Source organism: Anaerobacillus sp. ABR4_321 (assembly GCF_056158505.1).
In genome coordinates this window covers 173014-228924 of sequence record NZ_JBSWTK010000012.1, presented here as the reverse complement: position 1 = coordinate 228924, position 55911 = coordinate 173014, and the positions used below count along the sequence as shown (strand labels likewise).

Sequence of the window (55911 nt, the reverse complement as noted above, 5' to 3'; positions counted from 1 at the left end):
CATGTGTCCTTCTGCGCCAACGCTTGATTTCATAGTGGGGTGAGTAGAAAACACCGTTTCCACGAAATGAACTGCTGCTAATACGAACCAATCTACTCCATATTTTTTTTCTGCAGATAAATAAAACGGCATGAATTGAGCTGGAACACCATCGCCAGGAATGATTGTACCATCAAACCCTATGTAATTGGCAAAGCCCGTTCCCATACCTGAAAGCCAATCAGTATAAGCCATTTGACCATCAGCAAATAAAAAATTCACCTCAACCAAACGTTTATCGTTATATGTGAATCCATTGGAGTTAAGCATTGCATCGAAGGTCGTATAATCTTCTGTAGAGCTTTCGGACGTATCGAACTTTTGGTATCGTGTCTTTGTTTTTGTTACTACTTCGACTTCTTTGGATTTCTCGACTTCTCTCGTTCTGGTGACTACGCGGTCCCTATACCTAACTACTCTAATACCGTTTTCATAAGTAAAGTAAGGTTCTTGTATCGTTACCTCATACTCTTCTGTCTCAGTCCATGTTTCGGTTCGATAAGTGATTTTCTCTTTTGGTTTCCATTCTGTAGTTCTTTTACTGTGCGTGAATGTGGTTGAACCATTCCAAAAATCAACTGAAGTTAATTTAGTGACCCATTTGTCTTCACGTTTTATTTTACTCCACTTGCCACAGTCCCCATCTTCGCATACCTGGGTCTTGGTCTCCGTCCATTCGTTGAAATCATCATACAATAACTCTGGTGCAAGGGCTTGAGCCATGTCCCTAATAAGCTCTTTCACTTCGTCATCATCTTTTTGTTTTACAGTATCTAGTTGAATGACAGCTGCAATCAATTCTTCTGGTACTCTATATGGCTTCTGTAATGGATCAGACATATCTACAGTAGCTTCAGATTGCTCTACTATATATTCATGAAGCTCTAACTCTGAATCTTCAAGACCACTCCCAGTTCCGAACATAAATGTGGAAACCATGAAAACAATTATAATAATTACTATACATATCAACACGCCAGCTAATACTGGGAGGCTAATGCCCCCCAGTAGTGACAGTAATACTTTAATTAAAGAAGCAACAGCATGTTTTGCCACCTTAAGAGCTACTTTCGCTCCCTTTTTGGCCATTTTTTTTGCTAGCTTTCTCCCTTTTTTTAAAGCGAGATTTTTAACTTTATCTTTGGCTATTTTCTGCAGTTCAGAATTTTGATCTTCATCTGGCGGTTTTCTTAAAGCCATTAGAAGGTTCCTCCAAGTGACTTATGACGTACCGCCTCAAAGTCATTTCTTCGAGAAGCTCTTTTATTAGCTTTTACAGGAATTAAAGTCTCAGGGGAAGTGGTAGTAGTATAATTTATTTCTTCTCCAGAATCATCTTTAGAGTTTTCCTTTTCAAATCGTCTGTTTCTTACAGAGTAATTAATCGTTCTACTTTCGTTTAATCCTAATCTTGCATCTCCTTCCCCGTATGGCGATACTCGATAACTCTCCCCATTATCATTTGAACCCGTGACATAACTTCTTTCTTTTGTAACGACCATTTTAATATTCTTCATTTGTTCTTGAACATCATTTGCATAGAATTGACCACTATCGACCTGCTGATTTAGCGCTTGAACCTCTTGAACAACTCTAGGATTCTTACGAGTATTACGGTTAGCTAGTAGATTGGCAGGGGTGACATTGATCTTACGCGTTAGCTCTGATTTATCTCCAGCCGAATCAACTCGATATGGGTTTGAGTCCCGAGATAAAGCACCATTACTAACGGTTAAATCTTGGAATACTTTGTCCCCATTCTTGAGTCCACTATCTCCAGAACCGTTACGGGAAACTACTCGTGTTTGTCCCGTTTTATCCCTTACCTGAATATAGCTCCGATCTCTTGTGGTGACCATTTGAACTGCACCTTCTGCAATCTCCATATTCCCATTTCCATCGTCAACTTTCTGAGCAAGGTGTTGGATATCTGAGACTTCAGCGACTTCACTATTGACCGTCTTGTTATAAGGATTAAACTTACTTGCGACTTTACTAGCTTTTTGATAGCCTCTTACCCCACCTACAATACCAGTAGTATAAGCTGCGACATTTTTAAATCCTTCTTGTTTTTGAACAGCATTTTCAGGCGTGTGTTTGGTTTGAATAGATGTTTTCATTTCTTTAAATGCTCCTGCAGTACCACCCACTATAGGATTGACTACACTTGACACGACTCCACCTGAAGTATTCGTGATGGCACTATGATACCCACCTTGGGCGCCCTGTGCTCCTGCAATCGCCATCTTCCCTAGTTTGGTATCTTTTGCAAAATTAGCAATAGCAGGGGCTTCAACTGTAGTAGACGCGAACCCTTTCAAACCGTGTTTTGCGCTTCCTACTACTCTAGTAAATTGGCCTGTATTTACGGCCTTCTCAAGAGGGATACTCCTAGGAACTTGCGAAGATATCGCCTTTAAATTCTTTTGATAAGTGGAAGGCGCTTTCTGGTTTTGCCAATTTTCCTCTGCTTGTTGGCTAGGAATATTATCAGCTTTTTGTTCAGTAATGAACGCTGCCTTTTCTTTATTGGTTGCTCGCGTTGCTAATTGTGAAACAAGATAAGGTGTGTTCACGTCATTCTTATTATAGAGCTGACCACCCTTTACGTCGTTCACAGCGTTACGAGCAGATTTAAAGTAGGCTCTACTAGTACCTGCTTGTCCCTTTTCAAACTCCACTTCAAGCTGTTGATCAGTTGCACCAGCTTGTTGTTTATAATTTGTACGGTAATTAATTTTCTCGTTGTTATAGAGCTCATTTCCTAATTTACTAGCGAAAGAACTGCTATCAATTTCAGTGTTTTGAATTGATTTTCCATTGGTCATTTTTTGGGCTAGACCATTTGTTACCTGTATCATTTCTTTTCGTTTACCATCTACCTGTTTATTCCAAGCGATTTCCACTTCAGATTCACTTGCTCCTGGATTTTGAAGCTTATAATTCTTACCGAAGTTCGATTGGTTTTTATTAGCCCATTCCATTGTCATGTTTTCAGCAGAAGAATTAGCCAATTCCGAAGCATTTACTTTATTGAATTTTCCAACAGCCTTTTCAGCTGATTGAATGTAGGCAATTTTCTTCCCACCATTTTTCTTATCGAATTCCATCTCTATTTGATCATTTGATAATTTCTTTGGTGCATTAGCAACGTAATTCGCTTTCTCTTTTTCATACATGTGTGAACCAAGGTTGTTTGCAAATTGATCAGAATTGATTTCAGTAGATGAAATCTCTTTTCCGTTTGTCATCTTGCTTGCAACGGCGTTCGTCATGTTGCCAAACTCTTTACGCTTATTCTTAACCGCATTTCCCCAAGCCATCTCTACTTCTTCTTCACTCTTGCCAGGGTTACTCTGTTTATAAGAAGTAATAAATTGAGCTTTATTGCTATCTGACCATTCTTTTGTCATATGATTTGCTGAAGCGGAAGCGAGAGTTTGAGCAGATTCAGTTTCTCCTTTACCAGATACCGCCTGTTTAGCCGTTTTATGATACTTCTGCTTTTTGTTTCCGTGAATTTCATCAAACTGTTTTTCTTGTTGAGCTGTAGTAAGCGGTGAAGTAGAAGAAATAGCTTGAGATTTCTCATTATTATAAAGTTCATTTCCGACTTTTTCTGAGTATTCAACTGGATTAATGCTGCTGTTTTCAAGGCTCCTTCCATTAGTCATACTCTTAGCTGCTTGTTTAGAAGCATTTGAAAAGGCATTTCGTTGACTTGAGACCTTTTTCTCCCACGCTGTGGCTACTTCTTCTTTAGATGCGGTTGGATGTTGCCTTTCATAGGAAGAAACAAAAGAATCCTTGTTTTCTTTAGCCCATTCGTCTGTCATGTTTTGAGTGGATTCTTTAACAAGGTCACTTGCTTTCACAGAATTTCCTTTTGTAGCTTGCCTTGCAGACTGTAAATACGCATTTTTCCTCTCGCTATGTTTTTCATCAAATGACGCATCGATTTCTTCTTCAGAAGCGTTAGGATCAAATTGTTTTCTGTATTGGTCTTTGTACGCTGCCTTTTCCTTACTTAGCATTTTTGCTCCTACCATATTAGCAAAATCGTCCTTATTGACGTACGCATGGTTAGTAGGAAGCCCATTACTCATTGTTTTAGCTGTATCATTCGACATTTCTTTAATTTCTTTGCGTTTTTGGTTTAGTTTGTCATTCCATGCAGCCTGCTTATTTGAATTGTGCGTCTCAACATCTTGATCGTTAGAAACAGGGTTATTTTGATCATACTCTTTCATGAATTGGTCTTTATTGTTTTCAGCCCAGGTATCCGTTAATTGGTCCGCTACCTTATCAGCCACATGATTGGCTTTTGCATACGCGCCGTTATTCTTTTTGAGGTCTTTAACGGTTTTTCTTGCTTCAGCCATAAAACCGTTTCTTTTTTCGCTTACTTGACTATTCCACATTCCCTCAAGCGATTCTTCATGAGCATCTGGAAACTTTTCTTTCATATCATTCATGAATTCTTCTTTATTTTGTGAAGCCCAAGAAGAAGTTTCGCTATCTGCTAATTCGTTGGCTAATTTTTCGTCTGCTAGAGATTCAGAGTTATACCTATCCTTTGCATTACTCCAGCCACTGCGTGCTCCCTTAGCTAACTGCTTTGTTCCTAATTTCGCTCCTTCAAATCCTGCTGCGCCTGCACGTCCTGCTACTCCGCCTAACGCGCCACCTACTCCGAATCCTATCGTTGAGCCAGCTATAGAGCCTGCTGGACCCATTGGCGCACCAGCTATTGAACCAGCTGTTCCAAGTAGCATCTTTCCACCCTTGCTTGTTACCTGTCCAGCTTTTAACATTCTTTCGGCTAGAGAATTTGTTCCAGTGTCAGTTCCCGTATTACCACCTATGGTTTTATTAACTTTGTTTTCAGTATCTTCATTCGAATCATTATTTTTACTGGCACCATCTTTTACTCCATGAGCTGCACCTCTTAATGCGCCAGTTACTGACTTATCACCTATAGCTCCCTTCACACTACCGTACATACCTGAAAGAGCAGACATACCGAACATAGCCCCTGCTTTTGATAAGCCGTTGTGTGTCTGACCACCTAATCCAAATAGTGAGCGAAGAGCTTCTGATGTGGGGATAAAGATGACATATAAAATAACACTTTCAATTGTGCCGGTAGTTGTTACTGCCATCAACGCAACCACCCAGAATAAGAAAGCATGCACTGATTGAATCAAAACAGTACCAATAAACTCTTTTAACCATCCGAACGTAATGGCCCTTGTTTGAGGAATTAACAGCATGGCAATCATCAATGGTCCTAGTATCATGAAGAGAATCAGTGTAAGCTTTCTCATCATGTAATAAAAGTTCCCCCAGATCAATAAACCCAGTAAACACAGATGGATAATAATTTGTCCTAATACACCTTCATCGGCATCGATTGTTTCCTTAAGTTCGACTAATCCTTCGTCCTTTGCAACGCCAAATACTTTTACAAAGAGGTCATTGATCTCAAAGATAAGTGAATAAAGGGTTGGAAGGTTAAAAAACAATAAGCCAACAATTGCTATGTCTTTAAAGAATTCTAGAATGTACGAACGATTCGATGGATTAATTCCAACTGAGGATATTTTCAACCCCGCTAGAATAATCGCAATCAAAATGAGGAACACAGCGAATATGTTCATTACATCCATTCCTGGGATGACAATGTTTTCAATTTCCTCTTCTTTAAAAGTTCGGAAATAGTCGCCCTCATCTCCATAAATCAATGTTTTGAACAATTTCAATTCCATAAAAGGTTTAACGATCATGTGATATAAAACAGGGAATAGAGTTCCAAAAATATCTCCGAGTTTTTCGCCAATTGTATCTATCAAGGTGAATCCCCCCTATCCCTGCTTCATCTTCTTACGTTTCATCATTTGTTCTAAAACAGCCTGGTTCGATTCGATGAAGGTTAATTCATCGTCAGAAGGATTCGTTTGTAACCACACGGAGCTCTTTCCAGTCCTCAATATCCCTTCACCCTTATCTGGGTTATTGAAGAGGATATTTAACTCTCCATCACTAAGGTCGAAATTCTCTTTAACTTTCTTTCTATCAATCTTGTTCTGTTCCATGAAGAGGATGGTGAATGTAGAGGAAAGAATACCTCTAGATTTAGGATTTTCCAAAATCCTCACGAAATCTTGAGTAGCCCAGCAAAGTCCGCAGTTACGTTTACGGGCACGTCTAGCTACCTTTTCGAAGAACGTAACCGTTGTCTCTGAATCTATGAATTGCCAAAGTTCATCTGCATAGATATATTTTTTCTTCGTAGCATTCTCACTAGCTTTTGCGAAGTATTCCCATAGGTAATTTAGAATTACGTGATAAGCGATGGGACGTAGGAAACCCTCTTCCATTTGGCTGATGTTAAAGTTAATTAACCTAGCACTTGTTAGAGATTGTGTTACACCTTTTCCTAAATTGGTTTGACCATCAAAAATCGGTTTAGACCCATCTTTCAAGAATGGACGGATAATCGCGATTAATCTTTCAGCCTTCTTGTCAGAAGAAAAATTATTGACCAAGTACTCATTAATATCTGAAATAGTAGGTTCAGGTTTCCTAACCTGAGATTGAATCAACTGTCCATCGACTTCAGCGACTGTGTTCTCATAAAGTGAGGATGGATGAGACGTGAAACCTGCTTCCTCAAACACCGCTTTAATTGCTTCTTCGAGAAAGTTTCGTTCAAATACATTTAGCCCTTCATCTTCACCATCTTTTCCTCTTGCAATGATGTCAAAGAAGTTCAAGATTTCGTTTTGTTTCTCTCTTAACGGAACAAAGCGAACATAAGTCTTTCCTTCCTTTTCAATGAGTTCTTTTTCGTCACTTTCTTCTAGCCACTCCAATTCTTCATCATCGTCATCCAATAGAATATCTGTTGTGCTTACAGCACATGGATTAATGCAGATATCTTCCTCTTCACTAATGTTAAGGTTGATTCCACCTAACCGCTTTGTAAGTTTCGTGAACTCTCCTTCAGGGTCAATAATTGATGCCCAAACATTCCCACCGCTCTTTTCTCTAGCGATTTTCAGTTTCATAGCGAGTGATTTACCGCTACCTGGAATGCCTGTTATGCCGATATTGTAGTTTTGTGGCCTTTCTTCTGGTGTACCAAAGCTATTGATAAACTCTAACTGCCCGGTGATCTTATTGACGCCGAGAGGAACACCGCCTATGTATTTACCGCTTCCACTAATGAAAGGAGAGAATGTAGCGAGTGCACGACGGTCTATATTTCTGTGAGAATCCGGAATCTCATTAACCCCAATTGGAATCGTACTACGAAGCCCTTTTTTAACCCTGCTCCAAGTTGTCGCAAGTTTGAAGAACATTCCGCTCATTTCATCCTCTAATGCTTCGCTATAATGGTTCAGCTCTTTCTCGCTAGTTCCGTAGAGAATCCCCATGGTTGAGACTTTATAGATGTCATTTTCGGAGAACTGTATTTCGTCCATCAAAATTTCTGTGTCAGCAATTTTTGTTTCGATATCTTTAATTTGATCAATATTTCCTCGTTTACGTTGGAAATTCAAGTTTGATTGAAGAATGGTTAACTGTCGTTGTAATGAACGGATGGCAGCTGATTTCTGCATCTTATTAATGTCTACCATGACGTCTGCTTCCCCAGATGATGTAATGGAGTACAACCAATTCGTCTGCATCTTCCTTGGATACCCATCACGCGGAATGTACCATGGACGGAAATACGTCTTTGTTCCAAGTGACTGTTTCATAATCCCGTGATCTTCAGAATCGATTTTTAGTCCGTCTGGTGCTATTAAATCCCATATGGTGGGCTTCGTATCAAGTTGAGTTCCTGTCTCTTCTTCTGTTACATGCTCTTCTTTAGCTTGCTTTTGTGCTTTCTTCTTCAGAGCTTTGTTCTTCGGCTTCTGGTCTTTCTTCTTTACCTTCTTCAAGATACTCATTATCAATAGCCTCCTTTACTAGTTCAATTCGCGTATCATCTTGATCGGCAGTAACATATAGTGCCAGCATTTCTTGAAGACCGAAATCCTTGAATCGATTTCGAACCGCTTTCCTACGATTGAAGGTGTGATAAAGAACGTCTAATACTCCTTCATCCGGCAAAAGCTCAACGTACATTCGTGCTTTTCGTAATTGGCTTTTAGCGGTATTCAAACGCCTGTATAATTCAGCAAATGCTTTATCTATAATCTTGTTTTCAAACTCTTCTTTATCGTCAGCTGTAATCTCACTAACTTTTACTTTGTATGTGAAGATTAGATATCGTTTGGTTTCGTATCTTGGTGCAATGGCTTGCCAGCGAGTAAGGTCTTCTACCATCGAACGTCCGTATTCAGCAGCATTTTCATGAAGGTCCTCAGCGTTGATCATATTCTGTCTCATCTCTTCAATAGGATCGGATAGGTCAATGAAACGATTTTGGAGATACGTTTTGACGTTATAATTTACTTGAGCAAGCCAGGTCTCCATTGTCACATCGATTGCCTCTTGCTCTTTATCACTTAATAGGAAGTAGTTAACTGGTTCGACTTCTGCAATCATGATGAAGGTGTCATCATGCATGCGTATCATATGGTTTTTGATTTCCTTTATATCGTGTAGAAGATCCTGAAATTCATTTGGCTCATGATCTAACTCAATCGCATGTTTCTTTTTCTTTTCTTTTTTCTGTGTGAATTTTGTTTGGTTAACCTTCTTATCCTTCCAGGGTAAAAGGGGTTCTTTCATTGCAACTCTTGCAACGACATAGACCACAATACCCAAAAGGATCATCATAAGAATTTCCATGATATTTATCCCGCCTATTTAGTTAATTTAGGACCTTTTCGCCATACACCTATCTGAGTTTTATAGGCGAATTTAATCAGCAAAAAGTGATCGTAATTTAAGTTGTATTTGCTTTTCTTTACGAAAGCTAGCACACCCGCTACAGCGGCTACTGGAACCGCAGCAAACAAACATAAAATAGTACTTATGAAAAAGTTAGGCGTTAAGTTATATACAAATGGGATATAGGAGTAAATTAAACCACCGCCAACAATCATGTAGATGAGCTGACGTTTAGAAATCAGTCCTAATATCTCTTTTTGTTCACTAGACATATCAATAGGAACAGTCACTTTTTTCAAGAACTCATCACCTCTCCTTTCTATAAATAGACCCCTCTATGGGATAGAGGGGTATTGTTTGAGGAATTGTACGTTAAATAAGAGGTTAATTTAGTTGATTACTCAGCTCCTTACGCACCTAATCCTGCGATCCAACCTGCAATTGTATAAGCTTTCATAATGACCCATCCTCCAACGAAGGAACACGCTAGACTTGCAAGTCCTGCAGTACGTCTTTGAGCATTACCGTTGGAGCCGGCTAGTAACATACCGCCGATAACTACCATTAAGATAACCCAGAAGCCACCGAGTGCCATGACGAAGTATACGATGTTTTCCATGTCATCATAAACGCCACTTCCCTTAAAGCCTCCACTATCAGCTTTAATTCCCGCTTCACCCCAGGGATCTGAAGAAGTAGCACCTGCTGGGTCACCTCCCATAAATACAAAAGTGAATGTCATAATAGCTACTAGGGCTACCATAGAAAAGACTGTTTTCTTTTTGTTGTTCACTTTTTCCACCTCCTTTTATAGACGCAAAAAAAAGCCCCTGAAAATATAGTGAGTGCAAAAAATGCGATTCACTATAATTTCAGGGGCTTCCCGAATCTATAAACTTATTAAATTAATAGTTAGTCTTACCAGCACTTCCTTAATTTTCTTAAGAAGTATATTATTATCTTATTTTAAAGTGAGGAGAATTGCAAGTGGATTTTTGCAATCAATAGAAGTCATAAAATAAGTTTATGATTTAAAGAAGTGACCTTTTATTACTTCATATATGGAATGAATTTTTAGCTTCAATGATAATGCTTTTCGATTCTTTTATAAAACATGTAGAACAAAACATCCCGTGTTGTCGCAAAGGAAAATGAAAATCTTCAAAAGCCCTATCTATGAAATTTATCTTATAATAGCTATCTGCATTTCTAAAACACTTATCACAGTGAGGTTCACGCCACCAAGAAGGAGCATGCGATTTCCAATTACCATTTATGATATTATTTTCTGCGTATGCGCTCAAGCACTCAACTTCATACCCACTTTCAATAATATCCCTAGATTCGTTTTCAGTATTATACACCCCTCGTCTGATATTTAACTGAATATTGTAGTGAGTAAAAGGATCTAAAACAGTCCTTTTACATAACTGACAAATATTATTTAGAAGTATATTGTTAATTGCTTCTCCAAACAACCACATATGTTCAAATTCTGTATGAAAATCATTTAGCATTTCATCTTTCTCAAATCTGATGATATTCTCCCAGTTGTAATCCCTTGCATTAAGTGAAAGGTTATAGGAGCCGGTCCACAAGATATCATCAATAATCATAAACTTATGATGCATAATAGACCTCGAGGACCCCATAGTTACTATTGGGCAATACTTTTGAAGTTCTTTATACACTTTTACAAATGGAGTTTTATTCATTAATAATTCTTGTTCATTAAATATAATTCTTTTATCTTCTGCCTTAGATGTACTGATCGCTTCAACAAAGTTAAAGTCTGTGAAATAAGCTGATGAGATTAGAACTCTCGTCTTAGCATTTATTATATCTTTTATGATCAATTCAGGAATTCTCTTCATTTCACCTGGTCTTGTAAAGTGAACCTTTTTCAATCATTAACCTCCTTTTTTTAAGATGGTATATTAAATTTACAGGAATAGACATTTAGAACAATAGTAAATATATCGGAATCCTTTTCTATAAAATTAATCCATTTTTCTAACCATATAAAAAGACACAGTGCAGGCACTGTGTCTTTTATCTTTTTTCCATCTTCTTAAATTCATCAAAAAAATATAATGGTTTTTCTGATTCAAAAGAGGATTGAACTTTTTCAACTTTTTGTCTAACAGCTTCGTACTCATTAAATGCTTCATAAGTTTCCATCAGTAAAGTATCAATACTCTCCCAACCAGTTGGCTTTGGCTTTTCTCTTAAAGTCATTGTTATTCCCCCCTTGCCTTCTATTAATCAATAACTAGGAAAGCTTCTTACTTAATCCTCGAAAACTGAGGTATTTTTCCATTTAATAACAAATCATCGATTCCATTTCCGTCAGCTGAATTCCAGATCACCATATTTATTCGGTAACCACGGCTATGAAACTCTTTTGCTGCTTCCATGAGTTGCTGTCGGACAAACGTATTACTAACCACGTCTGCATCGAAGCACAAGTTTATCTCTTCGACTTCCATCTCTTCTAATACAGGGAGACATACTCTCCAAGAATTAACTCCAGGTAATGCAATGAACGTATCGCCTACAACTTCAATCTCTTCAGGATCAAACAGCTTTTCAATACAATCAGCTGCAATATCTGTTTTGAGTGGGCCTTCTGAAAGCCAAACCGTTTTAGCTTTTAGTGTTGTTCCACTTTCCCACTTCTTGAGTTTACCCGAAGGTACAGATATGTGAACTGGAGCGGGGTTACCTGAACCAGTTCCTTCTGGTTTATTTGCAGAGCTTAACCAGTAGTACCTATTTCCCTTCTTTAACGTCACCCAACCAAGCACAATGTCACCAAGCTTTACCTTTTCAGGCTCTTTCATAGTTAATTCTTTCTCTAAAACGATTTTTCCTTTATAAGTGACCTGAACAAGGTTCGGTTGTTTGATCACTCTGGCAGTGAGTCCCTCGGTTATCTGTTGGACTTTCACGTCATTAGGAGGAGTATCTAAGCGATACTGAAACCCTACGATCTGATTTCTAACATTACGAAATGGAATCAATATACCATCCGTTCCACTGATGGACCAATACTCTCCGTATTTCCCCTTTGCTAAATAAAACCCCGGAACTCCCTCAAACCCTTGAACACCGATTAATTCCTGCATATCTTTGACGGTATTCCATGGATGAGCCGGAAAGGAGCGGTATTCCCTGTCTCTTATCTGTTCATCTCTTAGTTGCCTTTTCTCTGAGGTTAAGTGTCGATAGTGTTCTTCTGTTAAATCCAAACAATCTACCATGGTTGAATAAACAGTTTGCAGGACAGCATCCTCTTTCTTCTCTAAACCTTGTGGAGCTACCTGCGAATCATTAATCTTGCTTCTTCTTTGTTCCTTATCAAGAATATGAAGGTAAGAAGGAAGACTAGAATTTTTGCTAAAATAACGCTCACTTTGCACTCTAATACATGCTATCGCTTTTCCGTCTTTATGCTGCATACAACCACCTGTATGACCACATACTGGGCAAGCAATGCGATAATACTCAAACCAGCCATCCAATCTTGTTCTCCGCATATCTTTTAGCATACAGAACACCTCTCTCACTTTTTTTATCCAATACAGTCATGGAATCGTGTGTGGTCAATGGGTGGCATGACCGTTACAACAAGGAATTTTATCTGCCCTTCTTCAGAAAGAATGATAACAACAGGATTATTGCTTCTGTCCTTACCTTCAATCGTATACGTAAGTGCCGTTCTTCCTAATGCTCTGTTAAATCCCGTTTGTACCTGAGTGATACGACCGGTCATAATCCCACACACTAAATCTCCTTTGGCGTAACCTCTCTTCAAAAGCCTTTCTTTCGTATGTGGACCCAATCGAATATAACCCTGTCCATTCATTAATACTTTTTTAATCGTCTTTAACTTTGACTTTAGTTGAGCTTGGTTCATCCCGCACACCTCCTTTTCCAATAAAAAAAGCGATCCTGGAGGTAGTTTGATAAGTGAACACACTAATAGAAATCGTGTGGTGCACTACTACCGATCCAGAGATCGCTTATTGATTCATTCGCTTCTGCTAACCCAAAAGGTTGCCATAAAAATAAAAGTGAAATCTAATTGATTAAACTATATCCTATGGCATTGAAAGAATCAAGAAGGTTAAGTATGAAGAAACCACTTGAGCTTCTTAAAGAGAGGAACTTTTTGAGTCATCATAAACTCTTCTCCTAGAAGATGTTCACTTATTTTATTAAGTGGCATCTCCAGTAATCGGTAGGTATCAGGTTGGTCAATAAGTGGTTTTCTTTCACTGTAATTTCGATAAATGGCTTCTGATAGGTCTGGAATGGTAGCTAAAAGTGGCAAGTCCAACTTTTCAGCGACCTTTTTCGGTTTACTAAATGAGTACTCTTTCACGAAAATCAGCTTTACGGTTAAGTCATATTCTTTCAAGACTGAGTGGATGTACTTCTTCCACGCAAGAACCTGGTCATAAGAACCATCGATTAAAATCCAAAGTTCATCCAGGTGACGAATAGTATCGAGTGTGTGTTGTGCCATCTTTCCAGTTGGTAGATCAACGAAAACGAGGTCAAAATATTTAGCACTATTGAAGTAATGTTTTAAATGGTCAGGCGTCCATTCATGTCTATCGATGTCATGATCCCCGATCGGTAACCAGTGAACATTTCCAAATGTCCATTCCACTTTCGTTGCATCTACCTTTTCGTCTTGAAGCGCCGATAAGAATGAGACCCATCCTTCCGGTACCGAGCAATATTGGCTCAACATAGTCTTAAAGTGTTGGTTATTCGTAAGACCTTCGACAGCTGCAGTAGGAATTTTTAGATTGCCAAAGTACAACGAGATGTTAAATGTCAGTGTTGTGACACCCATGCGATGAAGCGGTGACCAGATACCAATCGTCCGATTCCGGTCCCAACTGGCATTTGAAAAAGCCTCTTTTCGTATAGCAATAGCTCTTTCTGAAAAAGGATCTTCTTCATATTGAATTTCTGGTGTTGGTGAAGAATGAGGCTCTATTGGCAGGTTATCGTCGTCCTCTTCAGGTGCTTCGTATTCCAAGCGTTGTTTGACCTTATCCTCCAATTCTGGATATGGCTCAATAACAGACACGGGTTTCGAATGGTTAAGTTCATTGTCATCTTCCCCAGTGTCTATATTTACTTCTGAACCTTCATCTTCCTTGTCTTCCTCAAGGTTCTCAGAAGAAGCTTCCGCTTTATCACCAGAAGAATGAGAAGCCGACTCTGCTTGTTCTACCGACTTTTCTGTTCTCACTTTTGCTTGAGCAGAATTCGAACCGTCCCCTTTTTTAATAATTTCTCCTTCTGAATGTATAAATGCCCCTTCGTCCTTGTAGGGTGCACCTTGTACTAGCCACTGATAGACAGATTTAATATCTGGAAAGACATATAATCTGGAATCTACAATTTGAGGAATGTAATCTTTATGCCAGTAACACAGTTTTTTACCTTTCAACTGACCCAGGGCAATCTTAGAAGGATCGGATAAGAAGTCCGGAGAGATAACTAGTAATTGAAAGTCACTATACAACACATCTTGAAACCCTTCTTTTGTTACTTCGATGACTTCTGTGCCTTTCATCTTTGTATGTACGGCTTTCCCAAGAAGATTAATATCAGTTCTACTTGAAGCTGCTAAATAAATCTCGCTCATCAACCGCCCTCTCCTGTCTTAAGTACTTATCAATTTTTTGCTTTAATTTTAGTGTGAATGGGAATTTGTAGTTTTCGATCTGTCCGAGATAGCTAGAAGATACTCCTATATCCTTAGAGAATTGATATTGGCTTTTTCCTAGACGTTTTCTTAATATGATAAGCCGTTCTACATCGCATTCTACTATTCTAATTTGTTCAAACTTGTCTACCATTGTCTCAATCCCCTTCTATAAACAAAAAAGACCGCAAAATATCCACGTGTCACATATGTGGTATTTAGCGGTCTTCGCTTTGAAATTATTTAGTTAATTCGTAGTGGAATCTAAAAAAAGTATAACATATGAAGTCCTCTAATAGTTTTCAAGTTTTATCTGATAATAAATCATATTACATTGAGGATTTTCAGAAGATACTATATACTTACAATATATTCATTTCATTTTAGTTTTTGAGCGACTCTTTTAAGAGTTAGCGGGATATATAAATCAAACAATTAGGGGCCTTTGAGGCATCATGTAACTTTTTCACACGACATTTATGTGAAAAGGTTTAATCATGATACTTCAAAGGCCTTTTTGCGTTTGCAAAAACTTTGATGGGTGGATATTAAAAAAACTTTAGGAAGGATGTTTTAAATGGGTGAAAATTGTATGGATCCAAAGGTGATTAAAGAGAGGTTGTCTGCTCCGTTTCCTGCTGAGGACATTGAATGGCGTGTCTCAAGAACGTTTATGAAAAACGGCGCGCCTAAAGCAATCGTAGTAGCTTATCTTAAGAATCGAGCTATTATGAACCGCCTTGATGAAGTTGTTGGACCAGAGAATTGGGAGAACGAATTTAAATCACTTCATAATGGTGTACTATGTGGCATTCGAATTCATTATTCTGATACTAAGTCTCGTATAAAATGGGATGGTGCAGATATAACGAATATCGAGCCTACTAAAGGTGGCGTATCAGGGGCTATGAAGCGAGCTGCTGTTGAATGGGGAATTGGTCGATATATCTACCAGTTATCCGAAATGTTTGTCGACATTCATCAGAATAGTTCTTCAAAGGATGCAATTAGAGTGTTTCAGAAGGCAAAAGGGAATACTCCGGAAATTCGAGGGTTCTTCTTGCCTCCTAAACTACCATCCTGGGCTTTGCCTAAAGAAGACTCTTCCCAACAACAATCGCGGGGATCAACAAATCAAGGAGATTCCGCTTCTCAAAACAAGGGGAATCGAGATAATACCAATAATCAAAAAAGACAATTGGTTAATCACTTGAATCAGATGGAACCTAAATTAGGATTGAATGCCGAACCGAATTTCATGGTTCGGATATTCAACAAAGCGAATCCTGAACAAGAGATCAAGATGCCTCAAATGATTAGAGAAGCACCTCTTAACCAGATCATTAAATACTATGAAGTGTTAAGACCGGTATATGACTTGATCACTATGGGAAAGCAATACCATTGTGATGAGTCAACGATACTTAACTATGCGAATCAGTTAGGTCATAAGAACACTTACAACGTTCTGTTTCATTTGTTCTTCAACGTGACTAAGGATGATGTGAAAACCGTATTAAACAGAATAAAAGCAGATTACCAAACTGGTCAAACTGCTTAATGAAAGGTCAAGCACAAATGGGCTATAACTAGCTCTGTTTGTGCTTTTTTATTTATACCAAACCAATAGGAGGAATAAATGATGAAATTTGAAATTAATCGAGATGTGATTGTAGAAGGACTTAACAAGGTGTGTAAAGTTGTCTCAGCAAAAGCTTCAATCCCAATTTTACAGGGAGTTCTTTTTGAAGTAGATGTTGATGAAATTCGTTTTACTGGTTCTGATGCTGACGAAACGATTGTTCACTCCATTCCGGTTGATGGCCAATCAGTTACTGTCATCGAACCTGGTCGAACAGTTATTCCACGACAATTATTAGACATCTTAAAACGTTCTAGAAAACAAATCACCTTTTCGTTAAATGACTTTCAAACGACGATTAAATCAGGCAAAAGTGAATTTGAACTTAATTGTCTTGATCCTGAAGAGTATCCAAAGTTCCCAGAGATGGACTTAGAAAATCCAAATCTTGTTTTGTCGGGAGAACGATTTTCCAACTTTGTGAAGAAGACATCCTTTGCGACAAGTAAGGTTGAAACAAGACCCGTTCTAACAGGTGTATCCATCGATATTAAGGCGGATTGTATTGAGCTCGTCAGTACAGACAGTCACCGGCTTGGAAAGTTATCTTACCAACAGGAAAACGAAAAAGAATTCAGTGTCATCGTCCCAGCGAAAGCGTTAGAAAATTGTATTAAGATTTTCGATTCTCAACTCGATGTGGAGCTTTATGCTGATGATCAGATGATCTTGCTTAGGAATGGTGCAACGAAATTCCTATCTCGCTTACTTAATGGTAACTATCCTGATACAAGTCGTTTGATTCCCGATGGATACAAAGCAGACATGAAGATAGCGCGGAAAGAGTTTTTGGATTCGCTAGAGCACGTAAAGGAGATTGCAAATGTTGCTGACAACGGTAAAGGTGGCGTAGTAAAACTTCACGTTAACGGTGTTGCAGCGCTCTCCTCTCACCAGGCTCAAACGGGTAAAGGACGAGTTGAAACAGCCTATAACTTACTCGAAGGCGAAGATGACTTTACAATCAATTTTTCAGCAAAATTCTTAATTGAAGCTTTGCGAGCATTTGATTGTGAGGAAATTTCTTTTCTTTATCAAGGAGATAACCGACCGTTCCTATTGAAGCCTACAGCACAAAGCGATGTAGATGAAACTCAGTTGATTCTACCAGTGAGGACGTATTAAACAAACATGAGAGGGTATTCCCCTCTCTTTTATTTGGGGAGATGTAAGTGATGAACTTTAACAGTAGTAAGTTCCTAGACGAATTGAAGAAAGCTGATTTGAGTGATAATCATAAGTCGAAACAAAACCCTGGAATGGCAATTGTTATAAAAGAGGTTTGGAATCATGCCAGAGTATCGAGTATTGACTTTGATTCTTTTACTTATGAAGATGTCATATCTGCTTTAGATGAAATGGCTGAAATCGAAGCCTACAGTGAGGATGAAGGCGGTGAGGAATTTGTGTGTGACCCACATAACGGATTTATGGTCTATCACGATATTGAGAACCTCATCTACAACCTTCATAACATTCAAGGGCGAGTGTATGAGCAAACCGAAGATGAGATGTTTATTTAACTAAAGGAGAGATAACTATGAGTTTTGTTGAGATGCGGATGGAAGAACATTATTCCTATATGAAATCCATTTCTAATCTTGCCATGCTAAAGATTTTTCATGATGCTGGTGTAGATGTAAAAAAGAACATATCGGTATTTATGACTGACATCCAATATAACCATTTCACGGACTTTGAAATTTTCCACACTTGCACATTGGAGCTTTTCGAAGACGTGAAATCATATGGTTACAATGATGAATCCTCAGCATTCTATGAAGATGATAACCAAACCGTAAACGAGAGATATCCCGACTTAATAAACAAGCATGACCCTGAGCATACCTTCCTTCTTCATCATTCAATCATAAAAGATGTATTGGAAAGCGATTATTGTAAGGAGCTGCAAGAATGTTTTAACAGCCAATGTCTTCAAGAGATAGATGCCTCGATGGAATTGCTTCCGGATAACACTGGTTTTTTTATTGCAATTCATTTTCCTGGGGATCTTCATGAGATTGCGTTTGCTGTAGTGACAACACTCTTAAAAGCGCGAGATATAAAGCGAAAAATGGAGGGCGAAAATGGACTTTCTAGTAAAGATATCCGATCAGTTGCGTAGCATACAGGAGCATGTACAAGTGGTTCAGCAACATGAAAATGGCGCTGAAATTGACGCTTATTCTTTGAGGTTTAGTGACTTCATAGCCGCTCTGACTTCTTCAATGGAATCAGGCGTTTCCTATGAATCCCCTCTACTCCCTAAAAACTGCTTTAAGTACATCACTAGAAATCACACTCGTTATGAGGTTTTTATCGATGTTGCTAAGCAAAAATGGCTGATTGATTATCAAGGGAAAAAACAATTGATTGGGCTACCACGGATGATATTTAACTATCGCATTCAATCTGAGCAAATCGTTAGTGTCAAAGTGATGTGTGTAAAAGGCAAGGAATCGATAGGGAATGAGAGAGAGCTTTTCTACTTCCCACTTCCTAATGTGTATCATTCTTCTGGTGAAATCTGCATGGGTACGAACGTCTTCCCTAAAGTGGATTGTTTAACCAAGCTAGAAACAATGCATTTCTTGTTTTTAGCTGCCGAGTTTGGTACGGATTACGGCACGATGACGATAACTGGAAAGAATATGAGCGACCTTATTAAAGATATGGAAGACAAAGATTTTGATGATGACTTGCTGGTACCGAGTAACGCATCATTCAATGAATTCTTTCACGTTGGATAAGACAAATAATAAAATTCGATTCCTTAGGAGGAACCTATAATGACTAATAATAAAGCTGTAGACCAAACTAATATCTTCTCAATGTTCGATATTCAAGATGAGTATGCTGAACAGAAGAAACGAGAGGAAGAAGAGAGAAAAAGAAAGGCAGAAGAAGCGCAAAAGCAATTGGCTGAAGCACGACAGTCAAACAAAGGCAGCGGATCATCCTCTACTAAAAAGGAAGAGTATGATTTGAACCTTGAGACGCAAGTTTACTTCTATACTCAGCAGGCACCCATTACGGATTATTTTAGTGTTGAGGAAATTACGGATGGGCTAGAAAGAAAGGATAAAGAAACTGGAGAGATCTCATATAAAAAGATCGATGAAGCGGAAGTAAAGAAACGTTTGAAAAAGCATTTTCCTGTCATGGATGCTGGAGCAATGGTAGTATGGCTAAAGAAAAAGAATATTTTGAGCATAATCTTGCAGGGGAAGAAGAAAGGAAACTGTTTGGAGGAGCCCGTCACTTCGGGGTCCTCTTCTCCTTTTAAGAAGATCCCTTTTAGTGTCCTGCAGGAATTTATCGCTATCGCGAAGAAATTTTCTAATGAAAGTGGAATTGAAGTTCATGGTGATGTTTACTTCCATCCAAATGATCAGACGTTTTCGTTAGATATTCCACAGCAACTCGCTCATCCTGTATGGGTAGTGGTTACGGAACATCCAGAAACGTCAGCTGTAAAAGCCATCGAGAATCATTGGGTGAAGGTGATGGAAATTCATTCTCATCACACGATGCAACCCTTTCCCTCTCAGCAGGATAATGAAAGTGAGAGAGGTCCTCTACTCTATGCCATTGTAGGGAATACGCATAAGTTCTTACCAGACATAACTGTAAGGACATTTGATATGACCAATGAGAAACATATCGTATTGGATGCGGGGAAACTGTTTGAGAGTCCTTTTGATGTGGTCACGATAAACCACGACTTATCAGTTGTGGAGGTCGCAAGATGAGCCACGTCATTGACTTACTTAATCATGGTATTCGTTCTTACAGGTCTCTTTATGCTGTGATTGTGCAGGTAGGTGCTGGAGGCACCGGGGCTGCTCTCGTTCAACAGATTGCACAACTCTTATCTTCATCAAATGTTGAAGGAAGTTATTTAATTGCAGATCCAGATGTCGTAGAAGTGAAGAATTTAGACAACCAACTTTTTCTTCGACAAGACGTGGGAAGAGCTAAAGCTGATGTTTTAGCAAAACGGTATCGTGTAGCATACAATTTTCCGATATCAAGCTATACAAAAGGTTACATTGAGGATAAAGACACGCTATTGAGCCTCTTCTCTACAGATTATCATAACATCGGAGGCTTCTATTCAAGTCGACTCATTTTACCAATACTAATTGGTGCGGTTGATAATAACTTTACGAGACAGGTTATGAATCAATTATTCAATGAAGTAAATAGGATGATTTTACTGGACAGCGGGAATGGATCGGCTACAACGCCAGTTGATTTCCCTCGTCGTCCAATGACAGAGTGGACTAAAGCAGAAAAAGATGAGTATGATGCTTCGGGCTGGAGTGGACAAGTCGTTTGTGGCGTAAAATTAGAAGAAAAAACGTTACAACCACCAGTCTTAGAAGTATTTCCAGAAATGATGGAAGATAAGGATGAGATTGCTCCGTCGGAGGTGGCTTGCAGTAATATAGCCTCTCATGATAGACAAAGGATTATGACGAATAGGATGGCGACCTGGACTCTAGGAAGCTATTTATCGGAGATATTAGAAAGTAATACTGTATCGAAACATATCACTTTCTTTAATGCCAAAGAAAGTAGCATGCAAAGTGTACAATTTGAAAGTAATTTGGGAAGTACGATATAGAAATTTAAAGGATAGTTAGTCCATAACAAGGGCTGGTTATCCTTTTATTTAGGTTTCGTTATCGATTTGAGGTGATTTTATCCGAGAAACTTGAACTCGTAATTAAACGTTAAGCGGTAGTTAGAATCAAGTTATTTGCCATTATTTATGCTTTTCTTTAATTGTTCAAGCTTTTGTTTTTTCTTTTCTAGAATTTCTAATTTTTTTCTTCAGATTCTCCTTTCTATCACCTAAATGAAGTATTTTTGTTTTTTTCGTAGGTCTATAATTTTTCCCAAACATAGCTCTCCTTTCTAATCTAACTTTCCTCTTTAACGAGGACGCTTTGGGTAGTTCATTTTCGGTTGCTCGACCTTAAAAGGGTCCTGCTTAGGAGGATCAACCTTAGGAATTTCTTTTCCCTTGTGTTTGTTATACAGTTCGATCAAAGCTTTCTTCTTTTCCTCTTTAGCCATTCATACCACCTCTTTATGATGAAATGAACACGGTCATTAGTCAAACGAGAAAAAGCGCTACCAAAAAATCAGTTTTAACTGACTTTCTGGTTAGCGACTAATTAAATTAATTATTTTGTTAGTTTTTTCAATTCTTTTTCTAATCCTTCTTCTGAAAAGTTTAGTGAAGAATATTCAGAATCATTTACGGGGACATGTCTAGAGACTTTACCATTTTTATTATTAAGTTTACCTTGATGGGCCCCTAACGTTATAAAGTAATCGCCTTCAAGTAGTTGTATGTCAGATCTTACACCAAATAATATTACTTTTTCATTCGGTTTCATATTGGGAACACCATTAAATATTATTTTTACATTCTTTTTTAAATCCTCTTCAGGTACGTCTTTAAACTTCTCTCTAATTCCCATAGCTCCATATGTAGTAACTCCACCTGGTTCAACAAATATTAACTCCTTACCAGGCTTTATGGAACCAGCGAAAACTTTGGTTACTTTTATTTCTGACTTAGTATAAACTCTATTTCCGCCATCTGTTAAATAATCAAATGAAGAAGTACTTAGAACTTTACCTTCAATAATAATTTCAGATTCTTGTACTAGCTCTTCCAAACTATTAAATACTCTGGTGAAATTAGCCATAGTCTTAACCTCAGGAATTTCTTCGTTTTGTTTGTTACTCTCATTGTAAGTAGAAGCTTTCGCACTTGAATTAATATTCTCGTTTAAGTTAGTGGCAAGTGTGTTAGAAGTCTTTGAAGCTACTATGTTATCATTATAATGTACAGCAAAACCTACTCCACTACCCAATAAAATTATAGATGAGAGAGCTATAATAAATGACTTTTTCATAATAATCTCCCCTTTTTTAATATAAGAAATTTATTCCGTTAGCATCGTCACGTTGGGCATTATTATACTTTGTACTATATTGATCTTGAGCCATTATTGTATTTGGATTGGAATTATTATCATTAAGCCCAAAAGCATGCCCCATTTCATGAGAGATTGTACGCTCTTTTAAATAAGCTGAATAATCACGAAATACTACTCTATTTAACAATATTTTGTTCCATCCCCAATTTCCTTCATAAGGATTTAATTTAGTGCTATATTTCCAAAATTCTGTTTCTCCAGAAATATATGTGCTTGAAGGATAATAATCACCAGCATGTATGTCCATAACACTTGAAGACATATTCGATGTTTGTCTATACGATATAGGAGTCGTTATACCGATGCGGCCAGTTGTATAAATCCAATCATTCACTTTTACCCTTAAAACTGTACCTGTGATCCATAAGGCTAGAACCAGAAACGGTTTTTTTAAAACTGATTTATACTCTTGCCGACCGATTCGTGAACCAAATTGGTCAGAAATACTGATATGAATATCTTTTTGTGTTTCACTTTTCCTCTAGATCGGCTCAATTAACCCAATAATGCACCTTCTTTGGCTTTCCTATCTTCTCGTTTTCCCGGACGTTCCTGTTTAGCATCGTTTATCAGTTTACAGCAATCAATAAAAGCACAAGAGTATTCTGAAGCTTTGTTCGTTGCTTGTACGATTTGTTCACTCGATTTCACGCTGCAACCGCCATTTGATTCCCCTTTTGAACAAAAGAAAAAGAGCCTCCTTATATTCAGGAAACTCTTGGTATAAATCGTGCCTTGCATGTTAAAGTTGCTTACTTGAGTTTAAAGTGTCTTCTCCTTTAAAATGATTTTGTTTTCATTTCTTAATCAGACACATCTATAATCATTTCTAGCGCTGTTTCATGATAGAAGTCGCCTACTGTGTCTCTAGACATTAAGGCTTGCCCTACTACAATCTTCTGTGTACTTTTAGCCATATAAATCGCTGCAATTATTAACATACTAAATTTCAACTAAAGAAAAGATGGTGCAACAATTGTATCATCTTATTCTCTAGATATCATACGTATACCTTAGTTAGCGCTATATATATAGAATTCTTCTACAATAGCGAAGTTAAGTTGAACATACTCGCGGGTCAGGTTATTTCTTACCATGACATTAGTTAAGATGTTTTCGACCAGAACCGTAGCTTCTGTGCCTTCGATTTCACTCTTTAAGTAAACATCCAGTACAAATAAAGGTTCTTCTTCATTACCTTCTACCTTTATCATACAGATTTCGCCATTTTTTGAAGTTTGCTTATTAAGTGAGTCCCACCAATGAAGATCCCATTTTTCCACGTTGTCCGTTATTAAAGCGACCGATAAATAAGTTTGAGGAGATATAAAAGTTAATTCGTTAAACGGTGCTACAAGTCCCTCTGTTGCTTTTTCAAAGCTTTCTAAACCTCTTAGTAGTCTTTCATCTAATAAGGCTTGTCGTGCTCCAAGACACGCGATATCAAAGGCTGCTTGTTTAATAAGAGAACGTACGCCTTCAAACGTTTGAATCGCCCAAACGGTAAATTGTTGTGTTTCAGGGGTTGTTATGACTTCTTCATGATCGCCTGAACTGATTTGGCGTATCAATTCCGGTATTTGTGCAGTCATCTGTCCCTCTGTCTGTAGAAACCATTCATCTTCTATATATCCACTTTCATGTTCTAAGTACTCTCTGATAATGAAGTAACCACTGAAGAACTGACTTTTTACTATAGTAAAAAGACGGTCTTTAAACTCCTCTCTGTAAGATTCCTTTATGAGACCGTCAAATTTCTTACGGTAAAATTCAAACATTCTCATAAACTGAACGTTAAATTCTTTATCGTTTTGGAATAGTGCCTTTAATTTGTTTTCTGTATAGTTTCTAACTTCTTCAACATCAATTGTTTTTGCCATTTTTATCTCCCTCTTTCTCTTCTTTTATTGTTTCTATGGCTTCGTAAGGAGGCGAAGGACTATCATCTTGGAAAGTCCAGTGATTGTCTTCCTTCCTGATGGTCGTGAGATAGTACTCTTCATCACCCTGGGTAGTCACAATCTTTCGATAAAAAAAGGCTTCACGTAAATCATCTGATTGTTGCACTTCTGATAATTGATACGATTTAGGCTGCTGTTCACTCTCTTTGTATATCGCTTGAACATTTTTATAGCTAGTAATAGCGTCTTCTCTGTTCTGCTGAAGACCTTCTTGAATGGATTTACTACCATATTGCTTTAGAAAATCGTAAAAAGCTGAAGGAGAAATGTCTCGCGCTTGGAAGTTAAACAACATATTACCAGCAAATAATGCAAATTCATTTCCGTCCTTATAGGATTCTTTTAATTCCAGCCCCTTCTTTACCACAAGCTCATTGACTTCCTCGAAATCGTTCTCAGAAAATATATCCTTCATGGGTTTTTCCATTTCTTTATACAATTTTTCGCGTTCTTTCTGTTCCATCTCTTCTACTTCTTCATTTGCTTTTTTCTCATTCGATTCAGCTTCTACTTTTTGACCTTCTTCTAAAAGCTTGCTACTGCAGCCAACGGTGATTGTAAAGGCGAGCAAAAGAAAAGGCAGTTTACTCTTAAACATACAATTCATCACTCTTTCTGTTACTGATCTCTAATAGCTTGCTTTTCTCTGCTTTAGTTAAGAAGTTTAATAGTTCTGTGCTGTCGAATGTATCTACGTATTGATACGTTTCTAGAAATAAATGTGGGACTTCTGGAATCTTAATGCTATTCTTACTAGAAACAACAGTAAGATTTAAGGTTCGCTGGATGCAATATGAGAGAGTCTTAATATATTGCTCGGGGATTGTTGAAGGTACTGTTATACCCTCAATTTTTCGTTCTCCAAATATATTTATTGCCGTAACAATCGATCGAAAAGTTAAATGCTTAGATGCATACTCTTTCTTAAATACCTTTTGGCCATTTTCGTGCCAGGATTCAATTAAATTACTATCTTCCTCTATATCTATCTTGAACTGTCCTCTTCTAGGTTCAAACTTAATCTTTTCCTTGTAGGAATTGCCCTTCAGCAGATTGTATAGATAATACGACTTTTCTTTTTCAAATGGGATAACCAATTGATTGTTCGCGATAAAAGGATCGACATACCCCTCCCCTATCAAGGCTGCTACAATCAAATCCTTTTTATCTAGTTCACTTCCAAGCACTTGTAGTCCACTCCTTTCCATAAACAAAAAAATCCCCCCCAAAATAAACACAGCATGATCGCATGGTCTGTGTGTTATTTGGGAGGGATTCCCCGACGTTTATATTGTATATTCATTCTACTATTGTTTCACTTGAGACATCAAGACTATTTTCACTAGTATTATATCGATTAAGACTAATCCTTACCAATTGAGCAGCACTAGCAGGCTTAATCCCCAATAGGTCAGCGATTGTTTCTATGGTTACTCTCTCTTTTGTATAGAGGTGATGAGCATATGCGTGTCTAACCATATTCAGGTTCAATTTTTTAGGAAGGTTGTAATCATCTGAGATCGAATTGATGTGCGTATAAATCGACATAACTTCTATAGGTACAATAGATGAATCATGTTTTTTGGTTGTGAACATATAAGGGGTTTCATTGAACTGCGCCTCAAAATAGTATGAGAGCATCGCTTCTGCTTCTAGACCACTTAAAGTAATGGAATGCTTCTTCAAATGAATGATAACTTCTTCCCCACTATCTTCTATGTCATCTTTAAGAAAGTGGAATTCCGATTGCCTTAATCCTTTTAGTGTCAGTACATATATAGCTTTACGTAGTGAACTATACGTAGGATTAGTTAACACTTCTGGAAGAATATCTAATAACCGTTGATAAGTGACCTCTGCTCTTTTGCTTTCTTCAAGTTTCAACCGTTTAATTTTAACAGTTGGATCAGCTGCAATTTTGTCCACTTGCCACAAGTAATCAAAAAAGCTCTTTAAGATTGATAGATACTTATTACAAGTCATTTTACTATGACCATCATTTAAGCATGTATCTATGAATGTTTTAACATCCTTTGGTGTTATCTCATAGACTTCTTTATTTTTCTCGTACTTAAAGTCGATGTACTTAAAGAATGCTTTTATCGTTTTAACGTAGCTTTTTATTGTCTCAGTACTATACCCTTCTCGTTCCATGTAGGTAGTGTATCCATAGGGCATGTTCTCCCCTCCTCGATTGAAGGTTCATTACGTTTATACAATTATAACAAACATATTTTTTTACTATCACGTAGTGAATTGGAAAAAGTATTTACTTAAGGCTTACTAATATGTGTTCATGAACAAAGCTAAACAAAGGCAGGGACAGATATTTAGAGAGTAACTCATATTGCCTTCTTAGATTCCCATATAGATGTCTCCTATAGTAATCTTCGGTCACCTCTCTCCTTTTATCCATTCGTCCCTCCTTTTTAAATTTTATGCTCATGCAAATGATATTAAGGGGAGAGATAACAGTATTTAAACTGTGAATTAACTCCCCAACTTCTTCATTTGAATCAATCTCTAAAAACCTTCGTTGTACATTCAAGATACCTTCTTCAGTTAATAAGAATTGAATGCCCTCTTCGTTTAAAAACTCTAGGTGGTCTATGAGAATATGTATCAAATCTTCAATATAAGATTTCTGCTTCTCTGTTGGATAAGTATTAATAAGAAAACTCCTTTTACAGCAATTTGTATAATTTAATGGTGAACAGCAAAAAAGATGGGCTTATATCACCCATCCTCACCTGCTAACTACGAATATTTGGTTATCCACGACTCAATTTTCCTCATAGTATTCGCTCGCGGATTTTTGCTTTCGCCAGTTTCTATTCGCACCAAAGTTGTGCGGGGAATTCCCATTTCTTTTGCAGCATCAATTTGCTTAATACCTAAACGAGCTCTTATGTCGAGAATGATGTCTCCTACATTTTCTAAAGCTTCTTGTTTATTTGAATGTCCCTGTTCGTAAGAATCCGTTGAGTCCACATCAATTTTAGTATTTCTATTTTTGCTTAACTTCAATGTTCGTTCTAATAACTGATGATCCCTCGAACTGTCATTAAGGATGCTAGATTCAAAAAGTTGGTTAGGTGGTTCAATCCAAACCTTTTGCTTTACCCAGTAATCATTCATCCAATTTCTTGGCCAATCTCGAGGAGATCCTTCCAATTGAGATTCTTCCTCATACTCCCAATCTTTAATAACCTTTGTATCAAATCCTAGTTTCTTTGTGCTTACACCCATTAGTTCATCCAGAATCTTCTCAAACTCATCCTTGATTCGTTTTGGATTACCTTGATGTTCATTGTAATCTAGTTGTTTCAATAAATTCCCTACTGATGTGGTAATACGGGATACGCTTTGCTTATTTTCGTATTCTTGTCCCCATCGCCAATGAAGATAACGAGCTAATCGTTTGTGATATTTCTGTTTTTTGGGATCAAAGTTTAATATTTTACTAGCATACTGGGCAGTGATAATTTTCTTCTCGCCAGTCAAAGATTCAAACAGGAAATCACTAGGCGAAATTTCAAATTCATAAATCCCAAGGTGTTTTCCTTCTTCTTTCATCATGGTTTGATCTCTTACTGCAAACAGCGGCTGTTTTCGTAAGAATTCAGTAGTTTTACCTGCCGTCCCATCAGAGCTTATCTCTTTAACATTTCGCTTTTGAGTCACAAACGAAATGTTTGCTAGAACTTCGAGGCGTTTCATTATGTCGACACGAGTCTTAGTGTTGAAACGAGAATGATATCCTTCTTTTTCACTCCGTCCTTCAATAGCCCTCATATTAAGAGCGTCATCACAATGAAACGTAAGAAAATCACTCTTTCGACTCACCTGAAACTTCAAGAGAAAGATGGTGATAATATCTAGTGCATCAGCTGTTAAATCATCTAATAGGATCTCACCATATTTCTTCTCTAACGTACGCCAGTTGTCTATACGGCCTACAATTTCTGTTTCGCTATTCTTACTTTTAACTTTAAATTCAAGGACATCTTCTTCCTTGTTTATATAAGTGTTCCCTTTAGAGATTGAATCTCGAATATGATAGTAATCAAAAGTATTACCTGATTCTAGATATTCTCGTTGCCTTAGTTCTGCTACCTTTTCACGTTGTACTACATAGTCCAACGATTCAAATTCGTTTCTAATAAACGGAATAACCCCATCACTGATCTTTAGCTGCAAATCAGTACTATTCATAATATCTTCTATCGAATAACCCTCTTCAATCAATTGGCTTAATAATACTTCGAATGCACTAAGAGAAGAACTGTCATTACCAGACTCTCCATTTAATATAGCGATCCATGTATTTGTTACATTCGGCATACCCTTAAAGGTCATATTGATTATCGTGATTTTTTCACGGATTGATATTTCATCCTTATTTGTAAGTAACAAGGCTTAACACCTCCACTTTAACTAATTCCATTTTAATAGAACGGACAGCGAACGTAAACGGACACTACTGTTCACTCAACCTAATAAAGTACATGGATATTCGTGTGCACTTTTTATTAAAGCGGACATTAATGGAACTTACCTTTCACTAAGTATTCTAGAACGATTAAAGTGTAAATACGTTCAAAACATTGATGGAAGGGGGTTTATCCGATAGATAAGGTTTATATTTTAACAATCTTTCCCTGTGCATTTCGTAAAAAATGTGCAAATGTCCATTTTTATGGACTTTACTGTTCACTAAAAATGGAAAATAAAACCTGTGCAAGTGTACAAAAAACGGAACTTGTTGATCACTAATTTTTATTTTTACATTCCTTTATATACTCAAATGCCATCTACCAGAGTTAGAACCTTTTAGTTCAATTCAAGCATAATAGGAGGCACAACTTGACGTATTTATTAATTTTTTGTCCGATGTCCATTTAAATGGACTTTACCATTCACCTAACAAATTGCTGAAACGGACAGAACGGAACTCACTGTTCACTCTTTTTGTCCGTTTTATGCACATATATGGACTTCACTGTTCACTATTTTAAAATCACATTGTGTCCGTTTGTCCGTTTTTATGGACTTTACTGTTCACCATAATTTTCGAAAACCTTGTTTTAACAGCACTTTAATTACAGAAAATGTCCGTTTGACCGTTTAAGTGGACTTTATCGCTCACTACTCGGTTAGATCGTAATGTCCGTTTTTCATTGAATGTCCATTTAGGTGGACTTTACCGTTCACTATAAACAAGTGCTTTGCACATTAAAATGGATCTCACCGTTCACCTAATTTCGACATTTTATGGACTTTACTGTTCACTATATTACCTTCATAAAATTATCAAGTCCTATTCCAGCAGGCTTTATAAGGCTCGATTAAACAAATGGAGTTTATATTTGTGTCCGTTTTTGTCCGTTTTAGACCTTGAAAGTGGACTTTACCGTTCACTTAAAAAAAATATCAAATTGTCCTCAAACCCTTGATATGACTGTCTTTATAGCCATGTCCGTTTTGAAATGGACATTCTAATTAGAGACCATGTGCAATTTTCTCGCTTTGTTATACTCTTCGTATCATTTATTACTGGAAAGTTATTCATATAGAAAGGAGGGAAATCGATGCTATTTTTAAAGAATGGATTTGGTGATGAACTGCAACCTACAAAGCCGATCGTACTCTACCACCCATTTATGGTTGCTTTCTATAACATTGAACAGAACTTCCATCGCAAGGAAGAAAAGTTTCTCATCACCAAAAGTGGGCATCAAAAACGGTATCGTCAAATGAATCATATTACTAATGCTGATATTCAGACGGTTCTTCTTTTGCATGCTGTTTCTCATGCGACTACATATCGTATTTTGAATGTTACACATTCCGCTCTTCATGAGGCTCTATGTCAGTGGTTTGAAGACCCGATTTCTCTCCAAGATCTTATTAATTCTCTACATAAACTAGAGTTGCATGGGTTGATTACATATGAGGCGCGTCGATTCAATGGACGTTTCGATCTACAACTTCAACATATCAAAAAAGGCGAGGAAAACCCTCGCTTTGTTGTCGTGCATCCAGTTGTTTTCTCCCAAGACTTCGCTAATATGTCTATCTCACATAAGAAGATCTATTTTGCACTTCTTATGCAAACTGGTAGTGACGTGGGGAAAACATTCACAAGGAAAATGGATAACGTCGACCATGAAAATGTTATGTTTCGCGGTCTCAAACAGCTTACTCATAAAAAGCAAGCAAGTGATGTAAAGACAATATTGTTGGACCTTCTAAGCGTTAAAATGGGTAATAACGTCCCTCTCATTGTACCAGTACCTGAAAGGGAGTTAATCGAAAAACACAGAAGACGGTTCTACAAAGCTCAATTTCAACTTCATCCTTCTTATGTAATGAAGCACGAAGAAGGAACCCACTATCACTTTCCGATTAAACCTAAGGTTAAGTATCGTCGCTTCGCTGGTTTTCTTGAAGAGTTGCTGGAGAGTTCTGGTCTCAAAGAGTATATGACAGAGAACTACGAGAATCTTTTCCATGAGCTATTAGATAGTTTAAAGACTAAAGGTAAGACGATTACCAGGTTTGTCATTGAGCGTCTTAAAAACTATGTAAAGAAAAAGTACCAGTTACCTAAGCTTTCTGATTTTGCATTTTTCGAATCACGAATTAAAACACGCTCACTAATAAGTGGGACCGCTGTTAAAGAAGGAATCTACGATTGGATCGCACCGGATGTGTATGGAGTAAATGAAGAAGATCGCCTTTTTGAATTTGCAAACGCTCTTAGCGCTTACAGCCTGCAGAAAATCAGGTATATGTTCAAGAAAGCTCGAAAACATTTACTACTTCATTACTCTAAACCGGCTGAATTCACCTTGGAAGATTACATATCGGAACATAAATTAAATAGACTTCCAATGATGGACCTTGTAAGAAATAAGGCATATCATCAACGAGTTCATCCTCAAGAGTACTTAAAACTTGAGGATAATGCCTTGAAACAATTAAATAAAGGTAAATCTTTTGATTCTGTCATTAAAGAGCTGCTACGAGAAGTAGATCGTCTTAACCCGGTTGAAACTATGCCAGATGTAGATAATCGCTTCAAGCTAGAAGAGTATGTAATTAGATTTGCCTAGATTTAGCCCTCTATAAAAATTGAAATGTAGCAGGGCTCTTTGTCGTTGCCTCATTAATAAAGCTCCTTCTCCCCTCTTCTATTATAACTGTCCAGGTACTTACTATTTATGTAGTAGATTGTATTAAGATCTTAGCAAATTACTTTTCTGTCTTTTTCTTTAAATAAATTCATAAAAAAACTTACTCTAAACTGTGTACTTACTTAATATCTATAATTCAATTCTCAAAAATACATAGTAACTTTAGTGGAAATCGTTAGTAGTAAGGATAACTAAAGATTATAGTGGATATCTATTCACAAATTTCTGGAGCGTATTTATAAGATGAGTTGGTTCATAGAATATGTGTTTTTTTATGAATTAATAGATACTACAGATCGATAAAGATATGTATATATATGTTTTTAACATGTTGATTTTGTTTTTATATGATTTAGTTAATAATATTTCGTTTTTATTTGAGTACTAGACTTGTTAGTTCGTTTTTATTTGTTAAAAGTACTATTGAAGGCAGTAATAGCAATGCTTCCAGGAACTTATAAAGGTTCTTTGTCTTAGAAGTAATTCTATTGTTTAGGTTTTTCATTTGTTATGGTTCTCTTACTTAAATACTAGAGAGATTAAAGGAAGGTAAAAATAACAATCTTTTTCTATTCTTATCAATTTTTTTATTAAAATATGTATAACGATTACATGTTAGTTAATTTGCAAAACACCTTAAAACAAAGCTAAAGTTTATAATCAAATTTCCAAAAGTAAAATAGTATCTAAGAATATCGGGGGTAGCGCATGAAAAAGATATTAGGTTTATTACTAATTAGTTTATTGATTGGATGTACTTCTCAAGCTTATACAGAGGAGATGGAGAATGTAGATAAGCTTCTAGAGGATCAAAACTTCAAAGAAGCCAATAATACTCTGAAAAAAGCTATTAGTGAAAGGGAAACAGACGAAGCATTAGCGCTACAAAATGTACTTGAATCCTTACTATTCGCTATAGATACAGAGAAGGAAAAAGGTATTGAGCAAGCGTTAGTATTTTATGAGGATATCCAGAATGCAAATAATCAGTACAATTTGAAGTCGATATCATTGCTTAAAAGTTATGGTAATAGTAAACATAAAGAAATAATTCAATGGATTGAAGAAGAAAAAAGGATTAAAGAAAGCATTATGAAAGCCGAATCTCTAGCTGGAGAATACAAATTTGAAGAGAGCTTAAAGATACTAGGTGATTTAAAAGGGGAATCAGAACAACATCCTAATAAAGATACTTTAATTAGTAGTGTCGATACTTCAATAAATGATATTTTAGCGCAAGAATCAAAATATAAAGAAAAACAAGCAATCATTGAGAAAAAGAAAGCTGAAGAAAAAAGGTTAGCAGAAGAAGAAGCACAAAGAAAAGCTGAGGAACAAGAATTGCAAAAAGCAGAAGAAGAGAAAAAGAAGGAAGCAGCAGCCACCGAACAAATATCTTCTTATAACTTAACAAAAGAACAGGCTCGTAATAATGTAGTGGAATACGCTCAAGTACCTATTGATAATCCCAATGTCTTTGTTGAATATTCTAATGATAATGAACATGGAGACTGGGTCTTTCAAGTGTATGAATTAGTAATTGATGATCCTGAAACGAAAGAGGGCCATACAGCGACCTGGGGTTGGTATGCAGTAGATCCTTCAACAGGTTATATATATAACAATATGAATTATTAAATTAGCAAGAAGGGAGTTCAACTCAATGAACTCCCTTCTTGCTAAATATTTTTCCATTTCTAAAACACTACACCTTAACTACATATAATCAATTATTGTAATGACCATGACGCTGATTAAAGAAACTATTCCCACACTTATTACAGCTGTATCTAATCGACTCTTTGTTTTGTCTTTTAGCAATCCTAACATGGTATCCCCTCATTTCAGTATCAATTAATAGTGTTATGTTAACTGTTTAATCCGTACTGTTTGACTCAAGTAGAAACTTAGATACTTGATCAATTGATATCTCATTTTCTGGGTTGTTCAAGTATTTTACTTTCTCTTCTACTCCGTTTATTTTCACTACCTGGTTGTTGATTTCTTCTTCTTTTTCTTTTTTTGTTTCTTCAAGCTCTATTAATCTAGAATTTAGATTTTCTGTGACTGCTTCTAGTTCTGATGCAGCTGCTACTTCATTCTCTGCATTTGTAGAGGCCTCTTTTAAGATTTGATCGATGTCTACCTCGTCTTCATCACTTTGTGGCTTAAAAAGGCTCCAAAAGCTTTTCTTTGTTTCTTTATTTCCTGCTCTGGTATTTCTAAGAGAATAATCTAGTACCTTATAGTATTTTTTGTTTGCCTGATTTTTTTCTTCCGTTAGTTTTGCAATTTCCATCTGATTTTTAACCGAATCAATCTCTCGGTCAACATTCGCTAAGTCAACCTTTAAGTTGGTTAGAACTCCCCTCTCCTGAAGCTCTATCTGTTTCAAGTTTTGAATCAGCATCATTTTCTTTAATTCATTCATTTGGGAATTGGAACTGTTCTCTCCCTCATATGGATCTAATGCACCTTCGTTAGGACGTCGTTTTTGTTTCAAACCATCGCTCGTCGACGACAGTGCTTGATAGCCTAAAGCATAACCAATATCCACAGTTGTTTTGTTTACCTTGTCTACTAAGAGTAAAATCATGTGCATTCGAAATACACTCTGATAATTTAGTCTATAAAACTTTCCAGAACGTTCAGGTGCAATGTAATCTTCCAGCTCTGTCCTAAAGTAATTTCTGATTGTACTATCTTTTCGATCTATAATTTTTCCGGCTTCGACTGTGCTGTATGTAGTCTCAGGATGCATTTCTAAAATGCCCTTTGTAAAAACATCTTCCATATCAATCTTATTGATTTGAATTTCTCTATATATTGGATCATCTTTGAATTTCTCTTCTAGCAACTCTTTCATATTGTAATCCATCGAAGCACCTCCTCCGCTATAGCGCAATCTCATAATCTATTAACTCAAGTTTACTTCCAAACCCGCTATTTATCAAGGGTTTTTGAGCGCTATGAAAGCAAAAACGATGTATAGCGGATGCGTTGTGTATCGTTTGGTCATTGTGCTAAGTGCGTTCTGTAACGCTGATGTTCATTTGTTGTTAATCTATTTCATTCGATTGAAGTTTATAGCTATATAAACGCCATGAAACGTATCAGCTATACATCGTTTGTTTGATTGTAACGCAGCGGGTTTGTTTTTACGGTGGTGAATTTGCGATAGCGTTATTGATTTGACAACATTTGTTGGTGTATGGCGTTTGTTGAGAGCTAGGTAACGCTCGTGCAGTGTGTTTTTGCGCTGTAGCGCTGATTTCCAGAATAAAGCGTGATACTGTAGTTAGTTTTATCTCTAACTATTTAACAAAAAAAAGAACTGCCTCTACATTTAATATTTAGTTGGTGATCTTGGGTGTATATATCAATATAAACGAACGTACTTACAATCTAGTTGTAGAAATGAGGCTAAAAATCTATAGCAAATATAAAATGTTGTGATTATTGATAACACACTGCTTTTCATACACGTATTTATACGTACAAATGTATTGATTAACAAATTTTGTGTTTTGTATAGATGTTTGTATTGATATTTAGCGGGACTTTTTTATTGATGTTTAAGAGTTCGTTGGTAAAGTATGGACACAAAGGAATAGTTATCTTATAATCAATACAAATGTATTGATAAAAGAGAGGGTGCTTAAAATGAAGTTAAATTTTAAAGTAGCAAATGATAATGGGAATAGCGAACAAGCACTAATCGTTAATGGAGAACTTTACAGGCAACCGAATACATACTCTATGCCTAATAAACCATCGTTTGAAGACAACACTGAGCCTCATAAGCTGGTAGAAGGGTTACTAGAAGAACTTCAAGTAGATATTCAGTCTGATAGTTTGACCTTTGGAGGTTTTCACTTTATTGGACGTAAAGCAATAAAAAGTAAGCATGATGCTCATACAATGAGCGTTGAAAGTGAAACAAAGCATGAAAACGACTTGCCAATGATCACAACATTAGGGAACCTAGCTGCTGTCGCAGTACAAACTTCGTTTAAGAAAAAGGGAGAAATACCTAAAGAAATTAGTCTTAGTATTGATATGGCTACTGCACTTCCTGTTAACCAGTGGAATAGAGAGAATGCGGATAAGTTTGCTAGGAAGTTTACAGAAGGCTTTCATACAGTAATCGTTTATGTAGGATACCAAAAGGTTAAAGTATCCTTGAATTTTGAATACGTGAAAGTTATTCCTGAAGGTACTCCAACGTTATTTACCTTGATTGAGGACCAGGATGGAAACTATCGTTCTGATGACTTATTCGAAGAATTTTATTATGAGTACGACAAGAAGGTTGATGGAGAGTACTTCCAAGGTAAGAGAATTAAGCACGTTGACATAGGAGATGGGACGACAGATACGCCACTAACAATAGGTTGGGAGTATGATAGGGATTTCGTAAACGGTATTCCTACCGGAATTGGTCATTCCATTAATAAAGCTATTGAATTATTCAAAGAAGAGATTTCAAGTATTAAAGTCTCTAGGCAGCAATTCATAGATTACATCAAAGATACTGAACATAAGTATCATGATGATGCTGTAAGGTTGCTGAAACAATCTATGAGGTCTGAAGTTCAATCAATTTACACTCATATCCAGGATGAAGTTAAAAGAGCATCAAACGAAATTGACGTAATCTGCGTGTATGGTGGCGGATCTATCATGATGAAAGAATTCCTTTATCCTTTGCTTAAGAAGCTATGTGACCGCTCAGAATTACAAGCAGAATTGTTATGGGTTCCAGAAAAATACGCGCCACTTATGAATGTGAATGGATTGAACATCTTCTTGAAAACGGTATTACCTGAACTTAAAAAGAAAGAATTAGCTTAAATAAAAACTATGGCGGGCATTACCCATTGGTATGTCTGCCTTTTTCTAGATAGGTGGTGAACTACGTGAGAAAGAAACCAAAGGTACGCGGGGAAAGCTGTATGTTACGTACCAAACAGAATGAGCCACAATACATTATGGATTGGATTAATAGTCAATCGAATTTTAGTAAATCCATTCGTCATCTCATTGAAAAAGACGTTGCTGAAAATGGAGTTCGGGATTTAAAAGATGAAATTATGTATAAGCAAATCCATCCTGGGGTAGCTAATGGTCAAACAATTCCTGCGACAGGCAACAAGGACCACAGTTATGATATCCCAACTTCAGAAAGTAAAGTAAATATCCAAGACAAAGCAGTGGAAACAACTATGGAAGAACAGGAAAGTAAACAACCCGAACAACGAGAACGAACTTCCTATAATGCCCCTGAATCAGAATCTGAAGCGATACATGAAACAAATGTAGACGAAGCCAACAGAGTTAATTACTCACCAAATGAAGAAGAAAGCTCAATTAAAGATGAGTCTCAAGATGCTATGAAGAGTAATAATTCTGGTGATGGACCAAAGAAGGTCGTACGTAATATTAATTATTCAAATTGGTAAGTTACAATAGGATATAAGTAGTTTTAATGGATGGGTACTTTACTCATCCTTTTTTAATATGACTTTTGGTAAGAATATTGGGGAAGCTTCCACTAATTTGAGGAGGAATAAGAATGGTATTTAATCTCGAAGGGATTGTTAGTACTAAGAGTGGCCTGTCTAAGGAGGAATTTACTAAACGTCTCGAAGAATGGATCAAAGACAATGGTTGGGAGTATTGCTCTAATACTAAAGCCAATACAAGGTTTTTACCAAACACCTCTAATACTCGTTTAACCCTTAGCCATTCTTCTGTAATTGGTGCTGCGCTTTTCGGTAAGGGGAAAAACGAACATGACAACCGTCGTTATTACTTAAGCAAAATCTGGGACCCTGAACTTCCTGTTGCAGCTGCTTTCTTAATGAATCCTAGTTATGCTACTGACCTTAGTGGTGACAATACGGTTGATTTTTTGATTGAATATCTAAAGCAATACAACTTTGGGAGCTTGATAGTTGTGAATACGAGTTCCGTTATCAAGTCCAGTAATGCAGATGAAAACGACTTTCCCCTAAACGATGATACGAACAAAAGAATTATAAGTAAAGTTGTGATAGAAACAGATATGCTTATTTTAGGTTGGGGCGAAAAAGGAAATAAATATGCTGTCCCTCATTTCTCAAGTGAATTGAAGATCCTGTTAAGAGAGAATGAGGAGAAGATATACATCTTTGACATACTAGGTAAGCGGACCTCTACAAGAAGGCAATTATATCCCTGTCATCCAAGTCCGGTCGGAGATAAAAATAAGTATAAAAAGACACGATTAATAAATATTAAGGAGCATCCTCTTTATAGTTTAAGGGATTTACTTAGTTAGTTCATAAAGGATAATTACGACAATAAACAGATGGGCGGTAACATACGGATACTCTGATATAAATCATTTCTGAGGCTTCTTTTTTAACTTTTCAATCAGATCCTCAGCATTTTTCTTTTCAAGAGTCTTCTCATCTAATTGTCGTGTCAACTCTTTAACAGTAACTTCAAGGTTCTTTATTTTCATTTCTAGAAACGCAACTTCTTCTTGATGATCACTTGTTATCATTTCAATCATGGTCTCATGCTCTCTTACATTTGAATAAAACAAATCAGTAACTCTTCGGAGATAAGAGTAAAGTACATCACCTTTGCTTATTTCCTTCATAACTTCGCGCTCTTTTTCTTTCTCCTTATGATCTTCATAGAGTAATGTAATGATTTCTCCTTTTTCCTTAATTCTTTTATCAATGATATATTGTTCAGTTAACCCTTCAATTGCATCTTTTACATTGGAATCAACTTTTTGTGCAAATTGTTGTTTCCCCATCTGAATTCCTCCCATTAAAGTTATTTTCTGTTTAGTTAACTGGTTAACGAGTTAACTGTTATCCATTATTACCAAATGGATAATTCTTATACATAACTTCATGAAAGAAATTCAATACATTTGTATATATCTTAATCAATACAATAATAAGTATTTATGTATTGATTTAATTGATAGTTTTTTTCAAATCGTAATCGCTATGAAACGTTTTTGAGGTTATAGCGCAATCATGGTCATTCAAAAGCGCTCCTCTCTATTTGAACGAAATTGAATATATTCTGCTTTATCTCAGGGTCGTCTGGTCATTGGGTCGCTGGGGGAGTAGTTTTGGAGAGGGGGGAAGAGGCGATCATTCTCAATCACTAGCTATGAGAAACGCACATGCAATCCACAAGGTCAAACTCACAGGGTCAAATCCACAAGACACCCTATGGATTTGAGCGTGTATTTGCTTCCATAGGGTTGCGCCTTTCTCTAATAACATTTTAAGCATACAGATAACCGCGACTTATCTATTTGCCAGGGCTTGTTATTACCCTCAATATTTAGGGGAATTCAACACAAAATACAAATTAGCATTTTACCTTCAATTATAGTGTTTTTCACTTTGATTCTTTTCATTTATAGTTCATATATTGTATGATAACTGTACATAAGGAATTGCATGCTAATCCTTGATTCACGTTCATATTCGTTCGAGCAGCAATCCATCTCGTTCAATTTCGAATTACTACAGTTAACCAATCATTAATAATACGCAAAGGGACGTCCCCTTAACTTTCATACCTGTTCAATTGAACAGATGTGGAGTTAGTGGTGGCGTCCTTTTTATATTTAGGAGGCATAGACGTGAAACATATCAACGAGTTCAAGAAAAAGAAGTTCATAAAAGGGATGAACAGAAAAGGGGTAGAGTTAACAGACATAGAATTAGAGATGCTTTCTTTCCTGTTCGACCAAAAGATGTTAAGAGGAGATGACTTGTATGCATACCTCTCTAGTCATATGGCGATCACAAAGAAATCGTTTGGAAATAAAATGGCCAGGTGGAGAAATTACGAGGTCGTTCGTGGGCAGAAGGTCAGAATGGGACAAGACGGTTTTGCCTTTTACATTTATCAGCTTGGGAAGTGGGGGGCTGAAATCTTGGTTCAAGAAGGATTGATTCCTGAAAGTTCGCTTCCTATTAAAATCAATAACGCATATGAAAGAAAACAGCTTGCCCATCTGTTTGGTACAAAGCAGTTGGTTTTAGACGCAATTCTAAATACTAAAGGTAATACCTTGAAATCATTTAATCCTCACGAGAAGGATTACCAAGAATTGATATGCAAGGTAGATCCAAAGTTTATCGTTCCAGACTGGGTATTACAGTGTGAAAACCGTTACGTCTACATTGAAGTGGATAGCGGGAGCGAGAGGCTTCAGGTAATCGAAAATAAAGTGAAGAAGTACATTGAATTGAGTATGAAGTATCCTGAGCGAAAGCATATTGTTCTGTTTTCGGTGATAGAGGAGAAGGACGCGTTTTTCACCCCTTCTGAAGAACAAAAGCAGAGAACGATAAGAATAGATAACATGAAACAAAAGCTATCTCAGCTTCCTAACCTGATACGAAAGAACCAAAGTATATACGTTTTACATTCTTCAAGAGCCAGTGAAGTGATCCCTCGACTACTTACTGGTGATAAGCCGTTAACTGAATCGTATTTAGATATGGAGCTCGATACAGCTTGGAGTATTCTTCATCAACATAATGACTATTTCGCATATGACTTGCAGCCACTTGAAAACAATCAAGTATATTTGCACAATATGGACACCTCTTTGCATGCTGATCGCGCGTATGAAGTGAGTCATCCTCTTGGGAAATTCAGTGAAGTAATACTTTTCGTTATATTGGATGAGGGGAATGCGCAGGTCTACGATCGAATCAAATATCTCTCGACAGCAATTGAAGATAACCGCTTCAAACAAAAGGTACATAAGGTGATTGGTATCTACCCAGACAAAGAGCAACGCACCAATGATGTTATTGGCATGTTTACAGATAATGTCTTGTATACAGATAACCAGCTTTTAATGGAAGAATCGGACCAGGTTCCTGTTTTCTATAAACATAAGACGAAACTTTCTGTTGAGGAGACGACTTATGAAGGATAATACTCAAGCTGACGTGAAAACGAGTTTACTGAGGGCTAAGTCAGAAGCCATCCTGGAGAATATACTTGATAAGCTGCCGGATGATATGAGGGAGACGTTAAAAAGAAAAGCACCATCCTTTATCACTACCTCATTTGTTATTTTGACTATGTTGTTAATGGTAAGGACGATCCTCAACTATTCATTTTTAATGATTGGGCAATTCCGAGAAACGATTCCAATCATCACTTTCATCGGAAATCCAACTAAACCGTCGCTAATTGGTTTGGCCATTATCACGATTGTCTCGATCACCACATGGCTAATTTCAACCAAAATGGAGTATTACCAGACGAAAGTTTGGCGATACACCATATTCCTATCTATGTTTATTGGTATTACTACCTATTACACATGGTATGTCACCGCTCCAGTCTATAATTACGTAGCGCCTTACTTGTTGGAGCAAGAGAATAAGTTAGAGGTCGTCAATGTCTGGCACGCTATCCTTACAGGTAATGTATCAAATCTGATCATCTTCTTAGTTTTCGTCCCAACAATTATCGTTATGCTGCTAATGCTGTGGGCGACTGGTCAGTACTCAATGCATAGTGAAGATTTACGAACTAGATTTGAGGAATTTGAATTTAAATCTAAGAAGCTCCAGCAATTTTATAAACAAGGAAAAGAAGAAAAGTATCCGGATGTGATTTTAGGACCGGATAGCACTACCAGGGAATCCATCGTCCAATTAGGGAAGGACAGAACTCTTAACAACTGCATCATCGGAAGTATCGGTACAGGTAAGACGGCCGCTCTTGTACTTCCTATCTTGAATCAGGACCTCCATTGGATGACTAAGTTTATAAACGCATATCCTTCTTTGTACGAGCGGGAAGATTACCATACAGAGGATGTAAAAGGGAGTTATCTGAACGGGATATCGGTTATCGAGCCATCGAATGATTTATGTCAGAAGCTATATAAGTTAGTTAACGCTCACCATATTCCCGAAGAATCTGTTTTCTATATCGATCCAACTAACCCGGATACGCCAAGTATTAATCCCATGCAAGGGCCTGTAGAACAAGTAGCCGAAGCTTTTGCGATGGTGATCGCAGGTCTTGCAGAAGGAGGGGACGGAGGTAACTTCTTCTTCCAACAATCAGAAAGGAACCATCTTAAGCATTACATTTACCTCTTGAAGCTACATGAACCTGAAAAAGAAGTAACGTTTGATATGCTGCTCGATATGTATAATAACCCTCAACTGGTAAGACGAATGCATGTAGCATTAAAGTCTACCTTCCCTTCTGACATTGATTCAATAGAGGGGAGAGATGAAAGGAACCATTGGAAGATCGTTCAACAAATTGATGAATGGTTCGATGCTAACCTTTTGCCAATAACAGAACGGAGTGGAGCGCCGACAAAAGTCACACACGGAATGTATCGAGGGGAAGATGCTTATTACGATGCGAAGTCAGAGTATGTGCAGGGGCTTCGTAACATCCTTAACGATATAGGATCTAACTTACTTATTCGAAGGGTACTGTTTGGTAAATCTGATTTCAACTTTGATAAGCACCTTGAGTTTGGTGGAGTATTACTCGTTAATACGGCTAAAGGTGAACTTGCAGGGTTATCCAATGTTCTCGGTAAATTAGTATTACTCAGTCTACAGAATGCTGTTTTCCGTCGTGAGCCTGCAACCTCTAACTTTCATCACATCCTGGTCGATGAATTTCCGGATTACATCTATCAACCGTTTAAAGAGTTTCCCGCTCAGAGTCGTAAATACAAAACGATTGTTACAGTGGTCGCACAAACCATAGCCCAGCTTGCGGACAAGTATGGAGAGTCTTATATGCACACGCTTTTAGGTACACTTCGTCACAAAATGGTATACGGTGATATTCCTGATTACGATGCGGAGATTTTCTCCAAGATCTTTGGGGAAGAAGAGCGGTTTGAAGAGGCCATGAGTGAGCAGGCTGTATCTGCATTGCAGGAGCAACCAGTCACCAGAGCGGGTAGTTCCTATACTAAAACGAAAGAAGCGGTAATGTCTCCATCTGACATTATGTATCAGCGAGAGTTTCAATGTGCCATAAAAATCGTTGAAAACAATCGTCCGATACCTGTCCGTCAAATCGATGCGAACTTTGTTCCACGGGATGAGTTCATTCAATCTCTATATGAAGTAGATGAGGAATCAGGTGAGATGTGGATGTATGAGCGAAATAAATATCTCAATGGCCTTACTGAATTGGTTGAAGAGGGAATTGAAGAAGATGAAATTGCGGAAGAGGTACAGAATAGTGCTGATGGAGACAAAGAAAAAGAAGAAGCGGAAGAAATGGAAGATAACGAAGAATTATTAGACATAATTGTTCCCGCAAATGATAAACCTATTGAGTTAAAGTACAAAGCGAAGCGTAATCATACCGAGAAGACTAACAAAGACTTGATACTTGAAGAAAAGACTGTTGTTGAAAGTACTCCATCTCCACCTCTTACAGAAAGTTCGGCTTTAGCAAATGAAAAAGGATTTTCTGAATGTGAAGGTATTGCCGATAGTGCTTCAGAAAGAATTGAGGCACAAAAAGGGGAAGAGACCTTTAGTGATTTGGGTAGCGATGATTATGATCCTTTAGGAGAAATATTTGGTGTTACTGAAGCTAAAGAAGACCCAAAGACAGCTGAAGAGCCAGAAGTAAGTCAGATTTCTAAACAACAAGAGGATTTAATTATGGAATTGCAAAAAAGCATTGCTGGAGATAACGACAAATTAGATTCCGATGGTATAGAGGCACTTATTGGTGATTATTCAACCAATGAGAGTAAAGGCTAGTAAAACTGAATTGCCCCTTACATTAAATTAGAAGGGGCATTTTTGGGCTTCATTCGTGTTCGAGACCATTAGATTAATTAGAAATTTATATCATATATGTCTACAAAATATTCGGATGCCAATGGTTACGAAAACTAAAGCTAGCCTTCAACAAAAAGAGATAGTTTTTGGAAAAAAAAGTATATATCTTTTTGAAGTTAGTGTATATTTAACTTGAGGCAGCCTAAAGGGATTAACCGTGGGGTGGGTTCTGGAGGGATAAAGAATTATAGTATTTCATTATACATTACCACAGTAGGATTTCCGATTATTAAAAGAGGAAGGTAGCGCTAGTTAAACGCTACCTTCCTCTTTTGTTTTTTAAACATTAACACACCTGTCGCCGCCCAGCTTAGGTGGATTACTATTATTGTATATAAGACAGCGGATAATAACCACTGTCTTATTCTACCATCATTAATCCCCTTGCCGTTATTTAATTTCATATATATAAAGGTTTTTTATCAAGTGCGTAGTAATCATACATAAGGTGTGAGGGAAAGGGGATTTCTATGAGCATATTCGATGCTTTAAAGAACGTCTTCAAGAATAAAGGTGAGGTGCACAGCTCAAATAGTCAAAACCGTATCACGAGTGACACAAATAACCCAATTAATCGGGAAAACAGGAATACAAATGACAGTGATAGTCGTATGAAACATAACAGTAGTAAAGTAAGTACTGCCAACCCTATTAGCAAACCAAAAACTATTGCCTCTTCTAAAGTTTCGTTCGAATATAATATTGATCCGATATATACCAAAGTATTGCCTATAGGATTACTTCCTGGAGAGATTTTGTTAATAGACTGGATATCAGGTAAACACGAAGATGTCGTATTCCCCAGGTACTTTGAAACAGAGTATGGTATAGATGCCAAACGCTCATTGAAGAAACTTATAAAAGAACATTATGTAAGTGAATCTTCCTCATATGAATCGCTAAACTCTTTTAGAGTCTCTGATTTAAAAGAGATATTAAAAACAAAGCAATTGAAAGTGGGAGGAAACAAAAGTGAGCTTCTTACAAGGATTCAGGAGAACTTTCAAGAGGACGAGGTTATCGCCTTCATACAACACCCTTCTTTAATGCCAACTGAGAAAGGGCAAGAAGCTCTAGAAGACTATTATTATATCGTGCCAGCGCATCGTAACAATTCGAAGGATGGGATATACAATGTTGCGAATGCGATTAGGAAAGTGTATGAATTAGATTACAGACCTAATAATGGAGATATATCTTGGATCTTATTTCAAGAAGCGTATATGAAGTATGGGAAGAAGTTTAAATATGGCTTGATGAGGAATGTAATTTTTAGTATGGCAAAGCAACTAAGCAACGAGGGAAAGTATGTAGACTCTTTACATCATTATTTTAGAGTTTTCATTTTTGATTCAAGCGGATTGAGTAATAGTAGACAAGTTGACCATCCGAAAATAATGATGTTTAATATGCCAGCAGCGTCTAGTATAAAGAAAGTAATCAATCATTTAGAACTTGATGAAGAAGAATTGTTTGAGCATTTTTCAATTTCATGGGATAAGACCAGAGGTGAATTATTGTTCCATTATTTTACCGGGGAAGAGTGTTTTACATGTCTTAAATATGCTTTGGAAGATGACGAAGATAGAGTAAAAGAAATTCTGTTTGAGGCTTATAAACGTTTGGAAGAAAATTATGACACTGACACGTTCAGAAATGAATTTAAAGTAGATTTCCCTGTCGATTATCAAAAACTATACAAAGATGAATAACCTAACAAAAAGCCAGCTCTAAACGAGGTGGCTTTTAATAGTATTAATCAAATTCTACAAATGACGGTGTCCTCAAATTCCCCGCTCAAGTACGATTATGATACTTCGCCATACACTTTACCTCAGGTCTGAAAATGAAATAAATATTGAATACACTGAGCACTTTTATAAAACAATATAGAACAACTACAGAACTACCTCTTTTGAGCTGAATTAAATTCTAAGGAGATTCTATGTTATGTATATTAAAATTGCAATCGCGATAGCACAAGCTTATAAAGAAAGAGAGGAGGCAAAAAAAGAAGAGGACAAAGCCCGAAAAATTTTAAAGCGTGTGTCCGATGAAATACAAGCACATACAGCAGAAATTATTGAAACAATGGAAACCTTAAGGATTGAAAGATTGCAAGGTCACTTCAATGGAATGTTAAGGTTATTTACCGAATATGAGCCCATTCCACAAAATGAACAACCTTTAAACAATCTTATTACAGATTCCGGTTTTTTTATTCTAGGGGAACTTGAGGTTATACTTAATAGAGATGATGTTGGATTGGAGACTTATTTGCAAGCTTTAGATATTTACTCAATTACTAGCAACTTAAGAGCACTTGCGATGAAGGAAAGAAAATATACCTTTGGGGTTTCAACAGACGACCATATTATAACTATGTTTAAAGATAACCTGAAATTCTTGAAAGTAGCAGTTCAAAAGTTGACTAATATAGTCAGTCAACGAAAGTCGAAATTAGACGGGTGTGTTAACTTTTGCCAAACTGGTTCATTATGTATTTCCATCCCCTCCGATGAAGAACGAGAAATAAGTGAAAACACAAAGTGTTCCTCTGAAAAAAGCCTTTATATTGCCGCTCAAAATCAGCTTAATCCATATATAGAATTAAGAAAACAATTAGTAACAGAGATTAAAAAGTTAGAATCTCCTGAACAAGTTTAGAAATTAATTTTCCTTTCGTTAATAAAATGTTTAACCTAAAAAAGCCAGCTCCTTAAAAAGAGCTGGCTTTTAAAGTATTAATCAAATTCTACAAATGAAGGTATCCTCAAATTCCCCGCCCTAGTACGATTACGATACTTGGCTATACACATTACCTCAGGTCTGAAATAGATCATTTCCTTCGTTTCTTCCTTCTTTAGCTCAGAAGTCTTTGAATAGATTGCTTTCTTAGCTGCAGGTGGGACAAACTCCATCATACCTACGCTTCTCATTCCTTTATCAGTTTGCTCCCCAAGAAGTAAACCGAACTCACCCTTACGCTGTCCCAGGATGTAGAAAGCTTCTTTCTGATAGTTAACTGCTTTCTTCCAATCGTGAGAGCGTTTCTTAACATAAGCAGAGTTTCTACGTTTCATGACTACGCCTTCCAATCCTAGTTCCTTACATAGATTGAATAGCTCTACCGCTCTTCCTACATGATGACGTACTTTGACAATTCTAGGTGTGTCTTCTGGTAGCACTTCTTCTAACAAGCTCTTTCTTTCTAATAGTGGTAAATGCATAACGGATTTACCCTTATGGTAGAGAATATCGAAAACGCAAAATGTTACGGGTTCTTTCTTAGAATATATGATGATCTTATCTTTATTCGATACGTGAAAGCGGGACATAAGAGCTTCAAAGTCAGGATGCCCGTCTTCGTTTGTTTGAATAAGCTCACCATCCAAGATCGTACCTTCTGGTATATCGTTAGATAACACCTCCGGGAATTTTCTCGTAACCTCGTTATTGTGTCTTGTATATAGTTTTATTTCATTATTGAACCTAGAATAGAGTAAACGTATGCCATCCATCTTCAGTTCAGAGATATATGACTCATCGTTAAATGGTTCTGATGGTTGCAGTAGCATTGGTTGTATAAACATGATTATCACCTATTTAGAGGGTAGCATGCAATTCTTTCAATAGGTATTAGTAACTTTATGGAAATAAATAATACTTCCGAAGTAAATTTCGTTTTATAATTATTGATATAAAGTATGTGTGATTAGGGTTCCACCGAGGTTACTATCTATCTTTCATATGAAAACTATATGTATATACAGAGGTGAACGGATGGAAAAAATGTGTAAAGATTGCAAAAAAACTCTCCAGGTATCTAACTTCACCAAAAGTAAAATGGTTAAGGACGGTTACGAAAATAAGTGTAAAGCTTGCAGAAGAAATGCTAGAAAAACTCACCAAAAAATTTGTACAACCTGTAATACATCATTCAATACAGCTAGAAGAGAGGCAAGGTTTTGCTCAGATAATTGTCAAGGGATAGCTCGAAGAAATAGAGTTGTAGTTAACTGCAGTTTTTGTAATAAATCTGTAGAAATTATTAAGTCTAAAACAAAACTTCAATCTTCTCATTACTGTGATTCAAGTTGTAGATATGAGCACCTAAAACAAACCATGAAAGGGGAGAATAACTCTAATTATAGACGAATTAAAAAGGGTTGTGATGGGTGTGGGATTGAAATTGATATTCAACCTTACAGGCTTGAAAATCACAAATATCACTTTTGTTCAAATGATTGTTATAAGAATAATATTGGTCGATATTTTAGCGGAAAGAATAACTCACTTTACAAAGAGGAGATAGAGATCCTATGTGATGGTTGTGGAAAGTCTATCAAACGCAAAGCGGGGCAAATGAATGATACTCAAAACTTTTGTTCTCATGTATGCTATTTAAATAACTTCAATAGCATGAAAGTTAAAAACCTAGAAAAGAGAGTATGTAGTGAATGTGATGAAGATATATGGAACTTCCCTTCTCAATATGAAGGAAAAAAGAAAGTCTTTTGTTCAAAGCATTGTAAAAATATCCATTATGGTAGAATTTATAAAGGTGAAAACCATCCTTCTTATAATCATTTACTGACTCCAGAAGAAAGAGAACAAGCCCGAAAGTATGAAGATTATTATGTTTGGAGAAAGCTTACCTTTGACAGAGATAAGTTCTCCTGTCAAAAGTGTGGAGATAACAGAGGAGGAAATTTAGTTGCACATCACATACTAAATTACTCTGAGTATCCAGAGTTAAGAACAGAACTAAATAACTCAATTACATTTTGCAAGGAATGTCACACAAATTTTCATAACCAATTTGGATATAGAAAAAACTCAAGGGCACAAGTGTCAATATTTTTGAAGGAACAAAATATGAACTAATTAGGAGCAAATTAAAGGTGACTATTATTATAGGTTATAAATTTGGTAATGGGGTTGTGTTCGCTTCAGATACGAGAACAAGCAATCTAAATACCGACGGTTCTCATACAGGGATATATACTGAAAAGCTAAAAGTGTTGCAGTTGAGGAAAAATATGCTTATAGGGGCAGCGGGGTTAGGTATAACATATCAAACTGCCGAGCTATTAAAAACCATTTTGCATACAGAAAACAATTTGAATCGCGAAGAAGTATTGGAATTTTGCATGGAAAATATACGATTTACATTTAATAATTTCATAAAAGTTAATCCACATATTCAGTATACTGACGGAGAGTTAATAATTGGTGGGTATGATAATAATCTTAATCAATCCTTTCTTTATAAACTATCCAGTGCATACGAAAATTTCACACCAATTGAACTGGAGGGGAATATAGTTACCTCAACTCCCTCAATCACAATAGAATTACAAGTTAAAGAATTTATTGCGGCCAGAACTCGAGGATTAACTAATGCTTTTGATTTACCTATAATTCTTTCTGAATCTATTAGAAGTATTGATCATGCATCTGTTGGGAAAAAAACTTTTACTTACATGTTTTTTTATAATGAAGATAAAGGTGTTTACCAAGAGGCAAAGAGCATATTTGATGAAGAAGGAAATTTAGTTGAATAGGTGTTACTTTTGAAAGCACAGTAATTTAGATTATTAATAATAATCCTTGCCAATGGTATTGCCTAATCATTCTCTCTCATGTAAAATCATGGTTAGGTAAGTGATGGGAAATCTATAAAATCAACCAAACTATATATCTAATGGGACGTACCCAAAACAACATAGTGCCGAATGGCCCTATGACACGTTTTGAGTACGTCCCTTTTTTATTTTCCATTGCTTTTTAATTCAGTACATACTAATCGGGAGGTATACCATGGAAGAGCTAAAGCAATCGTGGGAAAGTACGGAAGAATTAGAAGACCTGGCGAGAATACGCAGGCATGGTGAAATAACGAGAGGTTATGTTCAGTCAGTAGGATTTTTGAAAATGCCCATCGAGGAAAATGGCCGAAAGGTTACAAAAGATGTTGAAGTCGCTATTTTTGAGTTGATGAGTGGTGTTAGGGCATACTGTCCAGTCCATGAGTTCTCGGAAAGAGAATTCCGCTCGTTATCAGGCTTTGTAACGACTCAGCAAGAATTCATTATCGACGAGCTGGACTTACAAAATCGCATTGCGATCGTAAGTGTAAAAAAAGCAGACCAGATTAAGAAGGACCGCTTTTGGAACCAACTCAAGTACGAAGAGCAAAAAGGAATTCTATCTGATGAAACGTATGAAGGCGTCGTGTCGGGATTCAACCCTGAAACAGAGCGTATCTTTGTTCGAGTGAATGGAGTCGATTGCTTTATGATGAAATTCGATTGGGATCATGGCCGAATTAGAGACATCTCTAGTCAGATTGATCGTGGAAGTAAGATTAAAGTGAAAGTTGAGCGGATTGACGTTGAAAGAGAGCTCATTCAAGTAAGTCGTAAAGCAACCTTCGCAGATCCTTTCGATGACTTAGAGAAGCAAAAGAGCATGGATGCAATAGGGGGCAAAATAACCGCTGTTCACCCGATTTATGGGATTTTCGTCAAATTGGCATCAGGCCTTGAAGTGAAAGGGAGTAAGCCACGTAGTGTGGAAGAACCAATCGTAGGGGATATCGTCAGCTGCAGGATTCAATCTATCGATAAAGAGAATCGTCGTTGTAAGGTGGTTATAACAGGGTATCCGCAAGGAAAGAAGAAGCGGAAAGATATAGGAGCATTCCTTTTTGAAACCAATGACCGTTGAAACTTTGCACGATGAAACACTTGAATATCCGTACCTATATACCAAAAAAGGGGAGGTTCCCTTCTGGGACCACCCCCATATGTACGGATACAAGTTTCTCCCGAAAGATTATAGACCTGTTGCGACGATTGAAGCCGTATTATCCCTCTATGCTAGAAAGCGGATAGATGAAACTGACATCATGATCCTAAAGGTGCTCGGTGATGCGATATGCTGTAGTGAAGACCAACTGAGGCGCTACTTATCTACGAAACTAACAAGCTCTCAAACCTCTAAGCGTCTCGATAAGCTTCGAAAAATGGCGTTTGTCGAGCGGTGGAAGGTAAGGGTTCGAACCGATGAAGACCAAAGACCTCCCGCTCCGTTTGTGCTAGGTATAGCGGGTTATAAATTGGTAAAGCATTACTACAACCAGGACTTCTTTATGGACCCCAACCGATGGGATTCTTTAGGGGTAGGAGCTGTTCAACGGTATGTGGCGATGAATGAGTTTCGTTGTCGTCTGATAGAAGCAAAAGCAGCAGCAAGCTGGAAGTGGAATGCGCTTATCGCGAACAATAAGTTGATCAAGAAACCGATGGGTGTGGCAGAAGTGGTTACTCCGAAGGGACGATTGAACTTCCTGGTGGATCGACCACAGCAAAGCCAAAATTATATCGGATACCTAAAGGATAAGCTTCACAACTGGAGGAAAGTCTTTGAAAAACACGAGACTCTACCAGTCAGTGACTTTGCAGACCACGTTCCAACCGTTATCATCTTCGCTTCAACCCTATCGATGGCTGAACAGATTCACAAAGAAATCATGCTTGATACGTTCCCTTACATCGTCTGGTTTTGTATAGAAGAAGACGTTCTCGAAGAAGGGTTGGATAAAGCGTTCTACCGCCCGGTAAAAGAACAGTTGAGTCGATTCAAGCTAGATTTCTTAAAACGAATAAATGAAGAAAGAATTACAGAGTAAAAAAGGGGGAACTATGAATCAAGCTGTAGAACCTACTGTGATGTTTAAGCCGCTTCAGGACTTATGGGAGCATGATATCTATACCTTTCAACATTCACTACGAGTTGCAGATATTCTCAGAAGGTTTGGCGAGTTCCTGAACTTACCACCTATCGATCAAGAAGATCTATACAAACTAGGCGCATTGCATGACATAGGCAAAACGAAGATACCTAGAAATACACTGATTAAAACAAAGCAACTTACGAAAGACGAATGGGAAATGTTAAAAGAGCATCCCCTCGTCGGATACAATATGATGATTGGAGAAGGGTACTCAAGCAAAGTATTGAGTGGCCTTCTCTATCACCACGAAAATATGGATGGGTCCGGTTATCCGTTTGGGTGTGAAGGAACTCGGATTCCATTATTCGCAAAGATGTTACGAATCGTCGATACTTATGATGCTATGACTAATGAACGTAGCTATCAGAAAGCGTCTACCATTTCAGAAGCAATGGACGAACTTTTCAGTTTGAAAGGTCATTATTATGATCCTGACTTAGTAAAAGATTTTAAACGCATGCTAGTCCATAAGTTGGGAAATGATTCATTGACTATCAAACAGGCAAATGGTACGATTTTGACTAGGAACATCCTTTCTTAAAGTTTTTTAAACTTTGGAAAGAAGTCCTTTCTTACCTGGCCGTACACCCATTCGGCTAGGTATCTACATACTATTCTATTAAACTATGAAACGGGAATCCCCCGAAAATATCATGAGTGTCCTATTTTACTTAAGTAGGAAGTCACTCGTGACGTTTTCAGGGGATTTTTTTTATGGGGTGAAACGATGAAACAAGTGCTCTTAGCAATCGGAAACAAACATTATAGTGCCATTATCCAAAAACATCTGGAATCTGTTCCAGGGCGATTTAAAGTAGCAAGCCAGGAAGTCATGCATCACCGTTATCTTGATGAGCTACTTGAAGTTGAGGAACCAGACATTCTGATTGTTCACGATACCAACTTACCAAGTGACCAATCCACTAAAGAGGAAAGAGAAGATGAATGGATTTCCTTTTTCCAAAGAGTCCGAGCACATTACGATGACAGACTCCGGATAGTGTTCCTTTGTGAAAGGGAGAAGGGTGATCCTTTCCTCAGCTATCTTGTCAGTACCAACGTATTGGATATCTTCAATAGCCGCTCCATCGATATGGAAGCTTTTATCGAGCAACTCAGTGATGCTCCCCGGTTCAAACGTGTTGCAAAGTTCGTAACAAAAGATGTACCGACGGCTCCAGCTGACGAAGAGAACGAAGATGAGCAGACGGAAGAGTTAAAAGAAGAAGAGGGAACTCCTGACAGAAAGAAAAAGCCTACAGAGAAAAAGAAGAAGCCTGAAAAACCACCGCGTCCGATCGTGAAGAAGGAAGTAACAAAAAAGGTCGTGAGCGTTAATAAGCAAGTGGTTAAGCGGGATTTCAACATTCAAGTGAGTAATCAGGTTGAACGGATTGTTGGGGTACCCATTGAGAAGAAACTTGTAATGATAGGTAGCCATTTCTCCAGAGCAGGGAGCACGTTCATTTCACACCTATTAGCAAGACAATTGGCAAAGTTAGGGGTTAGCGTTTCTTACATAGAGAACCCTTATGCTACTTGTTATAGCTTTGACCGTTTTATCGGTCATGAAAGGACAAGAAACTACCGAAGTAAGTTTTTTCAGCTTACGAAGGACCTTAGCTTTATAGAAGACCTTTCATTCGATTGGGAAGTAGACGGCATTAATATGATAAGTCGCCATCCCTCAGAAGAACGAAATTATGATTTTGATGATATTCCGTTCGACGTATTCATTAAAGTAATCCTATCCGCTCCAAGTAACGTCACAATCATTGATGTAGGAACGGATTGGAACAAACCGATCTATCGAGATCTATTCGATATTGCGACCAATGCATACTTCATCGTTGAACCAGATATCAGCACGATTCAACACCTCGAAGACCCAGAGAATACCGCTACTTCTTATTTTCATGACTATATGGGGAATGAGAAAAGCCAGTTAATCGGGAACCGCTTTGACCCTGAACTACTGAATAATGAAATCATTCAAGAGCTTTATTCAAAAAAACTGATTACAACTATTCCATCCTTTCCAACAAAAGACGTGTTCGATGTTCAATATAAAGGGTCATTCTTAAATGATAAACGTCAATATATGAGACCTATCACAGCACAGCTTCACCCACTTCTAACACAGCTTCTACCGAAGGAGTTCATCAAATTGAAACAGCGTAAAAACGGGTTAGTAAAAGGAATATTTAATAAAAAAATATCAATTCAGCAAGCTTCCGAGGGAGGAAAATCATGAAACAGGGACTAAAAATCACATTTGGTATCTTACTCGCCTTAATCGTGATGGCTTTTACACCTATCTATGACATTTACATAAAAGACCGCATTGATAGTGTGGACGTTGTTGTTGTGAAGGCAGGCAAAGAAATACAACCGACTGAACCCATTACGGCTGAGAAGCTCCAGGTCGAAAGTCGACGAAAACAAGACCTTGTTGAAGGCACGATCTTAGCAAGTGAAATGAAGCAAGTTATCGGAAATGATGCAGGTCAACTGCTGGTCGGTAATGCGATTCTTTCTAAGGATATGGTCGACTATGACAATCTCGTACCTGATGAGAAGAACGGAGAAGCCATTCGCCCCATCGTAAGCGACATGATTTTTGCGATGCCAGGGTCCGTTCGACGTAAGGACACAATCGATATTTATCTCGTTAGCAACTCCCTTATCGGTCAATACGGAAATGATGAAAATGGAACTGCTACTTCTTCTTCATCTGATGAGAAAAAGAAGAATGTAGCGAAGGCTACGAAACTAACAAAGCCGTTTTTGAAAGATGTCAAAGTGGTCTATGCAAAAGACTCTTCCAATAAGGAAGTTGTCACAGACACCGAGAAGAAAGACAACAATGAGAGGTTAAATGCTACTGGAAATATCTCAGACCTAGAAGTGATCTTAAACCAAGAAGATTTTGAAAAGCTCATGAGTGCCGTAATTGAAGAAAAGAACAAACTATACATCACCTATAACTAGGGAGAAAGGAGACTAACCATGATTGTTGGGATCGTTAGTTTTGAGAGTAAGTTTAAAGAGCTGTTGCAAGCCCATGAAGAAGTCGAGCTAGCACCACTTTTCGATACTGTGAAAGAGGATAACAACACAAGCGTTAAATTGGATGCTCTCTTGCTTGATGGAAAAGCTGTTTCATATGATACATTGTCTTTTATTCGAGAAGTATATCCCGAGATACCAATCTTTTATAAATTGCACGAAATTCCAAGTCATATTCGAACCACGAACATTGAACGAATCTGTAGTGCTCATCACATCAAACCAATTCATGAAAATTACACGATAGAACAAGTCGTCGATGAAGTCTTCTCCCACCTTTGTGGAACGGAGAACTCTTCAAGTAAGCGCATTGTTAGTTTCTTTGGTACACATAGTGGCTCTGGCGTAAGCACTACAACATTTAATGTAGGAAAAGCCATTGCAGAGCGTATTCACGAGAGGGTACTGGTTCTTAGTTTAAATGCATGGGATCCAGCTGACTATTTTACAGAATACCAAGGGGCTTATCTTAACGACCTAAAAGTTGATTTGAAAACGCAGAATTTAACGCAAGCAAAACTTGGTGAATCCCTTCAACAGTATAAGAACTTATATCACCTTGCAGGAAACCGAGATATTAAGCTGCAACGTTATTACACGAATAATGAAATTGCTCATTTAATTGAAGTGGCTAAAGACATGTTCGACTTGATCTTAATCGATGGTGGTACTCACTTTGACACAGCTTGTGCCACACAAGCGTATGTATCGAGTAACCTACGTTTTCTTGTAACAAATCAAGATGATAAAGGGTATAGAGGGTATTTTCCTCACGTGTTCCAGCAATTAATAGAGCCTGCAGGAGGGAAGCGCTCCGACTTTATGTTGATCCTCAACAGGTACCAGACGAACATGTCACTCATCAACGAGAAGGACCTGGAGTCTGAGTTAGAAATGAACCGTATCGCAACGATTCCAGATATGGATATCTTAGGTTCGATGGCAATCCGCCAGAAGAAATACTTGTACGATTTGGCAGATGCTAAGTATAAGAAGGGGATTGATACCATCTCTAACCTAATCATTTCTGAAGGAGAGTTAACCGAAAAACCACTGGAAGAAGATGAACGCAAAGGAAAAGGGTTATTCGGACTCTTCGGTAAGAAAGCAGGTGTTTCTTAATGACGAAAGTTGTAGCGAAAGAAGACGAGAAGTACTGGCAGGAGCTAGATAATTTACTTGTTGATGAGAAACCTTATGACCCTAATGTATGGGTGAGTAATCAGATTGAAAAGCACGGTCTTTCTACAAAAGGCACAATTACGACTTACGCTCTTAAAAAGAAATTCAAAGATATCTGCACGATAACCAGAGAAGAGCTTGAAAAGATCTATGATAGTGAGCCGAGTGCTACGAAGTCTAAAGAGCAAGCTGAACAAAAGAAGAGAGAAGTCGAATGGGTAGACCTGCAGCATAAGGCTGTTATTGGAGATGAACAGTCTGTTGGCTACTTTATTAATAAGATTAAGCAGATTCTTTCAAATAAGAACATCACTTCAACGGAATACCCTGATTTCTACGCGAATTTAGAAGAAGCGATTTTCCATGAAGTATGGGGAGTGAGCATTCTTCAAAAGTGGGAGAAGTTCCCGCGAAGTGAAGCAGCTGTTATCCGAGGAACAGAGCTTTGGATCGATATAGATGGACAATTCGTTAGGCAACCAGAGCGCTTTGAAAATGAAACAGCTGTAGAGCGCGTGAAGAAGGCGTT

The 55911-nt window shown here is 37.4% G+C and carries 47 protein-coding genes and 1 pseudogene (1 of these 48 only partly in view); 25 read left to right on the top strand and 23 right to left on the bottom strand.

The annotated features are described in order from the left end of the window. The 12 genes and pseudogenes from ACXADT_RS22930 to ACXADT_RS22875 all read right to left on the bottom strand — a co-directional run. Positions 1-1239, bottom strand: a pseudogene (locus ACXADT_RS22930) (peptidoglycan DD-metalloendopeptidase family protein); the annotation flags it as partial. Continuing rightward, positions 1239-5891, bottom strand: coding sequence for a TrbL/VirB6 family protein (locus tag ACXADT_RS22925; RefSeq protein WP_474834995.1), 4653 nt, complete (start codon positions 5889-5891; stop codon positions 1239-1241). The pseudogene ACXADT_RS22930 and the gene ACXADT_RS22925, both read right to left, overlap by 1 nt. Before the next feature lie 12 nt (positions 5892-5903). Further along, positions 5904-8000 (bottom strand): VirB4 family type IV secretion system protein, encoded by a 2097-nt coding sequence (locus ACXADT_RS22920; protein ID WP_474834997.1) that lies wholly within the window; start codon positions 7998-8000, stop codon positions 5904-5906. After that, the gene (locus tag ACXADT_RS22915; protein WP_474834999.1) at positions 7918-8847 is read right to left on the bottom strand and encodes a hypothetical protein; all 930 of its coding nucleotides are present in this window, start codon (positions 8845-8847) and stop codon (positions 7918-7920) included. The genes ACXADT_RS22920 and ACXADT_RS22915 overlap by 83 nt, the downstream gene beginning before the upstream one ends. Before the next feature lie 14 nt (positions 8848-8861). Next, positions 8862-9179 (bottom strand): PrgI family mobile element protein, encoded by a 318-nt coding sequence (locus ACXADT_RS22910; RefSeq protein ID WP_474835142.1) that lies wholly within the window; start codon positions 9177-9179, stop codon positions 8862-8864. A 119-nt stretch (positions 9180-9298) separates the two neighbouring features. Beyond that, complete coding sequence (locus tag ACXADT_RS22905) at positions 9299-9682, bottom strand: pilin (RefSeq protein WP_474835001.1); 384 nt, start codon at positions 9680-9682, stop codon at positions 9299-9301. A 262-nt stretch (positions 9683-9944) separates the two neighbouring features. Then, positions 9945-10796, bottom strand: a complete 852-nt coding sequence (locus tag ACXADT_RS22900; protein ID WP_474835003.1) for a phospholipase D family protein — start codon at positions 10794-10796, stop codon at positions 9945-9947. Positions 10797-10941: 145 nt separating this feature from the next. Continuing rightward, positions 10942-11127: a hypothetical protein gene (locus ACXADT_RS22895; RefSeq protein ID WP_474835005.1), complete on the bottom strand. Its 186-nt coding sequence runs from the start codon at positions 11125-11127 to the stop codon at positions 10942-10944. Positions 11128-11174: 47 nt separating this feature from the next. Beyond that, positions 11175-12440, bottom strand: a complete 1266-nt coding sequence (locus ACXADT_RS22890) for a DUF3854 domain-containing protein (protein WP_474835007.1) — start codon at positions 12438-12440, stop codon at positions 11175-11177. Between the two features lie 23 nt (positions 12441-12463). After that, entirely contained in the window at positions 12464-12808 is a 345-nt protein-coding gene (locus ACXADT_RS22885) for a DUF4258 domain-containing protein (RefSeq protein WP_474835009.1), read from the bottom strand. 210 nt (positions 12809-13018) lie between these two features. Continuing rightward, positions 13019-14560 carry a CpaE/TadZ family protein gene (locus tag ACXADT_RS22880; RefSeq protein WP_474835011.1) on the bottom strand — a complete coding sequence of 514 codons (1542 nt, stop codon included), beginning with the start codon at positions 14558-14560 and terminating at the stop codon, positions 13019-13021. Then, the gene (locus tag ACXADT_RS22875) at positions 14529-14774 is read right to left on the bottom strand and encodes a helix-turn-helix domain-containing protein (protein ID WP_474835013.1); all 246 of its coding nucleotides are present in this window, start codon (positions 14772-14774) and stop codon (positions 14529-14531) included. The genes ACXADT_RS22880 and ACXADT_RS22875 overlap by 32 nt, the downstream gene beginning before the upstream one ends. A gap of 423 nt (positions 14775-15197) precedes the next feature. Between ACXADT_RS22875 and ACXADT_RS22870 the strand changes: the two genes are divergently transcribed. The 7 genes from ACXADT_RS22870 to ACXADT_RS22840 all read left to right on the top strand — a co-directional run bounded on the left by ACXADT_RS22870 (position 15198) and on the right by ACXADT_RS22840 (position 20892). Further along, the gene (locus ACXADT_RS22870; protein ID WP_474835015.1) at positions 15198-16181 is read left to right on the top strand and encodes a Rad52/Rad22 family DNA repair protein; all 984 of its coding nucleotides are present in this window, start codon (positions 15198-15200) and stop codon (positions 16179-16181) included. An 81-nt stretch (positions 16182-16262) separates the two neighbouring features. Next, positions 16263-17387: a DNA polymerase III subunit beta gene (dnaN, locus tag ACXADT_RS22865; protein ID WP_474835017.1), complete on the top strand. Its 1125-nt coding sequence runs from the start codon at positions 16263-16265 to the stop codon at positions 17385-17387. Positions 17388-17437: 50 nt separating this feature from the next. After that, positions 17438-17785 carry a hypothetical protein gene (locus tag ACXADT_RS22860; RefSeq protein ID WP_474835019.1) on the top strand — a complete coding sequence of 116 codons (348 nt, stop codon included), beginning with the start codon at positions 17438-17440 and terminating at the stop codon, positions 17783-17785. Between the two features lie 17 nt (positions 17786-17802). Next, on the top strand, positions 17803-18387 hold the full coding sequence (locus ACXADT_RS22855; RefSeq protein ID WP_474835021.1) for a hypothetical protein: 585 nt from the start codon (positions 17803-17805) through the stop codon (positions 18385-18387). Further along, positions 18350-19012 carry a hypothetical protein gene (locus tag ACXADT_RS22850; RefSeq protein ID WP_474835023.1) on the top strand — a complete coding sequence of 221 codons (663 nt, stop codon included), beginning with the start codon at positions 18350-18352 and terminating at the stop codon, positions 19010-19012. Before ACXADT_RS22855 ends, ACXADT_RS22850 begins: the two co-directional genes overlap by 38 nt. A 39-nt stretch (positions 19013-19051) precedes the next feature. After that, positions 19052-20014 carry a Mov34/MPN/PAD-1 family protein gene (locus ACXADT_RS22845; RefSeq protein ID WP_474835025.1) on the top strand — a complete coding sequence of 321 codons (963 nt, stop codon included), beginning with the start codon at positions 19052-19054 and terminating at the stop codon, positions 20012-20014. Next, positions 20011-20892 (top strand): ThiF family adenylyltransferase, encoded by an 882-nt coding sequence (locus ACXADT_RS22840; RefSeq protein WP_474835027.1) that lies wholly within the window; start codon positions 20011-20013, stop codon positions 20890-20892. Before ACXADT_RS22845 ends, ACXADT_RS22840 begins: the two co-directional genes overlap by 4 nt. A 311-nt stretch (positions 20893-21203) precedes the next feature. Here ACXADT_RS22840 and ACXADT_RS22835 read toward each other — a convergent pair whose 3' ends face one another. From ACXADT_RS22835 to ACXADT_RS22800, 8 genes are all read right to left on the bottom strand, one after another. Beyond that, the gene (locus tag ACXADT_RS22835; RefSeq protein ID WP_474835029.1) at positions 21204-21347 is read right to left on the bottom strand and encodes a hypothetical protein; all 144 of its coding nucleotides are present in this window, start codon (positions 21345-21347) and stop codon (positions 21204-21206) included. Between the two features lie 110 nt (positions 21348-21457). Continuing rightward, positions 21458-22198 carry a hypothetical protein gene (locus ACXADT_RS22830; protein ID WP_474835031.1) on the bottom strand — a complete coding sequence of 247 codons (741 nt, stop codon included), beginning with the start codon at positions 22196-22198 and terminating at the stop codon, positions 21458-21460. Positions 22199-22214: 16 nt separating this feature from the next. Beyond that, complete coding sequence (locus tag ACXADT_RS22825) at positions 22215-22616, bottom strand: hypothetical protein (protein ID WP_474835033.1); 402 nt, start codon at positions 22614-22616, stop codon at positions 22215-22217. 679 nt (positions 22617-23295) lie between these two features. Continuing rightward, positions 23296-24162, bottom strand: a complete 867-nt coding sequence (locus tag ACXADT_RS22820; protein WP_474835035.1) for a hypothetical protein — start codon at positions 24160-24162, stop codon at positions 23296-23298. Beyond that, entirely contained in the window at positions 24146-24841 is a 696-nt protein-coding gene (locus tag ACXADT_RS22815) for a hypothetical protein (protein WP_474835037.1), read from the bottom strand. The genes ACXADT_RS22820 and ACXADT_RS22815 overlap by 17 nt, the downstream gene beginning before the upstream one ends. Then, entirely contained in the window at positions 24834-25457 is a 624-nt protein-coding gene (locus ACXADT_RS22810; protein WP_474835039.1) for a hypothetical protein, read from the bottom strand. Before ACXADT_RS22810 ends, ACXADT_RS22815 begins: the two co-directional genes overlap by 8 nt. Positions 25458-25542: 85 nt before the next feature. Then, positions 25543-26421: a tyrosine-type recombinase/integrase gene (locus ACXADT_RS22805; RefSeq protein WP_474835041.1), complete on the bottom strand. Its 879-nt coding sequence runs from the start codon at positions 26419-26421 to the stop codon at positions 25543-25545. 579 nt (positions 26422-27000) lie between these two features. Beyond that, on the bottom strand, positions 27001-28659 hold the full coding sequence (locus ACXADT_RS22800; RefSeq protein ID WP_474835043.1) for a helix-turn-helix transcriptional regulator: 1659 nt from the start codon (positions 28657-28659) through the stop codon (positions 27001-27003). 1175 nt (positions 28660-29834) lie between these two features. On the opposite strand from ACXADT_RS22800, the gene ACXADT_RS22795 reads away from it, so the two are divergent. Together ACXADT_RS22795 and ACXADT_RS22790 are read left to right on the top strand one after the other, a co-directional pair. Beyond that, a complete protein-coding gene (locus ACXADT_RS22795; RefSeq protein WP_474835045.1) occupies positions 29835-31361 on the top strand; it encodes a hypothetical protein in 1527 nt (508 codons plus the stop codon). Between the two features lie 789 nt (positions 31362-32150). After that, positions 32151-33080, top strand: a complete 930-nt coding sequence (locus ACXADT_RS22790; RefSeq protein WP_474835047.1) for a hypothetical protein — start codon at positions 32151-32153, stop codon at positions 33078-33080. A 238-nt stretch (positions 33081-33318) separates the two neighbouring features. On the opposite strand, the gene ACXADT_RS22785 is transcribed toward ACXADT_RS22790, so the two are convergent. Next, positions 33319-34320 (bottom strand): hypothetical protein, encoded by a 1002-nt coding sequence (locus tag ACXADT_RS22785; RefSeq protein ID WP_474835048.1) that lies wholly within the window; start codon positions 34318-34320, stop codon positions 33319-33321. Between the two features lie 785 nt (positions 34321-35105). Here ACXADT_RS22785 and ACXADT_RS22780 point away from each other — a divergent pair. From ACXADT_RS22780 to ACXADT_RS22770, 3 genes are all read left to right on the top strand, one after another. Beyond that, entirely contained in the window at positions 35106-36296 is a 1191-nt protein-coding gene (locus tag ACXADT_RS22780; RefSeq protein ID WP_474835050.1) for a ParM/StbA family protein, read from the top strand. Positions 36297-36361: 65 nt separating this feature from the next. After that, positions 36362-36904 (top strand): hypothetical protein, encoded by a 543-nt coding sequence (locus tag ACXADT_RS22775; protein ID WP_474835052.1) that lies wholly within the window; start codon positions 36362-36364, stop codon positions 36902-36904. Positions 36905-37017: 113 nt separating this feature from the next. Further along, complete coding sequence (locus ACXADT_RS22770; protein WP_474835054.1) at positions 37018-37764, top strand: DUF1643 domain-containing protein; 747 nt, start codon at positions 37018-37020, stop codon at positions 37762-37764. Positions 37765-37827: 63 nt separating this feature from the next. Here ACXADT_RS22770 and ACXADT_RS22765 read toward each other — a convergent pair whose 3' ends face one another. Further along, the gene (locus ACXADT_RS22765) at positions 37828-38253 is read right to left on the bottom strand and encodes a hypothetical protein (protein WP_474835056.1); all 426 of its coding nucleotides are present in this window, start codon (positions 38251-38253) and stop codon (positions 37828-37830) included. 849 nt (positions 38254-39102) lie between these two features. Between ACXADT_RS22765 and ACXADT_RS22760 the strand changes: the two genes are divergently transcribed. The 4 genes from ACXADT_RS22760 (at position 39103) to ACXADT_RS22745 (ending at position 45997) form a co-directional block, all read left to right on the top strand. Beyond that, the gene (locus ACXADT_RS22760) at positions 39103-40416 is read left to right on the top strand and encodes a replication-relaxation family protein (protein WP_474835058.1); all 1314 of its coding nucleotides are present in this window, start codon (positions 39103-39105) and stop codon (positions 40414-40416) included. Continuing rightward, positions 40406-43249, top strand: coding sequence for a type IV secretory system conjugative DNA transfer family protein (locus tag ACXADT_RS22755; protein WP_474835060.1), 2844 nt, complete (start codon positions 40406-40408; stop codon positions 43247-43249). Before ACXADT_RS22760 ends, ACXADT_RS22755 begins: the two co-directional genes overlap by 11 nt. A gap of 551 nt (positions 43250-43800) precedes the next feature. Continuing rightward, the gene (locus tag ACXADT_RS22750) at positions 43801-45042 is read left to right on the top strand and encodes an SAP domain-containing protein (protein ID WP_474835062.1); all 1242 of its coding nucleotides are present in this window, start codon (positions 43801-43803) and stop codon (positions 45040-45042) included. Between the two features lie 238 nt (positions 45043-45280). Beyond that, entirely contained in the window at positions 45281-45997 is a 717-nt protein-coding gene (locus ACXADT_RS22745) for a hypothetical protein (RefSeq protein ID WP_474835064.1), read from the top strand. A gap of 77 nt (positions 45998-46074) precedes the next feature. Here the strand turns inward: ACXADT_RS22745 and ACXADT_RS22740 are convergent, their stop codons facing one another. Then, positions 46075-46923 carry an ATP-dependent DNA ligase gene (locus tag ACXADT_RS22740; RefSeq protein WP_474835065.1) on the bottom strand — a complete coding sequence of 283 codons (849 nt, stop codon included), beginning with the start codon at positions 46921-46923 and terminating at the stop codon, positions 46075-46077. Positions 46924-47113: 190 nt separating this feature from the next. Here ACXADT_RS22740 and ACXADT_RS22735 point away from each other — a divergent pair, with 190 nt between their 5' ends. The 9 genes from ACXADT_RS22735 to ACXADT_RS22695 all read left to right on the top strand — a co-directional run. Then, on the top strand, positions 47114-48217 hold the full coding sequence (locus tag ACXADT_RS22735) for an HNH endonuclease (protein WP_474835067.1): 1104 nt from the start codon (positions 47114-47116) through the stop codon (positions 48215-48217). Positions 48218-48234: 17 nt separating this feature from the next. Then, positions 48235-48897 carry an Ntn hydrolase family protein gene (locus ACXADT_RS22730; protein WP_474835069.1) on the top strand — a complete coding sequence of 221 codons (663 nt, stop codon included), beginning with the start codon at positions 48235-48237 and terminating at the stop codon, positions 48895-48897. 256 nt (positions 48898-49153) lie between these two features. After that, positions 49154-50062, top strand: coding sequence for a S1 RNA-binding domain-containing protein (locus ACXADT_RS22725; RefSeq protein WP_474835070.1), 909 nt, complete (start codon positions 49154-49156; stop codon positions 50060-50062). Then, complete coding sequence (locus tag ACXADT_RS22720; RefSeq protein ID WP_474835144.1) at positions 50052-51026, top strand: hypothetical protein; 975 nt, start codon at positions 50052-50054, stop codon at positions 51024-51026. The genes ACXADT_RS22725 and ACXADT_RS22720 overlap by 11 nt, the downstream gene beginning before the upstream one ends. Positions 51027-51039: 13 nt before the next feature. Then, positions 51040-51672 (top strand): HD-GYP domain-containing protein, encoded by a 633-nt coding sequence (locus ACXADT_RS22715; RefSeq protein WP_474835072.1) that lies wholly within the window; start codon positions 51040-51042, stop codon positions 51670-51672. 186 nt (positions 51673-51858) lie between these two features. Beyond that, on the top strand, positions 51859-53385 hold the full coding sequence (locus ACXADT_RS22710) for a hypothetical protein (RefSeq protein WP_474835074.1): 1527 nt from the start codon (positions 51859-51861) through the stop codon (positions 53383-53385). Next, entirely contained in the window at positions 53382-54122 is a 741-nt protein-coding gene (locus ACXADT_RS22705; protein ID WP_474835076.1) for a CpaB family protein, read from the top strand. The genes ACXADT_RS22710 and ACXADT_RS22705 overlap by 4 nt, the downstream gene beginning before the upstream one ends. Positions 54123-54140: 18 nt before the next feature. Continuing rightward, positions 54141-55322, top strand: a complete 1182-nt coding sequence (locus tag ACXADT_RS22700; protein ID WP_474835079.1) for a CpaE/TadZ family protein — start codon at positions 54141-54143, stop codon at positions 55320-55322. Beyond that, positions 55322-55911: the beginning of an ATPase, T2SS/T4P/T4SS family gene (locus tag ACXADT_RS22695; protein ID WP_474835081.1), read on the top strand. Its footprint extends 955 nt past the window's final position; only the first 590 of its 1545 coding nucleotides appear in the window; it begins with the start codon at positions 55322-55324; its stop codon lies off the right edge, out of view. The genes ACXADT_RS22700 and ACXADT_RS22695 overlap by 1 nt, the downstream gene beginning before the upstream one ends.

Coding starts and splice junctions, on each gene's coding strand:
- ACXADT_RS22920 (WP_474834997.1), bottom strand. CDS start 8,000: ATGAGTATCTTGAAGAAGGTAAAGAAGAAAGACCAGAAGCCGAAGAAC.
- ACXADT_RS22915 (WP_474834999.1), bottom strand. CDS start 8,847: ATGGAAATTCTTATGATGATCCTTTTGGGTATTGTGGTCTATGTCGTT.
- ACXADT_RS22895 (WP_474835005.1), bottom strand. CDS start 11,127: ATGACTTTAAGAGAAAAGCCAAAGCCAACTGGTTGGGAGAGTATTGAT.
- ACXADT_RS22890 (WP_474835007.1), bottom strand. CDS start 12,440: ATGCTAAAAGATATGCGGAGAACAAGATTGGATGGCTGGTTTGAGTAT.
- ACXADT_RS22885 (WP_474835009.1), bottom strand. CDS start 12,808: ATGAACCAAGCTCAACTAAAGTCAAAGTTAAAGACGATTAAAAAAGTA.
- ACXADT_RS22880 (WP_474835011.1), bottom strand. CDS start 14,560: ATGAGCGAGATTTATTTAGCAGCTTCAAGTAGAACTGATATTAATCTT.
- ACXADT_RS22875 (WP_474835013.1), bottom strand. CDS start 14,774: ATGGTAGACAAGTTTGAACAAATTAGAATAGTAGAATGCGATGTAGAA.
- ACXADT_RS22870 (WP_474835015.1), top strand. CDS start 15,198: ATGGGTGAAAATTGTATGGATCCAAAGGTGATTAAAGAGAGGTTGTCT.
- dnaN (WP_474835017.1), top strand. CDS start 16,263: ATGAAATTTGAAATTAATCGAGATGTGATTGTAGAAGGACTTAACAAG.
- ACXADT_RS22860 (WP_474835019.1), top strand. CDS start 17,438: ATGAACTTTAACAGTAGTAAGTTCCTAGACGAATTGAAGAAAGCTGAT.
- ACXADT_RS22855 (WP_474835021.1), top strand. CDS start 17,803: ATGAGTTTTGTTGAGATGCGGATGGAAGAACATTATTCCTATATGAAA.
- ACXADT_RS22850 (WP_474835023.1), top strand. CDS start 18,350: ATGGACTTTCTAGTAAAGATATCCGATCAGTTGCGTAGCATACAGGAG.
- ACXADT_RS22845 (WP_474835025.1), top strand. CDS start 19,052: ATGACTAATAATAAAGCTGTAGACCAAACTAATATCTTCTCAATGTTC.
- ACXADT_RS22840 (WP_474835027.1), top strand. CDS start 20,011: ATGAGCCACGTCATTGACTTACTTAATCATGGTATTCGTTCTTACAGG.
- ACXADT_RS22835 (WP_474835029.1), bottom strand. CDS start 21,347: ATGGCTAAAGAGGAAAAGAAGAAAGCTTTGATCGAACTGTATAACAAA.
- ACXADT_RS22830 (WP_474835031.1), bottom strand. CDS start 22,198: ATGAAAAAGTCATTTATTATAGCTCTCTCATCTATAATTTTATTGGGT.
- ACXADT_RS22820 (WP_474835035.1), bottom strand. CDS start 24,162: ATGGCAAAAACAATTGATGTTGAAGAAGTTAGAAACTATACAGAAAAC.
- ACXADT_RS22815 (WP_474835037.1), bottom strand. CDS start 24,841: ATGTTTAAGAGTAAACTGCCTTTTCTTTTGCTCGCCTTTACAATCACC.
- ACXADT_RS22805 (WP_474835041.1), bottom strand. CDS start 26,421: ATGCCCTATGGATACACTACCTACATGGAACGAGAAGGGTATAGTACT.
- ACXADT_RS22795 (WP_474835045.1), top strand. CDS start 29,835: ATGCTATTTTTAAAGAATGGATTTGGTGATGAACTGCAACCTACAAAG.
- ACXADT_RS22790 (WP_474835047.1), top strand. CDS start 32,151: ATGAAAAAGATATTAGGTTTATTACTAATTAGTTTATTGATTGGATGT.
- ACXADT_RS22785 (WP_474835048.1), bottom strand. CDS start 34,320: ATGGATTACAATATGAAAGAGTTGCTAGAAGAGAAATTCAAAGATGAT.
- ACXADT_RS22780 (WP_474835050.1), top strand. CDS start 35,106: ATGAAGTTAAATTTTAAAGTAGCAAATGATAATGGGAATAGCGAACAA.
- ACXADT_RS22770 (WP_474835054.1), top strand. CDS start 37,018: ATGGTATTTAATCTCGAAGGGATTGTTAGTACTAAGAGTGGCCTGTCT.
- ACXADT_RS22765 (WP_474835056.1), bottom strand. CDS start 38,253: ATGGGGAAACAACAATTTGCACAAAAAGTTGATTCCAATGTAAAAGAT.
- ACXADT_RS22755 (WP_474835060.1), top strand. CDS start 40,406: ATGAAGGATAATACTCAAGCTGACGTGAAAACGAGTTTACTGAGGGCT.
- ACXADT_RS22750 (WP_474835062.1), top strand. CDS start 43,801: ATGAGCATATTCGATGCTTTAAAGAACGTCTTCAAGAATAAAGGTGAG.
- ACXADT_RS22745 (WP_474835064.1), top strand. CDS start 45,281: ATGTATATTAAAATTGCAATCGCGATAGCACAAGCTTATAAAGAAAGA.
- ACXADT_RS22740 (WP_474835065.1), bottom strand. CDS start 46,923: ATGTTTATACAACCAATGCTACTGCAACCATCAGAACCATTTAACGAT.
- ACXADT_RS22735 (WP_474835067.1), top strand. CDS start 47,114: ATGGAAAAAATGTGTAAAGATTGCAAAAAAACTCTCCAGGTATCTAAC.
- ACXADT_RS22725 (WP_474835070.1), top strand. CDS start 49,154: ATGGAAGAGCTAAAGCAATCGTGGGAAAGTACGGAAGAATTAGAAGAC.
- ACXADT_RS22720 (WP_474835144.1), top strand. CDS start 50,052: ATGACCGTTGAAACTTTGCACGATGAAACACTTGAATATCCGTACCTA.
- ACXADT_RS22715 (WP_474835072.1), top strand. CDS start 51,040: ATGAATCAAGCTGTAGAACCTACTGTGATGTTTAAGCCGCTTCAGGAC.
- ACXADT_RS22710 (WP_474835074.1), top strand. CDS start 51,859: ATGAAACAAGTGCTCTTAGCAATCGGAAACAAACATTATAGTGCCATT.
- ACXADT_RS22705 (WP_474835076.1), top strand. CDS start 53,382: ATGAAACAGGGACTAAAAATCACATTTGGTATCTTACTCGCCTTAATC.
- ACXADT_RS22700 (WP_474835079.1), top strand. CDS start 54,141: ATGATTGTTGGGATCGTTAGTTTTGAGAGTAAGTTTAAAGAGCTGTTG.